The organism is Dietzia sp. Die43 (assembly GCF_024519835.1).
Taxonomy (GTDB): domain Bacteria; phylum Actinomycetota; class Actinomycetes; order Mycobacteriales; family Mycobacteriaceae; genus Dietzia; species Dietzia kunjamensis.
Genome location: NZ_JALJRF010000003.1, coordinates 1 through 57538, shown reverse-complemented (window position 1 = coordinate 57538; position 57538 = coordinate 1). Strand labels below are relative to the sequence as shown.

General features: G+C 71.7%; 49 protein-coding genes, 1 tRNA gene and 1 riboswitch (1 of these 51 cut by a window edge). Of the genes, 21 read left to right on the top strand and 29 right to left on the bottom strand.

The window, feature by feature from the left end; all coding sequences use genetic code 11:
- The 5 genes in view from NR111_RS03135 to glmS are tightly spaced (at most 29 nt apart) and all read right to left on the bottom strand, a layout consistent with a single transcriptional unit that may run on beyond the window.
- On the bottom strand, window positions 1-108 hold the 5' end (the start) of the coding sequence (locus NR111_RS03135; protein WP_256819870.1) for a tRNA (adenosine(37)-N6)-threonylcarbamoyltransferase complex ATPase subunit type 1 TsaE. It extends 414 nt beyond the left edge of the window; 108 of the gene's 522 nt are visible here — the first part of the coding sequence; it begins with the start codon at window positions 106-108; its stop codon lies off the left edge, out of view.
- Window positions 105-1409: an alpha/beta fold hydrolase gene (locus NR111_RS03130; RefSeq protein WP_256819869.1), complete on the bottom strand. Its 1305-nt coding sequence runs from the start codon at window positions 1407-1409 to the stop codon at window positions 105-107. The genes NR111_RS03135 and NR111_RS03130 overlap by 4 nt, the downstream gene beginning before the upstream one ends.
- On the bottom strand, window positions 1406-2593 hold the full coding sequence (gene alr, locus NR111_RS03125) for an alanine racemase (protein WP_374210682.1): 1188 nt from the start codon (window positions 2591-2593) through the stop codon (window positions 1406-1408). The genes NR111_RS03130 and alr overlap by 4 nt, the downstream gene beginning before the upstream one ends.
- 29 nt (window positions 2594-2622) lie before the next feature.
- A complete protein-coding gene (locus NR111_RS03120; RefSeq protein ID WP_256819868.1) occupies window positions 2623-4236 on the bottom strand; it encodes a bifunctional ADP-dependent NAD(P)H-hydrate dehydratase/NAD(P)H-hydrate epimerase in 1614 nt (537 codons plus the stop codon).
- A 19-nt stretch (window positions 4237-4255) separates the two neighbouring features.
- Complete coding sequence (gene glmS, locus NR111_RS03115) at window positions 4256-6112, bottom strand: glutamine--fructose-6-phosphate transaminase (isomerizing) (RefSeq protein ID WP_067712623.1); 1857 nt, start codon at window positions 6110-6112, stop codon at window positions 4256-4258.
- A gap of 73 nt (window positions 6113-6185) precedes the next feature.
- Here glmS and NR111_RS03110 point away from each other — a divergent pair, with 73 nt between their 5' ends.
- Entirely contained in the window at window positions 6186-7058 is an 873-nt protein-coding gene (locus NR111_RS03110) for a dienelactone hydrolase family protein (RefSeq protein ID WP_256819867.1), read from the top strand.
- Window positions 7059-7116: 58 nt separating this feature from the next.
- Here the strand turns inward: NR111_RS03110 and glmM are convergent, their stop codons facing one another.
- From glmM to rplM, 3 genes are all read right to left on the bottom strand, one after another.
- Window positions 7117-8475, bottom strand: coding sequence for a phosphoglucosamine mutase (gene glmM, locus NR111_RS03105; protein ID WP_256819866.1), 1359 nt, complete (start codon window positions 8473-8475; stop codon window positions 7117-7119).
- A gap of 158 nt (window positions 8476-8633) precedes the next feature.
- Complete coding sequence (rpsI, locus tag NR111_RS03100; RefSeq protein ID WP_069389715.1) at window positions 8634-9176, bottom strand: 30S ribosomal protein S9; 543 nt, start codon at window positions 9174-9176, stop codon at window positions 8634-8636.
- The gene (gene rplM, locus NR111_RS03095; RefSeq protein ID WP_007627425.1) at window positions 9173-9616 is read right to left on the bottom strand and encodes a 50S ribosomal protein L13; all 444 of its coding nucleotides are present in this window, start codon (window positions 9614-9616) and stop codon (window positions 9173-9175) included. Before rplM ends, rpsI begins: the two co-directional genes overlap by 4 nt.
- Window positions 9617-9824: 208 nt before the next feature.
- Between rplM and NR111_RS03090 the strand changes: the two genes are divergently transcribed.
- Window positions 9825-9900 (top strand) — tRNA-Arg (locus tag NR111_RS03090).
- Between the two features lie 37 nt (window positions 9901-9937).
- On the opposite strand, the gene NR111_RS03085 is transcribed toward NR111_RS03090, so the two are convergent.
- The 5 genes from NR111_RS03085 to NR111_RS03065 all read right to left on the bottom strand — a co-directional run bounded on the left by NR111_RS03085 (window position 9938) and on the right by NR111_RS03065 (window position 15357).
- The gene (locus NR111_RS03085) at window positions 9938-10498 is read right to left on the bottom strand and encodes a hypothetical protein (RefSeq protein ID WP_067712632.1); all 561 of its coding nucleotides are present in this window, start codon (window positions 10496-10498) and stop codon (window positions 9938-9940) included.
- 135 nt (window positions 10499-10633) lie between these two features.
- Window positions 10634-12253, bottom strand: a complete 1620-nt coding sequence (locus tag NR111_RS03080; RefSeq protein ID WP_256819865.1) for a cation acetate symporter — start codon at window positions 12251-12253, stop codon at window positions 10634-10636.
- Window positions 12253-12543: a DUF485 domain-containing protein gene (locus NR111_RS03075; protein ID WP_067712641.1), complete on the bottom strand. Its 291-nt coding sequence runs from the start codon at window positions 12541-12543 to the stop codon at window positions 12253-12255. Before NR111_RS03075 ends, NR111_RS03080 begins: the two co-directional genes overlap by 1 nt.
- Before the next feature lie 266 nt (window positions 12544-12809).
- Entirely contained in the window at window positions 12810-14393 is a 1584-nt protein-coding gene (locus NR111_RS03070) for a substrate-binding domain-containing protein (RefSeq protein ID WP_256819864.1), read from the bottom strand.
- Between the two features lie 217 nt (window positions 14394-14610).
- Complete coding sequence (locus NR111_RS03065; protein WP_256819863.1) at window positions 14611-15357, bottom strand: enoyl-CoA hydratase; 747 nt, start codon at window positions 15355-15357, stop codon at window positions 14611-14613.
- A gap of 95 nt (window positions 15358-15452) precedes the next feature.
- Here NR111_RS03065 and NR111_RS03060 point away from each other — a divergent pair, with 95 nt between their 5' ends.
- Both NR111_RS03060 and NR111_RS03055 read left to right on the top strand, forming a co-directional pair.
- Entirely contained in the window at window positions 15453-16979 is a 1527-nt protein-coding gene (locus NR111_RS03060; protein ID WP_256819862.1) for an acetyl-CoA carboxylase carboxyltransferase subunit alpha/beta, read from the top strand.
- 62 nt (window positions 16980-17041) lie between these two features.
- Window positions 17042-18958 (top strand): propionyl-CoA synthetase, encoded by a 1917-nt coding sequence (locus NR111_RS03055; protein WP_256819861.1) that lies wholly within the window; start codon window positions 17042-17044, stop codon window positions 18956-18958.
- Between the two features lie 60 nt (window positions 18959-19018).
- Here NR111_RS03055 and NR111_RS03050 read toward each other — a convergent pair whose 3' ends face one another.
- From NR111_RS03050 to pdxH, 4 genes are all read right to left on the bottom strand, one after another.
- Entirely contained in the window at window positions 19019-19405 is a 387-nt protein-coding gene (locus NR111_RS03050; protein WP_256819860.1) for a hypothetical protein, read from the bottom strand.
- Between the two features lie 169 nt (window positions 19406-19574).
- Window positions 19575-19931 carry an FKBP-type peptidyl-prolyl cis-trans isomerase gene (locus NR111_RS03045; protein ID WP_067712656.1) on the bottom strand — a complete coding sequence of 119 codons (357 nt, stop codon included), beginning with the start codon at window positions 19929-19931 and terminating at the stop codon, window positions 19575-19577.
- A gap of 31 nt (window positions 19932-19962) precedes the next feature.
- The gene (locus tag NR111_RS03040) at window positions 19963-21252 is read right to left on the bottom strand and encodes a citrate synthase (protein ID WP_096905937.1); all 1290 of its coding nucleotides are present in this window, start codon (window positions 21250-21252) and stop codon (window positions 19963-19965) included.
- A gap of 148 nt (window positions 21253-21400) precedes the next feature.
- Window positions 21401-22066 carry a pyridoxamine 5'-phosphate oxidase gene (gene pdxH / locus NR111_RS03035; RefSeq protein ID WP_256819859.1) on the bottom strand — a complete coding sequence of 222 codons (666 nt, stop codon included), beginning with the start codon at window positions 22064-22066 and terminating at the stop codon, window positions 21401-21403.
- An 84-nt stretch (window positions 22067-22150) separates the two neighbouring features.
- On the opposite strand from pdxH, the gene serC reads away from it, so the two are divergent.
- The 3 genes from serC to NR111_RS03020 all read left to right on the top strand — a co-directional run bounded on the left by serC (window position 22151) and on the right by NR111_RS03020 (window position 25364).
- Window positions 22151-23275, top strand: a complete 1125-nt coding sequence (serC, locus tag NR111_RS03030; RefSeq protein ID WP_206474517.1) for a phosphoserine transaminase — start codon at window positions 22151-22153, stop codon at window positions 23273-23275.
- 179 nt (window positions 23276-23454) lie between these two features.
- Complete coding sequence (sepH, locus tag NR111_RS03025; protein ID WP_256819858.1) at window positions 23455-24435, top strand: septation protein SepH; 981 nt, start codon at window positions 23455-23457, stop codon at window positions 24433-24435.
- A gap of 8 nt (window positions 24436-24443) precedes the next feature.
- The gene (locus NR111_RS03020; RefSeq protein WP_185951314.1) at window positions 24444-25364 is read left to right on the top strand and encodes a hypothetical protein; all 921 of its coding nucleotides are present in this window, start codon (window positions 24444-24446) and stop codon (window positions 25362-25364) included.
- 28 nt (window positions 25365-25392) lie between these two features.
- On the opposite strand, the gene NR111_RS03015 is transcribed toward NR111_RS03020, so the two are convergent.
- Together NR111_RS03015 and NR111_RS03010 are read right to left on the bottom strand one after the other, a co-directional pair.
- Window positions 25393-26229 (bottom strand): RNA methyltransferase, encoded by an 837-nt coding sequence (locus NR111_RS03015; protein ID WP_256819857.1) that lies wholly within the window; start codon window positions 26227-26229, stop codon window positions 25393-25395.
- A gap of 27 nt (window positions 26230-26256) precedes the next feature.
- The gene (locus NR111_RS03010) at window positions 26257-27726 is read right to left on the bottom strand and encodes an NCS2 family permease (protein WP_067712674.1); all 1470 of its coding nucleotides are present in this window, start codon (window positions 27724-27726) and stop codon (window positions 26257-26259) included.
- Window positions 27727-27802: 76 nt separating this feature from the next.
- Between NR111_RS03010 and NR111_RS03005 the strand changes: the two genes are divergently transcribed.
- On the top strand, window positions 27803-28072 hold the full coding sequence (locus NR111_RS03005) for a DUF2530 domain-containing protein (protein WP_119193208.1): 270 nt from the start codon (window positions 27803-27805) through the stop codon (window positions 28070-28072).
- A 5-nt stretch (window positions 28073-28077) separates the two neighbouring features.
- On the opposite strand, the gene NR111_RS03000 is transcribed toward NR111_RS03005, so the two are convergent.
- The gene (locus tag NR111_RS03000) at window positions 28078-29028 is read right to left on the bottom strand and encodes a DUF3027 domain-containing protein (protein ID WP_256819974.1); all 951 of its coding nucleotides are present in this window, start codon (window positions 29026-29028) and stop codon (window positions 28078-28080) included.
- 58 nt (window positions 29029-29086) lie between these two features.
- Here NR111_RS03000 and NR111_RS02995 point away from each other — a divergent pair, with 58 nt between their 5' ends.
- The 3 genes from NR111_RS02995 to NR111_RS02985 are packed head-to-tail and all read left to right on the top strand — an operon-like array spanning window position 29087 to window position 31873.
- Window positions 29087-29983: a glutaminyl-peptide cyclotransferase gene (locus NR111_RS02995; protein WP_096907333.1), complete on the top strand. Its 897-nt coding sequence runs from the start codon at window positions 29087-29089 to the stop codon at window positions 29981-29983.
- Window positions 29976-31367, top strand: a complete 1392-nt coding sequence (locus tag NR111_RS02990; RefSeq protein WP_119193209.1) for an MFS transporter — start codon at window positions 29976-29978, stop codon at window positions 31365-31367. The genes NR111_RS02995 and NR111_RS02990 overlap by 8 nt, the downstream gene beginning before the upstream one ends.
- Complete coding sequence (locus NR111_RS02985; RefSeq protein WP_256819856.1) at window positions 31364-31873, top strand: DUF2771 family protein; 510 nt, start codon at window positions 31364-31366, stop codon at window positions 31871-31873. Before NR111_RS02990 ends, NR111_RS02985 begins: the two co-directional genes overlap by 4 nt.
- Before the next feature lie 8 nt (window positions 31874-31881).
- Here NR111_RS02985 and NR111_RS18445 read toward each other — a convergent pair whose 3' ends face one another.
- A complete protein-coding gene (locus tag NR111_RS18445) occupies window positions 31882-32283 on the bottom strand; it encodes a cold-shock protein (protein WP_067712771.1) in 402 nt (133 codons plus the stop codon).
- Window positions 32284-32398: 115 nt separating this feature from the next.
- Between NR111_RS18445 and NR111_RS02975 the strand changes: the two genes are divergently transcribed.
- On the top strand, window positions 32399-32686 hold the full coding sequence (locus NR111_RS02975) for a hypothetical protein (protein WP_096905944.1): 288 nt from the start codon (window positions 32399-32401) through the stop codon (window positions 32684-32686).
- 181 nt (window positions 32687-32867) lie between these two features.
- A riboswitch (cyclic di-AMP (ydaO/yuaA leader) is annotated at window positions 32868-33025 on the top strand.
- 8 nt (window positions 33026-33033) lie between these two features.
- A complete protein-coding gene (locus tag NR111_RS02970; RefSeq protein WP_256819855.1) occupies window positions 33034-33669 on the top strand; it encodes a transglycosylase family protein in 636 nt (211 codons plus the stop codon).
- A gap of 97 nt (window positions 33670-33766) precedes the next feature.
- Here NR111_RS02970 and NR111_RS02965 read toward each other — a convergent pair whose 3' ends face one another.
- Window positions 33767-33967: a hypothetical protein gene (locus NR111_RS02965; RefSeq protein ID WP_096905946.1), complete on the bottom strand. Its 201-nt coding sequence runs from the start codon at window positions 33965-33967 to the stop codon at window positions 33767-33769.
- 102 nt (window positions 33968-34069) lie between these two features.
- Here NR111_RS02965 and NR111_RS02960 point away from each other — a divergent pair, with 102 nt between their 5' ends.
- From NR111_RS02960 to nirD, 5 genes are all read left to right on the top strand, one after another.
- Entirely contained in the window at window positions 34070-36484 is a 2415-nt protein-coding gene (locus tag NR111_RS02960) for a helicase-associated domain-containing protein (protein ID WP_256819854.1), read from the top strand.
- A 66-nt stretch (window positions 36485-36550) separates the two neighbouring features.
- Entirely contained in the window at window positions 36551-38218 is a 1668-nt protein-coding gene (locus NR111_RS02955) for a DNA repair helicase XPB (protein WP_256819853.1), read from the top strand.
- Between the two features lie 53 nt (window positions 38219-38271).
- Window positions 38272-38958, top strand: coding sequence for a DUF3239 domain-containing protein (locus tag NR111_RS02950; RefSeq protein WP_069390400.1), 687 nt, complete (start codon window positions 38272-38274; stop codon window positions 38956-38958).
- 217 nt (window positions 38959-39175) lie between these two features.
- Entirely contained in the window at window positions 39176-41728 is a 2553-nt protein-coding gene (gene nirB / locus NR111_RS02945; RefSeq protein WP_256819852.1) for a nitrite reductase large subunit NirB, read from the top strand.
- Window positions 41729-41856: 128 nt separating this feature from the next.
- Window positions 41857-42279 carry a nitrite reductase small subunit NirD gene (nirD, locus tag NR111_RS02940; RefSeq protein WP_096905950.1) on the top strand — a complete coding sequence of 141 codons (423 nt, stop codon included), beginning with the start codon at window positions 41857-41859 and terminating at the stop codon, window positions 42277-42279.
- 221 nt (window positions 42280-42500) lie between these two features.
- Here nirD and NR111_RS02935 read toward each other — a convergent pair whose 3' ends face one another.
- The 4 genes from NR111_RS02935 to NR111_RS02920 form a co-directional block, all read right to left on the bottom strand.
- Complete coding sequence (locus tag NR111_RS02935; protein ID WP_256819973.1) at window positions 42501-43625, bottom strand: uroporphyrinogen-III synthase; 1125 nt, start codon at window positions 43623-43625, stop codon at window positions 42501-42503.
- Between the two features lie 128 nt (window positions 43626-43753).
- Window positions 43754-45289, bottom strand: coding sequence for an FAD-dependent oxidoreductase (locus NR111_RS02930; protein ID WP_256819851.1), 1536 nt, complete (start codon window positions 45287-45289; stop codon window positions 43754-43756).
- Window positions 45286-47457, bottom strand: coding sequence for a molybdopterin oxidoreductase family protein (locus NR111_RS02925; protein ID WP_256819850.1), 2172 nt, complete (start codon window positions 47455-47457; stop codon window positions 45286-45288). Before NR111_RS02925 ends, NR111_RS02930 begins: the two co-directional genes overlap by 4 nt.
- 40 nt (window positions 47458-47497) lie before the next feature.
- Complete coding sequence (locus NR111_RS02920) at window positions 47498-48934, bottom strand: NarK/NasA family nitrate transporter (RefSeq protein WP_132063573.1); 1437 nt, start codon at window positions 48932-48934, stop codon at window positions 47498-47500.
- Between the two features lie 166 nt (window positions 48935-49100).
- Between NR111_RS02920 and NR111_RS02915 the strand changes: the two genes are divergently transcribed.
- Both NR111_RS02915 and NR111_RS02910 read left to right on the top strand, forming a co-directional pair.
- The gene (locus NR111_RS02915) at window positions 49101-49712 is read left to right on the top strand and encodes a hypothetical protein (protein ID WP_256819849.1); all 612 of its coding nucleotides are present in this window, start codon (window positions 49101-49103) and stop codon (window positions 49710-49712) included.
- A gap of 43 nt (window positions 49713-49755) precedes the next feature.
- Window positions 49756-50907: a MalY/PatB family protein gene (locus tag NR111_RS02910; RefSeq protein WP_256819848.1), complete on the top strand. Its 1152-nt coding sequence runs from the start codon at window positions 49756-49758 to the stop codon at window positions 50905-50907.
- 50 nt (window positions 50908-50957) lie between these two features.
- On the opposite strand, the gene NR111_RS02905 is transcribed toward NR111_RS02910, so the two are convergent.
- The 3 genes from NR111_RS02905 to NR111_RS02895 form a co-directional block, all read right to left on the bottom strand.
- Window positions 50958-51419, bottom strand: a complete 462-nt coding sequence (locus NR111_RS02905; protein ID WP_256819847.1) for a MaoC/PaaZ C-terminal domain-containing protein — start codon at window positions 51417-51419, stop codon at window positions 50958-50960.
- A 175-nt stretch (window positions 51420-51594) separates the two neighbouring features.
- The gene (locus NR111_RS02900; RefSeq protein ID WP_256819846.1) at window positions 51595-53784 is read right to left on the bottom strand and encodes a 3-hydroxyacyl-CoA dehydrogenase NAD-binding domain-containing protein; all 2190 of its coding nucleotides are present in this window, start codon (window positions 53782-53784) and stop codon (window positions 51595-51597) included.
- Window positions 53785-53821: 37 nt separating this feature from the next.
- On the bottom strand, window positions 53822-55033 hold the full coding sequence (locus NR111_RS02895) for an acetyl-CoA C-acetyltransferase (RefSeq protein ID WP_096905959.1): 1212 nt from the start codon (window positions 55031-55033) through the stop codon (window positions 53822-53824).
- 137 nt (window positions 55034-55170) lie between these two features.
- Between NR111_RS02895 and malQ the strand changes: the two genes are divergently transcribed.
- The gene (malQ, locus tag NR111_RS02890; RefSeq protein WP_256819845.1) at window positions 55171-57324 is read left to right on the top strand and encodes a 4-alpha-glucanotransferase; all 2154 of its coding nucleotides are present in this window, start codon (window positions 55171-55173) and stop codon (window positions 57322-57324) included.
- The last annotated feature ends 214 nt before the right edge of the window (window positions 57325-57538 follow it).

Below are 57538 nucleotides of genomic sequence, written 5' to 3'. Positions count from 1 at the left end.
GAGGACCACCACGTCGCCGGCCCGGAGCAGGCCGGCGAGCTCGACGCCCAGTGCTCGGGTGTCCTCCACTGTCGGCAGGTCACACTCCCCGGGGACGCGGATCGTCACGAGGCCCTGTCGTGGTCGGTGGACGGGGGCTTCTCCCCGCCGGCGCTCCGGTCCGGCGGGGGCGTGGCGGCGCGGCCCACGCCGTCGGCGCGACGCTCCCGCTCCCGCCATTCGATGACCGCGTCGGCCACGAGGTCCCCCAGCACCTCGGACACGTGGGCGGGCTCCTCCAGCATCACCATGTGCCCGGCTCCCGGGACCACCACGAACTCGGCGTCCGGCAGTTCCTCGACGATGTCGACCGACCGGTCGAGCGGGGTGAGCAGGTCGCGGTCACCGCACAGGACGGTCGTGCGGACGTCCCGCAGGACGGGCACGGCGGCCGACTCGTCGTGCTGGGTGAGGGTCTCGAAGAAGTTGGCGATGGTCAGCACGTCGGTCGAGCCGATGAGTTTGTCCACGAACCGGGCGACGGTCGGGCTCATCGTGGCGGGGTCACCGAACGAGCCGCCGTAGATGAACGGCGAGATGAGCGCCCCGAGGGCCCGCCGACCGTTGGTGAACACCCCGGGACTCCGGCCTGCGAGACCGGCGAGCCGCGCGACGGATTTGTTGTCGAGCACCGCGCCGAGCCCCGCCTCGGAGAGCTCGGCCATGGCGGTGGAGACCAGCCCGGCCCCCAGGACGCGCTCCCGTACGGTCTCCGGGTGGCGCGCGGCATATCCCATGACCGTCATCCCGCCCATGGAATGCCCGATCACCACCACCGGACCGGTGGGTGCCGTCGCCGAGATGACGGTGTCGAGGTCCCGGGACAGCTGGTCGATGGTGGAGTTCTTCCGCGAACTCATCCCGCTCAGCCCGTGTCCACGCTGGTCGTAGAACACCATCCGGATCTCCGAGCCGAACCGGTCCGCGAGATGCCGCCGCTGGAAGTGCCAGCTGTCCATCGACAGGGTGTAGCCGTGGGCGAACACGACGGTCATCGGCGCATCGGTGGGCCCGGCCTCCCGCACCGCGAGCGGAACGCCGTCGGAGGCCGCGACCATGGAGCCACGGTCCACTCCGAGTTCCCACATGTCCTCGCCGGCCCACGGGTCGTTGGCCCGTCGACCGGGCAGCAGCGTGACCACCGAACCGAGCGTGGCCGCACCGAGGGCTCCCAGGCCCGCACGCAGCCCTCCCGGGGTCCGGATATGCTCCCTGATTGCCTCGAGATCCCCGGGCGCACCCCCCACGACCTGGGGTGGTCGGATCTCCACCGGCCCCTCGGCCGCGGACCGGGCCGGGCGTCTGGGCAGACGGATCCGGGGCCTTCCGCTGCGACCGGTCACCTCGCCGTCGTCGTCGTCCTCGCTCATATCGCGGCCTCCCGCCCCCGGTCGGCACCGTGTGACGCACGAAGGACGTGGTGCCTCTCGGCTCGCCCCCGCACCGCGGTGACCACCTCGTAGTGGATGGTGCCGACCGTCCTGGCCCACTCGGCGGCCGTGGGGCCGCCGTCGGCCCCGTTCCCGAACAGCACCGCGGTGTCCCCCACCCGGACCGGCGTGGCGGGCTCCGGGCCGAGGTCGACGACGAACTGGTCCATGCAGACGCGGCCGACGTTCGGATACCGGCGTCCGCCGATCGTGACGTCCATCCGGCCCGACAGCAGCCGCCACACCCCGTCGGCGTAACCGGCAGCGATCAGGGCAACGGTGGTGTCGTGGGGGGCGTGCCACGTGTGCCCGTAGCTCACGCCCTGACCGGCGGCCACGCGCCTCACCAGGAGGACCTCCGCCGAGAACGTCATGGCCGGGACCAGGTCGGCCTCCAGGCCCTCGACCGGGTTGAGACCGTAGAGCGCGATCCCCGGCCGGACCATCTCGAAACCGTCCTCGGGGCGGGTCAGGGTCGCCGCCGAGTTGGCGTGGTGGTTGACCGGGCACTCCAGCCCCCGGGCACGCGCGAGGGACACGCACTCGTGCAGCCTGGCCACCTGCAGGTCGATCACCGGGTTGCCCGGATCATCGGCGTGGGCGAAGTGCGCCATCAACCCCGTCACCTCGACGAGACCGCCGGCGGTCGCCGCGACCAGCCGCTCGAGCACGACCGGCCAGTCCTCCAACGCGATGCCCGACCGGGCGAGACCCGTGTCGATCTTGGGGGTGATCCGCGCGCGGCGGCCGGTACGTCGGGCGGCCTCGAGAACGGTGTCGAGGTGACCCGGGCTCGGGACGGCGAGGTCGATGTCGGCCTCCAGGGCCGACCGGACGTCATCGGACGCCGAGTAGAGCCACGCCAGGATCTCGGCCCCGATCCCCGCCGACCGAAGCTGCGTCGCCTCCGCGATGGTCGTCACGCCGAGGGCGTGCGCGCCACCGCGCAGTGCGGCCAGTGAGACCGGGACGGCCCCGTGACCATAGGCGTCCGCCTTGACCACGGCCATGACCCGCGCCCCGCGCGCAGCTCGGACCAGGACGCGACTGTTGTGCTCGATCGCGTCCAGATCGATCTCGGCGCGGCACGGCGCCGGGGGGACAACTGGACCCATTTCGTCAATACTGCCAAAAAGCACCACCGGTGGGCGATTCACGCCCCCCGCAGGGCGGAGATCGCTCCCGGCACTGCTGCCAGCAGATCGGAGGCCCCGATCGGCGCACCCGCCACTCCCTGGCGGTGCGCGGCCCGCCGCGCGGCCTCCCCGTGCGCCGTCGCGGCCGCGACCGCCGGCCACGCCAACGACTCCCCGGGAACGGAACCGCCCACGCCCCTGCCACCGACCACCGTGCCACCTACATCCATGCCACCGACACCCATGCCGCTCGCCAGCAGCGCGCCCGCCATCCCGGCCAGGACATCGCCCGAGCCCGCTGTCGCGGCCCACGAGGAACCGACATCCACGGCGAACGTCGTCTCGCCGTCGTCTATCAGGGTGACCCGCCCCTTGAGCAGCACCGTCGCCCCGATCCCGCGCTCGCGCAGACCCGCGACGAAGCGGCGCAGCGCGCCGGGGCGGTCCCCGCGGTCCCATCCACCGGTGAGGCGGTCGAACTCGCCGGCATGCGGGGTGAGCAGTACGGGCGCGGTGGCGCTGCGCAGCAGCACGGGGTGGGTGGCGATGCAGGTGAGGGCGTCGGCGTCGAGGACGGTGGGCCGTCCCGTCGACAGGACCGCGTCGATGTCGGCCACCGCGTCGGTCCCCGTCCCGCCGCCCGGCCCCACCACCCACGCCTGGGCGGTGCCGGCCTCGGCCACCGTCGGGTGGCACACCACCTCCGGTCGGGCCGCGAGCACCGCCCCCGCGGCGGATCCGACGTACCTCACCATCCCCGACGTCGCCGCCACCGCGGCGGACGCACACAGCACCGCCGCCCCCGGGTACCGGTCGGATCCGGCGCGCACGGCCACGACGCCCTGGGTGTACTTGTCGTCGGCCGGGCCGGGCACCGGCCACGTGCGCCCCACCTCGGCGCGGGAGTGGGCGACGACAGTGTTCGGACCGGCGCTCAGATAGTCCGGCACGCGCTCCTGCATCTGCAGACGACGCGCCTGCGCGGGATCCGTGGGATCGATGAGGCCGATATCCACCACCTCGACGCGGCCGCACACCGGCGAAGCCAGCAAGTGGGCCCGCCGCAGCAGCCCGAACGTCACGGTGAGGGTGGCGGGAACGTGGGCGTCGTGGACGGTGCCGGTGTCGGCGTCGACCCCGCTGGGCAGATCCACTGCGACCCACGGAACCCCGGCCGCGGCCAGGCCGTTGACGATCCGGTCGGCCGGCTGGCGCAGCGGTCCGCGTCCGCCCAGGCCCACCACGCCGTCGACGGCGACATCCGGGACCGGAAGACGAGAGCCCACCGACTCCGTGTCGTGGATCCGCCCGCCGACACGGCGCAGGGCGACCAGGCCGCGAGCGTGTGCGCGGTCCGGGTCGAGCATCACGGCGTCGACGCGACAGCCACGGGCCCGGAGCATCGCGCCGGCGTAGAGCGCGTCGCCCCCGTTGTCGCCGGCACCGACCAGCAACTGCACCGTCCGGCCATAGAGGCCCCCGGTGCGCTCCCTCAGGAGGACGGCGGTGTGGTGGGCCACCCCGGCCGCGGCACGGCGCATCACCGCATCCGGGTCCCCGGAGGCTGCGGCGGCGGCGATGAGCGGGCGCTCGGCATCCCTGATCTGCCCGACCGGGTGAGCGCGCCTCATTGCCGTGGCCCCCGCCGTCCTACTCGACCGTGACGGACTTGGCGAGGTTCCGCGGCTTGTCCACGTCGTACCCCCGCGCGGCCGCGACCTCGGCCGCGAACGCCTGGTACGGGATGGTGGCCAGCAGCGGCTGCAGGAGAGTGGTCGACGCCGGGATCGGGATGAAGTAGTCCGACAGCGGCCGGACGACGTCGTCACCCTCCTCGGCGATCACGATGGTCCGCGCGCCGCGGGCCCGGATCTCCTGGATGTTGCTCACCAGCTTCGAGTGCAGCACCCCGCGGCCCTCGACCGGCGGCATCACGATGAAGACCGGCAGGCCCTCCTCGATGAGCGCGATGGGCCCGTGCTTGAGTTCGCCCGCCGGGAAGCCCTCGGCGTGCATGTACGCGAGCTCCTTGAGCTTGAGCGCGCCCTCGAGGGCCGTCGGGTAGCCGACGTGGCGCCCCAGGAACAGCACCGACTTGGCGCCGGCGAGCTCCCGGGCGATCCCGCGGACCGGGTCGAGGGAGTCCACGACCTTCTGGATCTCGTGCGGCATCTGCTCGAGTTGACGGAACTCGGCGGCGACCTCGTCCGGGTACTTGGTGCCGCGGGCCTGCGCGAGCGCGAGGCCCACGAGGTAGTTGGCGGTGATCTGCGCCAGGTACGCCTTCGTCGACGCCACACCGATCTCGGGACCGGCGTGCGTGTACAGGACGGCGTCAGCCTCGCGCGGGATCTGCGAGCCGTTGGTGTTGCACACGGCCAGGACGCGCGCCTTCTGGGACTTGGCGTGGCGGACCGCCTCGAGGGTGTCCGCGGTCTCGCCGGACTGGGAGATGGCCACCACCAGCGTGGAACGGTCCAGGACCGGGTCGCGGTAGCGGAACTCCGAGGCGATCTCGACCTCGCATGGCAGGCGCGTCCAGTGCTCGATCGCGTACTTGGCGACCATGCCGGAGTGATAGGCGCTGCCGCAGGCGACGATGAACACCTTGTCGATGTCCCTCAGGTCCTGGTCGGTCATCCGCTGCTCGTCCAACACGATGCGGCCGTTCTGGAAATGGCCCAGCAGCGTGTCGGCGACCGCCTGCGGCTGCTCGGCGATCTCCTTGAGCATGAAGTAGTCGTAACCGCCCTTCTCGGCGGCGGCGAGATCCCAGTCGATGTGGAAGGGGCGCCCCTCGCTGGGCTCTCCGGCGAAGTCGGTGATCTCGTAGGAGTCGGCCCGCAACACCACGACGTTGTCCTGGCCGAGCTCGACCGCCTCGCGGGTGTGCTCGATGAACGCCGCGACGTCGGAACCGAGGAACATCTCGCCTTCGCCGACGCCCAGCACCAGCGGGGTCGAGCGGCGCGCGGCCACCAGGACGTCCGGGTGGGCCGCGTGGCTGAAGACCAGGGTGAACGCGCCCTCGAGGCGGCGGAGCACGGTGCGGCACGCGGCGACGAAGTCACCGCCGCTGCGGCCCGACTCCATCTCGCACCGCACCAGGTGGGCAGCCACCTCCGAGTCGGTGTCGGACTCCAGATCGACCCCGGCGGCCTCGAGCTCCGCGCGCAGCGGGGCGAAGTTCTCGATGATGCCGTTGTGCACGATCGCGACGTCGCCCGAGACGTGCGGGTGGGCGTTCCGGTCGCTCGGGCGACCGTGGGTGGCCCAGCGGGTGTGGCCGATGCCGGTGGTACCCGGGAACCCGTCCCCGCCCGCCGCCGTGAGCTCCGCCTCGAGGTTGGCGAGCTTGCCCTCCTTCTTCTCGACCCGGGAGGTGCCCGCGCCGTCGAGGACGGCGACACCAGCCGAGTCGTAGCCGCGGTACTCCATCCGCCGCAGGGCCTCGACGACGACAGGGAGGGCGGGCCTGTGCCCGACATATCCGACGATTCCGCACATGGCCGCTAAGTGTAGCCACGCAGTCCGGGGACCCTCGCCCCTTCGTCGCCCCCGAGGCGATACTGTGGCCATCGTGGCCAAGAAGACGAAGGAACTGCTCGCCCGGGTGTCCCGACGCGGCCCCTACGGTGTCGACAGGGGCGACCTCGGTTTCACCGGGACGCCGGGGGTCGTGTTCGTCCCCCGCGGCGCTCCGTCGCCGGCCCCGCTCGTGGGTTGGGCCCACGACTGGACCAGGGGGCCCGAGGACTACGTCGACACCCTCAAGCATCTCGCGTCGTGGGGGTTCGTGGTGGTGGCGCCCGCCTCGGACCGCGGCCTGAGGCCGAACCACCAGCACTACGCGGATCACCTGTCCGCCGCGCTGGAGGACGTCCTCCAGGCCACCCTGGGCCGTGGGGCCGTCCGGGCAGATCCACACCGGATCGCCGTGGCCGGGCACGGTCTCGGCGGCGGGGTCGCCGCGCTGCTGGCCTCCCAGCGCACCGACATCGACGGGGTGGTCATGGTCTTCCCCACCGAGACCGTGCCCTCGGCCGCCGATCGGGCGATGACCGTCGACGCCCCCGCCCTGCTGCTCTCGGGTGCGGGCGGGGTCCACTCCGAGGACGCCCGCGATCTGCAGCGCCTGTGGCGCGGCGACCTGGTACACCGACGCCTGGAGAAGGCGATCGAGACGGGTCTGGTCGAGCGCAACCCGCTTCTCGAGCGGGTCGGGTTGGCGGACCCCGACCTCCGCACCCATCGGGCCGTGCGCCCGCTGCTGGCGGGGTACCTGCTGGCCACCCTGACCGACGACGACACCTATGCCGCGTTCGCCGATCCGGAGGCGGAGTTCAAGGGCACCGTCACGGTCACCCACGAGATGCTCGACGAGGAGGCCGACGACCTGCTCGCCAGCGCCCCGCCGATGCTCAAGCTGGTCAAGTCCTTCACGGGCGGCTGATCGCCCTCCGGGGCCCGGTCGCCGGGCCCGGCGCAGCAGAGCGCACGGGCCCGGCCGGTCACACGGCGGCGACCACGCCCGCCAGGCGCTCGGCGACCTCGCCGGCCAGGTTCGCGTCCTCCGCCTCGACCATCACGCGGACGAGCTGCTCGGTGCCGGAGGGACGCAGAAGCACGCGGCCTGTGGAGCCGAGCCTGCGCTCCTCCCCCACCACGGCGTCACAGACCGCCTCGGATGCCACGACTGCGGCCTTGTCCTCGACCGGCACGTTGACGAGCACCTGCGGCAGCACGGTCATGACCCCGGCGAGCTCGGCCAGCGACTTGCCGGTCTCCGCCATGCGGGCCATGAGGCGCAACCCGGTGAGCACGCCGTCACCGGTGGTGGCGTGGGCGGGCAGCACGAGGTGCCCGGATTGTTCGCCGCCGAGGCTGTACCCACCCTCGCGCAGACGCTCGAGAACGTAGCGGTCGCCCACCTTGGTCTCGGTGATCTCGATCCCGGCCTCCCGCATGGCGACCTTGAGCCCCAGGTTGCTCATGATGGTGGCCACCAGTGTGTTGCCGACGAGTTCCCCGGAGTCGCGCATCGCCAGGGCCAGGATCGCCATGATCTGGTCGCCGTCGACAACCTCGCCGGAGGCGTCGATGGCCAGACACCGGTCCGCGTCGCCGTCGTGCGCCAGGCCCAGGTCGGCGCCGTGCGCGCGCACCGCGGCGCGGACGTCGTCGAGGTGGGTGGAACCGCAGTTGTCGTTGATGTTGTAGCCGTCGGGGCTGGCGTGGATCTCGATCACCGTGGCGCCGGCCTCGCGGTAGGCGCGCGGGGCCGCCGCGCTGGCGGCGCCGTTCGCGCAGTCGACGACGACGACGAGCCCGTCCAACCGGCCCGGCGTGGCATCGAGCAGATGCCGGACATAGCCGTCCAGGGCGTCCTCCGGCGTCGCCCGCGAGATGCGACCGATCGCCGAGCCGGTCGGCCCGGTGATGGCACCTTCGGTGAGGGCGGCCTCGACACGGTCCTCCACCTCGTCGGCCAGCTTGTGGCCCCCGGCGGCGAAGAACTTGATGCCGTTGTCCGGCATCGCGTTGTGCGAGGCCGAGATCACGGCACCCAGCTCGGCCTCGTGCTGGGCCGTGAGGTGGGCGACGGCCGGGGTCGGCAGCTCGCCGACGAGCAGGACGTCGACCCCTTGACTCGCCAGGCCGGCGGCCAGGGCGGCCTCGAGCATCTCCCCGGAGACACGGGGGTCACGGCCGACGACGGCGACGGGCCGGGATCCGGACCGCCGGGGCGACGGCTCGACCTCGGTCGCCAGGACCGCCGCGGCGGCCGCCCCCAGGCGCACGGCCAGGTCGACGGTGAGGGTCCGGTTGGCGAGTCCGCGGACCCCGTCGGTGCCGAACAGTCGCGTCATATCGTGTGGTCCTCCGAGGGTGGTGGTTCGCCCCGCCGCGGACGGTGGGCGTGAATGGCCGGGTCAGGATAACCCCGACCCACAGTGCAGTGGGCAAATGGACCGGAGCAGGCCCCCGCATACGCAGGGGCCTGCTCCGGTGACGCGACCCGGGTGGATCAGCGCTTCGAGTACTGCGGGGCCTTACGGGCCTTCTTGAGGCCGGCCTTCTTGCGCTCGACGGCACGGGCGTCGCGCGTGAGGAAGCCCGCCTTCTTGAGCGCCGGGCGGTCGTCCGGCGAGTACTGGATGAGCGCGCGGGCGATGGCCAGACGCAGCGCGCCGGCCTGACCCGAGGGGCCGCCACCGTGGAGCAGTGCCACGATGTCGAACTGCTCGTCGCGCTCGACGAGGACCAGCGGCGACTTGACGAGCTGCTGGTGCACCTTATTCGGGAAGTACTCCTCGAGGGTGCGGCCGTTCAGGGTGAACTGGCCGGAACCGGGGAGCAGGCGCACGCGGGCGACGGCTTCCTTGCGACGTCCGACGGCCTGGGCCGGACCGGAGGTGACGGTCGACCCCAGCTGGGCGTCGGCGTCGGCGACGAAGTCGGTGCCACCGGCGTAGTCGGCCTCGCTGTAGTCCTCGGCGACCTCGGCGGCGAGGTCCGCCACCACGTCGTCGGCGACCTCGGCCTCGGGGGTGATGTTCTCGTCGGTCACTGGGCCACCTGCTTGATCTCGAAGGGCACGGGCTGCTGGGCGGCGTGCGGGTGATCGGGACCCGCGTACACCTTGAGCTTGGAGGCGACGGCACGGCCGAGCTTGTTGCTCGGCAGCATGCCCTTGACGGCCTTCTCGACGACGCGGTCGGGACGGGTGTCCATGGCCTTGCCCAGGGTCTGCGACTTCAGGCCGCCCGGGAAACCGGAGTGGCGGTGCTGCACCACGCGGTCACGCTTGTTGGACGAGATCGCGACCTTGTCGGCGTTGATGATGATGACGAAGTCGCCGGTGTCGGCGTTCGGGGCGAACTGCGGCTTGTGCTTGCCACGGAGGATGTTGGCGACCTGGACGGCGAGTCGACCGAGAACCACATCAGTGGCGTCGATGACGTACCAGGCGCGCGTCACGTCCCCGGGCTTGGGGGTGTACGTGGACACAGGCGATACCTCTGTCTGTCTAGTGGGCTGCCGGCCGGGCGGGCGCCCTCCCCCTCGAACGGCGGCCGGTGGTGACCCGCGCGAGGTGGTCCACCGCCCCACCAGGGGACGACATGGACGCCGACGGTCAAGACTACCGGCCGGGACCACTCACTCCAAGTCGGCGATCACGATCCCCCGCCCATCGGTTAGACTCTCCCCGGTTCCCGCCCTCGTAGCTCAGTGGATAGAGCACGGCTCTCCTAAAGCCGGTGTCGGAGGTTCGATTCCTCTCGGGGGCACCACCCACAGCGGCCGGCCGTCACGGCCGCCGCAGGCGCGTCATCGCCGGAGAGTGGCGGAGAATGCGCTGGTCAGCGCCAGGATCGGCAACCCGATGAACAGGTGGACGATCGCGGCGGCCAGGCCGTCGAGGAACGGCACCGTGACCAGCAGCGGCAGCGCCACGGCGGCGACGATGAGCAGCCCGACGGTCCAGGAGTAGAACTGCTGGGGGTTGGCCGTGCCGACGAGCAGCAGGTACCAGAGCAGCCCGGCGAGGAGCGCGGCGACGGCCCCGTAGACCGCGTACATCGTGGGCGTGTTCCCGCCGTTGGCCCACTGGTGGCCGAAACGCGCGAACACCGCTTCCACGATCCATGCGATCAGCCATCCGGCGATGGCCGCCACAAGGGCGGTCGCGACCACGCTGCCGGCGAACTTGCCCACATCGAGGGCGGGGCCACGGCGCTTCGCCGCGGGCGCGGCGGCGTATCCCCCGTCGGCTCCGTAGCCGTCGTCATAGGCGGGGTCGTAGGCCTGGTCGTCGCCCATCCGCGAGTAGGCACGCGAGTCGGGCTGCTGCCCCATGCGTCGGGTCTGGTCGTCCTGTCCGGGATACATCTCTACCGCCTCCGAATCGGTGTGGTGCCCACTGAGGGTAGTCCCTCCCGGCCCACGACGAGGTCCGCCCGGTCGTCCGAGGACGACCGGGCGGACCCGGCGGGGGCCTGTGGTGGTGGGCCCGCCGAGGAGACGTCAGTGAGCGATGGTCTTCTCCACACCGACACCGGTGAGGGAACGGACCTCCATCTCCACCCGCTTCTCCGGGAACTCGTCCTTCTTCCCGATGAACGTGCCGACGATGCCCAGCAGGAACGCCAGCGGGATCGACACGATGCCCGGGTTCGAGAGCGGGAACAGGGAGAAGTCGACGCCCGTGATCATCGACTTCTCGCCACCGGAGACCGCCGGCGAGAGCGCGATCAGCACCAGGGTGCTGATGAGCCCGCCGTACATCGAGAACAGGGCGCCGGTGGTGTTGAACCGCTTCCAGAACAGCGAGTACAGGATCGTCGGCAGGTTCGCCGACGCGGCGATCGCGAAGGCCAGGGCGACGAGGAAGGCGATGTTCTGCCCCATGGCGCCGATACCCATGACGATCGACAGGAGCCCGATCACGACGACCGTGATCCGCGAGACCCGGAGCTGCGACTTCTCGGTGGCCTTTCCGTGCTTGATGACGCCGTTGTAGATGTCGTGGGCGAACGATGCGGACGCCGTGATCGCCAGCCCCGCCACCACCGCCAGGATCGTCGCGAAGGCGACCGCGGAGATGATGCCGAGGAAGATCTCACCGCCGAGGGCGAACGCGAGCAGTGGTGCCGCCGAGTTCACGCCACCGGGCGCGGCCTCGATGACCTCCGGTCCGACCATCGCCGCGGCACCGAAGCCGAGCACGAGGGTGAACAGGTAGAACCCGCCGATGAGGGCGATGGCCCAGGTGACGGACCGGCGGGCCTCCTTGGCGGTGGGGACCGTGTAGAAGCGCATGAGCACGTGGGGCAGGCCGGCGGTACCGAAGACGAGCGCGATCGACAGCGAGACGAAGTCCAGCTTGCTGGTCTCGGTGGCGCCGTACTGCAGACCGGGCTGCAGCAGATCCTTGCCCGAGTTCGCGACGGCTTCACCCAGGAGCGCGGAGAAGTTGCCGCGGGCGGCCATGAGAACCATGAGGCACATGATGAGGACGCCACTGACCAGCAGGACGGCCTTGACCATCTGGACGTAGGTCGTGCCCTTCATGCCGCCGACCAGCACGTAGACGATCATCAGCAGCCCCACGGCCGCGACGACGATCGCCTGCCCCGTGGAGTCGTTGATGTTCAGCAGGAGGGCGACGAGGCCACCCGCGCCCGCCATCTGGGCGATGAGATAGAACAGGCACACCGCGAGGGTGGCCAGGGCCGCCGCCATCCGGACGGGCCGCTGGTTGAGGCGGAAGCTGAGCACGTCGGCCATGGTGAACCGGCCGGTGTTGCGCATCAGCTCGGCGACGAGCATCAGGGCGACGAGCCAGGCGACGAGGAATCCGATCGAGTAGAGGAAGCCGTCGTAGCCGTTGATCGCGATGGCGCCGGCGATGCCGAGGAAGGATGCCGCCGACAGATAGTCACCGGCGATCGCGAACCCGTTCTGCGGACCGGTGAAGCTCGACCCACCGGTGTAGAAGTCCTTCGTCGACTTCGTGGACTTGGATGCCCTCAGGACGAGCGTCATCGTGATGACGATGAAGATCCCGAACACGACCATGTTGAGCAGCGTGCTGCCCACCTGCTCGCCCGGCGTGAGTTCATTGATGTTGAGTAGCCAATCCATCAGACAGCCTCACCTTCCAGCTCGAGGCGGATGGATTCCGCACGGGGGTCGATCACGCGGTTGGCGAACCGGATGTAGAGGAACGTGATGAGGAAGGTGGTCACGAACTGCCCCAGCCCGATGATCAGGCCCCAGGTGATGTTTCCGAAGACCTTCGTGGCCATGAAGTCCGTGGCGTAGACGGCGAGGATGACATAGAGGAAGTACCAGATGAGGAAGGCGACGGTCATGGGGAAGACGAACGCCCGGAACTTGCTGCGCAACTCCTGGAAGGCGGGGCTGGACTGCATCGCCGTGAACTCCGCCGTTCCCGGGGTTCGCCGCGATGCGCCCCCCGTCGGCGGATCAGTTGGTTGGGACACGGAGGTCCTCCGTTTCGGGTTCTCATCAGCGCACCCCTGTAGTGATGCGCCTCACAGATAGTGACGGAGGAAGTGTGACACGTAACACAAGTTCTCGGCGGAGACTCTCATGCAACGCGGTCGATTCCCTGGAAACCGGAGGATGCCGCACCCCCATCCGAGGGGTCAGCCACCTCTATCCGGGGTTAAGGGGGTCAGGCGCCGGGCGCCGCTCCGCGACGGCCCACCGCGTCGGCGAACACCCGCACGATCTCGTCGGGCGTCCGCGCGACGTGGCTGCTGCCGCCGGTCACCCGGGAGATCTCCGCCAGGGTGCCCGACGCGGCGTCGTCGAGCAGACTGATCGTCACGACGATCACCGGGCGCGACGGGGTGACCATGTCGCGTAGTCGGGCGAGGAACGCCCCTTCGTCGAGGTCCGAGGTGGCGTCGTCGGCCCCGTCGGAGATCACGATGATCGAATTGACCATGTTGGGGTCGTAGTCGGATCGCACCTGGGCGTAGGCGTCGAGCACGGACCGGTAGAGGTCGGTTCCGCCGCCCACCAGACCGGGCAGGGCCGCCAGCGCGCCGCCGAGGGCCTCCCGGTGCGAACCGTCGGCGCCGGCCTCGTCGAGTCGTCGGAGTGGCGCGACCTCCGCGTAGGGCCTGCCATCCCGGCCGGCGGCCCCGCCGAACGCCCACAGCCCGAGAGCCGCGTCGTCGGGGAACTGCCCGAGGCCGGCGCCCGCCGTGGCGACCAGTGCCTCGATCCGGGTCCGGTCCGTGCCCGGTATCCCGAATCCCATCGATCCCGAGGTGTCCACCAGGACGAGGGACCGCCCGGGCATCGCCAACACCCGCCACCGTCGGAGGACGCCGTGGAGGCGGTCGGGGTCGCGGACGACGAGCATCTCGATCTCGCCCACCCCAGCCCCGTCCGCGAGGGGCGCGCGGTCCGCTTTCCGGAAACCGTCCGCCGAGAGGCCGTCGCGGTGGGCGGGCGAGGCCGTGGCGTCGCGGAGTGCTTCGGCGGCACCGGCGACCTCGGTTCGCCGGGTCGGGTCCTGGGTGGTCACCGCCAGCGGGTACCCGAGGAAGACCGCCCCGGTGGCGGGAGCGGCGATCTGGAGTCCCGCGTCCGGGGTCTCACGACGGGCGAGCACGGCCTCACGCTCCGTCACGATCGTCGCGCCGCCCCCGGAGACCACCCTGTCCAGCATCTCGCGCGATGTCGGGGGAACCTCCATGCGGCTCATCTGCCCCTGCGCCAGGATCGCCATGGACGCGCCCAGTGCGTCCGCGGTCGACCGCATGATCTCCACCTCGGACGCGGCGGCGAGGATCGGCGCGTCCGCGATGCCCGACCGGACGGGATCGCCCATCATCAGTCCCGGGGTCGCCAGGGCGGAGGTCCACGTGGACATGTCGACCGGGGTGTCGCGGGACGCGATGACCACCGGGGTGGACGCGAGCGAGTTCACCACCGTGTCGAAGGGGATCTGCACGTCCCGCGACAGTTGCGCGAGCCGCACCGCCGAGTCCGGGACCCAGATGTCGGGGAGCGCCTCACGGGAGGCGACACGCCCGGCGAGGTCAGCCGACGAGACAGGGGCGACCTCGAAGGAATAGCACCCGTCGGCACCCTCGGCCAGGGCATCCACGTGGTCGGCGATCTCGGGCTCGGCGGCGACACTGATCCGGAGGTCGTCTCCACAGAATCCACCGACACCGGCCCGGGAGAGCCCGGCGAGCACCAGTACCGCGACGAGCACGACCGCGAGGAGCGCGGCTCCCACGAGGACGACCCTGCGGGCCGTCGGATTCCCACTCTGCGGCGACGCACTGTGCCTGGCCATCGCTGGCGTTCCCCCTGGATGTCATTTACCCGGGGCCACGCCGGACGCCCACGTCAGGCGGATCCGGGTCGGGCGCTGGAATCGTACCCGGGCCGGGGTCCACGTGGGGCCGACACGTGGGAGCCGCCGCGGCGCGCCGCACCGCTGGTGTGGCGCGTCAGCGTCCGCGGAAGACGGGGGGCCTCTTCTCGGCGCGCGCGGCCCGGGCCTCGGCCATGTCCTCGCTGCCCCAGGCCCGGAGCTGGAGCTCGGTGTGCTCGTCCCGCGGGAGCAGCCGGGCGTCGTCGTCGTTGATGACGGTCTTGATATGCCTCAGGCTCAGCGGCGCCGAGCGGGCGAGCTCCGCCGCGAGCTCCATCGCCGAATCCATGTCACCGATCTCGTTCGCCAGGCCGATCCGGGCCGCCTCCTCCGCGCCGACCGGGCGGGCGGTCATGAGGACCGAGCGGGCGTGCCCGCCGCCGACGACGTTGGCGAGCCGCTTGATCGTCCAGTTGTCGAGCGCCAGCCCCACCTTGACGACCGGGACGGCGAAGACCGCGCCCGGTGCCACCACCCGGAGATCCGCGGCCAGGGCGAGCTGCACACCGGCGCCCACGGCCGGTCCGTTGACGGCTGCGATGACCGGCACGGGAGCCGATTCGACGGCCCGGAGCATCCCGGCGTGGCAGTCGTAGAAGTCCGAGTTGTACACCCCGCCGGACAGGTCGGCCCCGGCGCAGAACGCGGTTCCCGCGCCCGTGATGACGATCGCCCGGACCGGATCCTCGGACTCGGCCTCCGCCCCGGCGGCCTCGACGGCCTCCCGCAGCGCGGTACACACCTCGGCGTCCAGGGCGTTGCGGGTCTCGTGACGGTCGATGGTGACGACGACGACTGCGCCGTCCCTGCGGGTGACGATCATGGCGACGGGGCCTCCTCTGCGGGACGGGGGGTGCGGCGGCGCACCCCTGCGCCGAGGATACCGGCTGGTAGTCGCCCCCACCGTACGATGCGGTCATGGCGCGAACGGGAGCACTGCAGATCCTCGACCTGGTCCTCGATGACGGTTCGTTCCGACCGTGGGACGGCGCTCCGGTACGCCCGCCTCACGTGGACTCGGTGCCCGGGTACGAGGACTCCCTGCGGCGGGCGGCGGAGAAATCGGGAGTGGACGAGTCCGTCATCACCGGCGAAGGAACCCTGCTGGGTCGACGCGTGGTGCTCATCGCGTGCGAGTTCGATTTCCTCGCCGGCTCCATCGGGATCGCCGCCGCCGAGAGGATCGTCTCGGCGATCGAACGGGCGACCGCCGAGGGCCTGCCCATCCTCGCCTCCCCCACCTCCGGTGGGACCCGGATGCAGGAGGGCACGATCGCATTCCTGCAGATGGTCAAGATCTCGGCCGCGGTGGCGGGACACAAGACCGCTGGCCTGCCCTACCTCGTCTATCTGCGCCACCCCACCACCGGCGGCGTGTTCGCGTCCTGGGGCTCACTGGGGCACGTGTCCGTCGCGGAACCCGGAGCTCTCATCGGGTTCCTCGGACCCCGCGTGTACGAGGCCCTCTACGAGGCCCCCTTCCCCGACGGCGTCCAGATCTCGGAGAACCTCGCACGCCGCGGGATGATCGACGGTGTCCTCCCGCCCGAGGGCCTGCGGGACCTCACCGCGCGGACGTTGCAGGTGCTGTGCCAGGACCCGCCCTCCGACGACGAGCCGGCCCCACCGCCCGGCCCCGTGCCCGAGCCGGAGCCCGACGACGGCACCCCACCCGACGCCTGGGACGCCATCACCCGGTCCCGCCGGCACGACCGCCCGGGGGCCCGCGCCTTCCTCGACCGGGTCGCACCCATCCGCGTCCCGCTGTCGGGGACGGGGCAGGGAGAGGACAGTGGGTCCCTCCTGCTCTCCCTGGCGCGCTTCCGGGGCCAGTCCGCGGTCGTCCTGGCCCAGGACCGCGATGCGGAGAACGAGACGAGCCCGCTCGGTCCGTCCGCGTTGCGGTCGGCCCGCCGTGGGATGCGGATCGCGGCGGAGATGGGCGTTCCGTTGGTGTTGCTCATCGATACCCGGGGGGCCGCGCTGTCCCGGGAGGCGGAAGAGGGCGGCCTCGCGGGGGAGATCGCCCGGAGCCTCGCGGACCTGGTCACGCTGTCCAGCCCGACCGTCTCGGTGATACTCGGCCAGGGCACCGGCGGGGCCGCCCTCGCGCTGCTCCCGGCCGACCGGGTCCTGTGTGCACGGCACGGGTGGCTCGCACCGCTCCCGCCCGAGGGCGCCAGCGCCATCCTCCACCACGAGACCTCCCGGGCGCCGGAGGTCGCCCGATCGCAGGGGATCACCTCCGCCGACCTGCTGGGAGCCGGGATCGTGGACGTCGTGGTCCCGGAGAGGCCCGACGCCGCCGACGAACCGGATTCCTTCTGCGACCGGATGGCCGATGCCGTCGCCGCGGCCCTCCTCGAGGTCCGCAGGCGCCCCCCTGAGCGGAGGTATGCCGAGCGGATGATGAGGTATCGGGAGCTCGGCCTGCCACTAGAGTGAGTCCTGTCACAGCCCGTCGGCCCGGCCGGCGGGCACGCTCCCACCTGTGAGGGGAACTCCCGATGTCGGACTCCACCGCCTCGTCCTATGCCGCCGCCCACCGGCTCTCGATCAGCGATCCCGACGCGTTCTGGCTCGACGTCGCGGCGGACATCGACTGGACCACGCCTCCGACCACGGCGGTCGACCGCTCTCGCCCGCCGTTCTACCGCTGGTTCCCGGACGGGGAGCTGAACACCTCCTACAACTGCGTGGACCGCCACGTCGAGGCGGGCAGAGGGGACCAGGCCGCGTTCATCTACGACTCCGCCGTGACCGGGGTGAAGGAGACCATCACCTACGCCCAGCTGCTGGACCGGGTCGAGGAGTTCGCCGGAGCGCTGGCCGCCGAGGGCGTCGGGCGGGGCGACAGGGTCGTCATCTACATGCCCATGGTTCCCCGCGCGGCCGTCGCGATGCTCGCGTGTGCCCGGCTCGGTGCGGTGCACTCCGTCGTCTTCGGGGGCTTCGCCGCCCCGGAGTTGGCGATTCGTATCGACGACGCGCGCCCGAAGGTCATCGTCACCTCCCACGGCGGGATCGAGCCGACCCGCAAGGTGCCGTACTTCCCCATGGTGACCAAGGCTCTCGAACTCACCCGGCACACCCCCGGTGCCGTGATCGTGGCCCCGCGCCACGAGCAGTTCCCCGACGAGACCTTCCCGGAGACGCCGGGCACCACCTGGAGCTACTGGGATGACGCCGTCGCCGCGTCCGAGCGGGCGGCCCCGGTGCCCGTCAAGGCCACCGATCCCCTGTACATCCTCTACACCTCCGGCACCACGGGCCTGCCCAAGGGCGTCGTACGGGACAACGGTGGCCATGCGGTCGCGCTCGCGTGGTCGATGTGGAACGTCTACGGGGTCCGGCCGGGTGAGGTGTGGTGGACCGCCTCGGACGTGGGCTGGGTGGTCGGCCACTCGTACATCGTCTACGCACCGTTGTTGATCGGCGCGACGTCCATCATCTACGAGGGCAAACCGGTCGGCACGCCGGATGCCGGGGCCTTCTGGCGGGTCGTCTCCGAGCACCGTGCCACCGCACTGTTCACCGCCCCGACCGCCGTCCGCGCGGTGCGCAAGGAGGATCCGGAGGGCGCCGAGGTCGACAAGTACGACCTGTCCTCCCTGCGCACGCTGTTCTGCGCGGGTGAGCGCCTGGACCCCGACACCTACCAGTGGGCCACCGACAAGCTCGGCACGCCGGTGGTGGACAACTGGTGGCAGACCGAGACAGGGTGGCCGATCGCGTCCAACCTGCGCGGTCTGGAGCCGATGCCGATCAAGGCGGGCTCGCCCACCGTCGCCGTGCCCGGGTACGACCTGCACGTTCTCGACGGCGAGGGCAACCCGCTGCCCGCGGGCGAGGAGGGCAATCTCGCGATCAAGCTGCCCATGGCACCGGGGACGCTGGCGGGGCTGTGGGAGGACGACGAGCGGTTCGTCTCCTCGTACATGTCGGTCTTCGACGGGTACTACTCGACCGGGGACGGCGGGTACATCGATTCCGACGGCTACGTCTACGTGATGGGCCGGACCGACGACGTGATCAACGTGGCCGGCCACCGCCTGTCGACCGGGTCGATGGAGGCCGTCATCGCGACCCACCCCGCCGTGGCGGAGGCCGCCGTGATCGGGGTCAGGGACGAGCTCAAGGGCCAGCGGCCCGTCGGGTACGTGGTCCTCAAGTCCGGCCAGGTCCGGGACCCCGAGGAGCTGCGGGCCGAGCTGGTGGCGATGGTGCGTGAGGAGATCGGTGCGGTGGCCACGTTCCGGGACTGCACGGTCGTGCAGGGTCTGCCCAAGACCCGCTCGGGCAAGATCCTGCGCAAGACGATGCGCCAGATCGCCGACGGACAGCAGGACGTGGTGGTGCCCTCGACGATCGAGGACCCGGCCGTGTTGGACGCGCTGGCGCCTTTCCTGCGGCCGCAGGGATAGGGTCCGAGCCCGCCCGCCGCCGCGGGAGGCCGGCGGGCTCGGACTCCCGTTCCGCAGCCGTCAGTCCAGGAGGGATTCCTCGTTGCCCTGACAGGACCCGGCGAGATGGGACTCCCACGTGTCGACAGCGGGGTCGCACTCGACCGCCAGGGAGATCCCGCCGCGCGAGGGCCCGTAGACCCCGATCGCGGAGCGGGGGCCCTTCCTGTCGATGACGAAGACGACCTCCTGGTCACCCGGGAAGATCAGGTTCATCTGCTCGGCGAGGTCCTCGACGGTGTCGAGTTGCCCCGGCGCGAGGTCGTCGAAGCTCACATACGTGGCCCCGGACACGGTCTCGACGCGGGGCGCGGCCGTGGCGGCGGCAGGGGCCGCGAGCCCCAGGCCGGCGGCGGCGAAGGCAGTGGCGGAGACGGCGGCGAGGGCGCGACGGACGGGCTGGGTCATGGGGGCTCTTTCCTACTGGGACGGCGCTGATCACCGTCGATAAGAAAAGACTTTACTCAATCCCGCTGTCGTGCGCGCACGTCGGGGCGAACCGTCCCCTCGACGCCGATCGCCCCGCCCTCCGTGGGGAGGACGGGGCGATCGGGTCTCCCGGCTACGGGAGGAGGGCTCAGGCGTTGAGCAGGTCGATGACGAACACCAGGGTCTTGCCGCCGAGCGGGTGCAGCGCCGCGGAGGTGCCGTAGGCCTTGTCCGGCGGGATCACCAGCTGGCGGCGACCGCCGACCTTCATCCCCGGGATCCCCTCCTGCCAACCCTGGATCAGGCCGTTGAGCGGGAAGGTGATGGACTCGCCGCGGTCCCAGGAGGAGTCGAACTGTTCACCGGTCTCGTAGTCGACCCCCACGTAGTGGACGGTGACGTTGCCGCCGGCGACCGCCTCGGCACCGTCCCCCACCGTGATGTCCTCGGCGACGAGGTCGGTGGGCGCGGGGCCCGTCGGCATGTCGATCTCGGGCTTGTCCATGGTGTCTCCTCCTGGAGTCAGGTTCCCGGGTTCAGCGCTGGCTGATCGGGGTGAAACTCCGCTCGGCCGGGCCGGTATAGACCTGACGCGGGCGGTTGATCTTGGTGGACGGATCCTCGCGCATCTCGCGCCAGTGCGCGATCCACCCGGGCATACGGCCGAGCGCGAACAGCACGGTGAACATCTCCGTCGGGAAGCCCATCGCGCGGTAGATCAGGCCGGTGTAGAAGTCCACGTTCGGGTAGAGCTTGCGCTCGACGAAGTAGTCGTCGGCGAGCGCCGTCTCCTCGAGCTTGAGCGCGATCTCGAGCAGCGGGTCGTTGCTCTGCGACAGCAGCGCGTGCGCGTGCTTCTTGGCGATCTGCGCGCGCGGATCGTAGCTCTTGTAGACGCGGTGGCCGAAGCCCATCAGCTTGACGCCGTCGACCTTGTTCTTGACCCGGTCCATGTAGTCGGTGGCGTCGCCGCCCTCCGAGTCGATCCGCTCGAGCATCTCCAGCACGGCCTGGTTGGCGCCACCGTGCAGCGGACCGTACAGCGCGTTGATGCCCCCGGTGATCGAGGCGTAGAGCGGGGCCTCGGAGGAACCGACCATGCGGACGGTGGAGGTGGAGCAGTTCTGCTCGTGATCGGCGTGCAGCACGAGGAGCATGTCGAGGGCGTCGGCGACCTCGTCAGTGACCTCGTAGTCCGGGCCGAACGTCATCCGCAGGAAGTTGCGGACGTACCCGAGCGACGGGTCCGGGTCGATGGCGTCCTTGCCGCCCCGGATGCGCTCGATCGCGGCGGCCAGGGTCGGGCCGCGTCCGAGGAGTCGGGCGGTGGCCAGGTCGACGGCCTTGGGGTCGTCAATGTCCAGGTCGTCACCGTGGGTCCCGAAGAGGCTCACGCCGGCCGACAGGACGGGCATCGGGTGGGTGTCCCGGGGGAAGGCCTGCAGCAGCGGCATCATCTGGCCGGGCAGCGTCGTCTCGGCGAGCACCTTCTCGGTGAACTCGGCGAGCTGGGCCTCCGTGGGGTCCTCACCGTAGATGAGCAGGTACGAGACCTCCAGGAAGGACGCGTTGTCGGCGAGCTGGTCGATCGGGTACCCGCGGTGACGGAGGATGCCCTCGTTGCCGTCGATGTAGGTGATCGAGGAGGTGCAGGCGGAGGTGTTGACGAACCCGACGTCCAGGGTCGTCATCCCCGTCTTCGCCAGCAGGGAACCCAGCTGCACCGCGTCGCTTCCGCAGGTCGCTTCCACCACATCGAGTTCGAGCTCACCGCCGGGGTAGGACAGTGTTGCATTGCGGTCCGAACCGTTCGAGCCTGCGGTCACGCGATTCCCTCTCCGACGACTGGTCCCGGCGGCCTGAATCCCGCCACGAATGTGCTGTGCCACACCCTACCGTGAGGGCGGACCACGGTTCGAAGGGAGTTCTCAGACGCTCCCCCCACGGCCCCACAGCCTGTCTGGACGCGGGTGGTCAGGGCTGGAGCCTGCGGGCCGTCCACGTCTCCCCCGCCAGGAGGCACTCGACGCGGTCGTGGAAGCGGTCCGGACCGCCCTGCCAGAACTCGACCCGTTCGGGCACCAGCCGGAACCCGCCCCATCTGTCCGGCATGGGGATCTCGTCGACGCCCGCCAGTCGCCGCTCCGCGGTCGCGTACAGCGACTCCAGCTCCTTGACGGATTCGGCCGGTCGGGACTGCTCCGAAGCCCACGCCGAGACCTGCGACCCCCGGGGCCGCGTGCGCCAGTAGTCGAGGCTGTCCGCCCGGTCGACGAGACGGCACGGGCCCTCGATGTGCACCTGGCGCTCGGCCACCAGCCACGGGAAGGTCACCGACGCGTACCCGGTCTCCGCCAACTGCGCACCCTTGCGGGACGTCGTCGTCGTGAAGAACGTCACCCCCCGCTCGTCGGCGCCCTTGCACAGCACCGTCCGGGTCGAGGGCCGGCCGTCGGCACCGACGGTGCCGAGCACCATCGCGTTGGGCTCACGGACACCTCGGCGACCCGCCTCCTCCAACCACGCGGTGAACAGCGGCAGCCACCCGTCGTCGAGGTCGGCGACGTCCAACCGCGGATGCAGGCCGTACCCGACCCGCATGACGTCGAAATCGGTCGGTTCCAGGGCGGGTTCCTCCATGACCCAGACGGTACTCCGGGCCACGGACGGGCCGGACTACGATGGACCACGTCCCACACCCCGACCGAACGGCACCCCAAGAGCATGAGCGATCAGCTGCCCACCATCCCCGCCGACCTCAAGCCCGCCGACGGCCGCTTCGGCTGCGGCCCGTCCAAGGTCCGTCCCGAGCAGATCGCGGCCGTGTCCGACGCCGCCACCACCGTGATGGGCACCAGTCACCGGCAGGCCCCGGTCAAGGATGTCGTGGGCCGCGTGCGCGACGGCCTGTCCTCGTTGTTCTCCCTGCCCGACGGCTACGAGGTGGTGTTGGGCAACGGCGGCACCACCGCGTTCTGGGACGCCGCCGCCTTCGGCCTGGTCCGCGAGAAGTCGCTGCACCTGACCTACGGTGAGTTCTCGTCGAAGTTCGCGAAGGTCACCGGCGGTGCGCCGTTCCTGGCCGACCCGATCGTCATCTCCGCCGAGCCCGGTTCGGCCCCCGAGCCGACCTCGGACCCGTCGGTCGACCTCATCGGCTGGGCCCACAACGAGACCTCGACCGGCGTCATGCTCCCCGTGAGCCGCCCGGCCGGCTCGGACAACGCGCTGGTGGCGATCGACGCCACCTCCGGCGCCGGCGGACTGCCCGTCGACATCGCCGACACCGACGTCTACTACTTCGCCCCGCAGAAGTCGTTCGCCTCGGACGGTGGCCTGTGGGTGTCGATCATGAGCCCGGCCGCGCTCGCGCGGGTCGACGAGATCGCCGCCACCGACCGCTGGTGCCCGGACTTCCTGTCCCTGCCGACCGCGGTGGACAACTCGCGCAAGAACCAGACGTACAACACCCCGGCCGTGGCCACGCTGATCATGTTCGCCGAGCAGATCGAGTGGATGAACTCCCAGGGCGGTCTGGACTGGTGCGTCGCGCGCACCAAGGACTCGTCCTCGCGCCTCTACGACTGGGCCGTGGCCAGCGACTACGCCACCCCGTTCGTCACCGAGGCGGCCCACCGCTCGCAGGTCGTGGGCACCATCGACCTCGACGAGAAGATCGACGCCGCGAAGGTCGCCAAGACGCTGCGCGCCAACGGCATCCTCGACACCGAGCCGTACCGCAAGCTGGGCCGCAACCAGCTGCGCATCGGCATGTTCCCGGCGATCGAGCCGGAGGACGTCACGCAGCTGACCCGCTGCATCGACCACGTGGTCGGCCAGCTCGCCTGATCGGCGTCCTCCGGGGCCACCCGCGCAGCATCGTCTGCAGTTTTCCGCAGCCCACCCGGCCCGTCCGCGCGCCGGGTGGGCTGTGCTGACCTACCATGTGGATCAACGCCCAGGACCCGGGTGCGCGCCACTCGACCCCTCGAGCCGCCCACGGGACCGCGAGGAGTCGAGGAGGCGGCATGCGGAAGCTGAGGATCGTCGGTGTGGACACCGAGTCGTCGGTCGTCGAATGCGAGGTCCCGGACTCCGGCGAGAAGTTCTCCCTGCCACTCGATGATCGTCTGCGGGCGGCCGCCCGTGGTGAGTTCGTGCCCGGCGGTGGGTCCGGTCGGGCTCCCGTGACCGGTACGCTGCGCCCCCGCGAGATCCAGGACCGCATCCGGCACGGCGCCTCCCCGGAGGAGGTCGCCGCCGACGCCGGCGTGTCACTGTCGCGGATCCAGGGGTTCGCCGTGCCGGTGTTGTTGGAACGCGCCAACGCCGCCGACATGGCCAAGGGCGCCCATCCGGTGCTGCCGGACGGCCCGGCCCTCAACACGCTCGCCGACCGGGTGGGTGCCGCCCTCGACCGCCGTGGCGTGGACCCGGACCTGGTCGTCTGGGACGCCTGGCGTGACCGGTCCGGTGGGTGGGTCGTCCGTACCTCCTGGCCGGCGGGCCTGTCCGACGACGCCAGTGCGACGTGGTCGTTCGTCCCCGACTCGCACGGCGGTTCGGCCCGGGCCCTCGACGACGAGGCCGAGAACATCCTCGACCCCTCGCGCGCGACGGCGCTGCGCTCGGTCTCGTCTCCTCCCCCGCTGCCGCCGGGCCCGCCGCCGATCCGCGCGGTCCCCGCGCCGTCCGCCGCGCCGGCCACCCCAGCCGGATCGTCGACACCAGCCGGACCGTCCACCCCCGCCGCATCCGCCCCTCCCGCGGGGACGGGACCGGTGGCGTCCGGGCGGTCGGAGCCGACGTCCGGCGCCTCGCGCCCCGCGGGGGTGCGAGGCGGGAAGGACAACGACAACGACGACGACGACGACGACAACGACAACACCGACAACGAGGACTTCCTCCAGCCCACGCCCACCGAACCCGAACGACGCCACTCGCGCCGTCATCCCACGATGCCCTCGTGGGAGGACGTCCTGCTCGGGGTCCGCGGTAAGGACGACTGAGTCCGGTCATGGGACACCACGTCGCAACCTTCTGGTATCTCGCCACGGATGATCCCGCCGCACCGATCCGGGCGGGACAACCGTCCGACCCCGGTTTCGCGCGACGTCTGCTGTCGCGGCTGTTCCCCACGGTCACGGTGGCGTCCCTGGGCGCGTTCCCGCTCAACCGCTCGGCCTCGGCCGGGCCGGGGGAGATCTACGTGGGCTCGTTCCCGGGACTCACCGTCGTCCAGACCCCGATGGAGGGGCCCATCACGCCGTCCGCCACCCCGGAGTCGTGGCTGAAACTGGTGGAGGCGCCCACCATCCTGCTGTTCGCCCAGGATGCCGAGGACGGGGTGAGCGGATTCGCCCGGTGGGAGTCGGGGCGGCTCGTGCGGGCGTTCGCTGGGGCCGACGACCGGATCGTCGAGGACGAGGGCATGCCCCTGCCGTTCGAGAGGCCCTACTGGGCCGGCGAGTTCCCGCTCGACACGGCGACCGACACCCCCCTGGCGTTGCCGTTCTCGCCATCGTCACTCCTCCACGCCGCCCACCGCGACTGGCTCGGCTTCGACCTGGAGCCGGGGGGGCTCGACGTGCCGGTCCACGGGTTCGCCACCGACGGTCGCCGCGAGGTACGCCAGCACACCCCGCTCTCCGGGCCGGCACTGCACGTCGTGGGGATGCCGGGCCGCGCCGAGCTCCACGCGGCCGCGAGGCGTGCCGCCGGCGTCGGGTCCGACACGGACGCCGATGGCGACAGCGCCGCCGGCGGGCCCTCCCCCTACGCCGACGACGACTACGAGCGGCTCCCCTCCGGATCCCGCGGGCCGGGCGGGGGTGCGCGCGGCGGCCGGATACGGAGCATCGCCGGCCTCGTCGGTGACGCCGTGCGCCGGGGCGCGGACTCGGTGTCCCGCCGCCGTCGCGACGGCGGATCCCGCTAGCGGGTCGACGCGGCCCGTCGCGAGCGGGTCAGTCCCGGCGGGACCGCTCGTAGAACGCGACCGCCGCGGCGGTGGCGACGTTGAGCGAATCCGTGCCGTCGGTCATGGGGATCGCGGCCCGCACATCGCAGGCACGCATCGCGTGCTCGGTGAGCCCCGGGCCCTCCGCGCCGAGCACGAACGCCACCCTGTCGGCGTCGACGGCCCGGGACAGCGGGGTGTCGGCGGACGGCGTCAGGGCGACGGTCCGGAAGCCCCGCTCCCGCAGGCCCTCGAGCGAACGCTGCCAGGTGGTGGGCGTGCCGGGCAGGTGGGCGAACGGCAGGCGGAGCACGTGTCCCATCGACACCCGCACGACCCGCCGGTAGAGCGGGTCCCCGGCCGCCGCCCCGAACAGCACGCCGTCGACCCCGAGGGCAGCGCAGTTGCGGAAGATCGCGCCGAGGTTCTCGGGGTCGTTGACGCCCTCGAGCACGACGAGCGTCCGCGCGCCGTCCAGCACCTCCTCGACCGGCAGTGGTGCGGGCCGGTCCGCGGCGGCGAGGATGTCGCGGCTGGACCGGAAGCCGATCACCTCGCTGAGGACGTCCTTGGTGGTGCGCAGATACACCGCGTCGCCCGCGCGCTCGTCGGCGTCCCACCCCTCGGCGGCGGCCTCCCTGCGCAACTGGTGCAACCGCGCGTCGGTACCCAGGAGGACGTGTGGCCGGAAGCGCGAGAGCAGCATGCGGCCCACGACGTACGTGCCCTCGGCGATCACCAGTCCCCGCCCGCCGGGCAGGTCGGGCCGCCGGTCGGAGTTGTTGAGGTCGCGGAGGTCGTCCAGCCTGGGGTCGGCGGGGTCGGAGACGTCGACGACGTGCACGGTTCGGTCGCTCCTCCCGCCGGCCGGTCAGGCCAGCGCGTCGGTGATGGGACCGATCGCGAAGTACACGACGAACGCGACCGCGACGATCCAGAGGATCGGGTGCACGGTGCGGCCCTTGCCGGTGGCCGTTGCCATGACGACCCAGGCGATGAAACCGATCCCGATGCCGTTGGCGATGGAGTACGTGAACGGCATCGCCACGATCGTGAGGAACGCCGGTAGCGCGACCGCGAAGTTGGTCAGGTCGATCGCCTTGATCTGCGAGATCATCAGCGCACCCACGATCACCAGCGCGGGCGCGGCGGCCTCGACCGGGACGACCTCGTACAGCGGGGTGAAGAACATCGCCAGCAGGAACAACCCGCCCGTGACGACGTTCGCCAGGCCCGTCCGGGCTCCCTCGGCGATGCCGGAGGCGGACTCGAGGAACACCGTGTTCGACGACGACGAGGTCAGACCGCCGGCGACGGCACCGAATCCCTCGACGACCAGCGCGGCCTTCATGTTGGGCAGGTTGCCCTTGTCGTCCATGAGCTCGGCTTCCTTGCCGAGGCCGGTGAAGGTGCCCATGGCATCGAAGAAGTTGGCGAGCAGCAGGGTGAAGACGAACAGTCCCGCGGCCAGCGGCCCGATGCGGACGAACGCGCCGATGAGGTCCACCTGGCCGATCAGCGACAGGTTCGGGATGCCCCCGAGAGAATCGGGGATGCCGGGGACCGCGAGGCCCCAGCCGGTCGGATTGGGCTCACCGTCGACGAAGGACGGGCCCGCGTCCGCGAGGGCCTCGACGATCACCGCGAAGACCGCGGTGACGACGATGCCGATGAACAGGCCGCCGCGGATCTGGCGTGCGACGAGGATTCCGCAGAGCAGGAGACCGACGACGAAGACGAAGGTGGGCCACGAGGCGATCGACCCGTTGATGCCCAGCCCCACCGGGACGGTGGTGCCGGCCGCGTCCGGGAGGCGGCGGACGAAACCGGAGTCGACGACACCGACCATCGCGATGAACAGGCCGATCCCGACGGCGATGGCCGCCTTGAGCTCGCCGGGCACCGCGTTGAACACGGCGGTGCGGAACCCGGTGACGGCGAGGATCACGATGATGATGCCCTCGATGACCACCAGGCCCATGGCCTCGGCCCAGGTCACCTGCTGCGCGATGGTGACGGCGACGAGCGAGTTGATCCCCAGGCCCGTGGCGAATGCGAAGGGGTACCGCGCGATCGCACCGAACGCGATGGTCATCACGCCCGCCGTGAAGGCGGTGACCGCGGCGATCTCGACGATCGACAGCTGGTTGCCCTCGACGTCGGTGCCCGAGCCGAGGATCAGCGGGTTGAGGATGATGATGTAGGCCATCGCGAAGAAGCTGACGAGCCCGCCGCGGACCTCGCGGGACACCGTCGAGCCGCGCTCGCTGATCTTGAAGTAGCGATCGAGCGCCCCGACCTTGGTGGGGGGCTGCGACGGGGCCCCGGTGCTCTGCGACATCTGGTGACCTTCCTGAGCTGTGGGTGAGGAACCGTCATAGAGTAACCGCCCCGCCGCCTGCGGTAGCGTCGCGGTCATGACGGACGAGTCGACAGACCCGGGGGTCCCCCGGATTCCCGCCTACCTGCTGGACCCCCGACCCGTCGTCATCATCGGCACCCTGGCGTGGACGTTGGCCCTCCTGGCCCACATGCTCATGGAGGAGGTCGACATGCGTTCGGTCATCCTGGGCGCGGTCGGCGTCGGCGTCGGGGCGGTCGGCACGGTCGTCTACGCACTGCAGCGCCGGGCCGTACTACGCGGCAGCGCGGGTGCCCAACAGGGCCTGGACTACGACCTGGACTGAGCGGGTCAGTCCGCGGACGTGGGCTCGTCGACAGGCGTCTCGGCGTCCCCACCCTCGTGGGGGGCGGCCGCACCGGACGCGGCGTGGCCGGACGCAGGGTGGCCGGACGCAGGGTGGCCGGACGCGGCCTGATCGTCCGTGCGGTCATCGGCGGCGGAGCGGGCACGTGCGGTCGCGGCGAGCTGCTGGGGCAGGACCACCACGTCGACGGCGGCGTCGTCGTACGCGTCGGCAACAGCCGGCCCGGTGTCGGAGGGGATCTCGACCTCGCTGTGGGCGCCGCAGCCGTACTCGAGGTGGACGACCTGCCCGTCGGCGGAGAACTCGTTGGCGCAGACGCCGAACAGGGCGCCCAGGGACCCGGCCACGGGCACCAGGAACCCACAGGTCCCACAGTGGTGCTTGGCGGCCCGGGCGATCTCGGTGTCCGGTCCGCGCTCGACCGTCCACCGGTCGGCGGCGGCGGCCCGCCCCTCCCAGCTCAGGTGATGCGGTCGGCCGAGACCGATCGGCCCCGCGGCGTCGTCCAGCTCGTCGTCGCCGTTCAGCGTGTAGCCGGGGACGAGCCGGTCGTCGTCCTCGGGCGGCGGGAGCAGATCCCCGGCGCCGAGGTCCCCGGGCCGGATGCGCCGATCCCACGGCACCCACTCGGGGGCGACCAGCGCGTCCGCTCCCGGGAGGAGCGCGATCTCGTCGACGGTCAGGTCACCACCGGGCACGAGCGCGAGGACGCAGGCCCAGTACCAACCTCGGTACCCGGGCAGCTCGGAGGCGAACCGGTGCGTGGTGGTGAACTCCGCCTCGACGGTGCTGCCGAGGTGCTCCCCCACACCCTCCGCGGCGAACTTCTCGACCGCCGACCGGGCCACGTCGACGCCGGAGGCCAGCCGCTCACGCAGCGCGCCGTCGAAATCCGACCCCTGATCCGTGCCTACCTCGGTGTTCACCCCTCCCATTATGCGCATCTCCGCGTGGAGGTCACGGCCCGGCCCGTCGTGCGGCATCCTGGGGGGCATGCGCAGCGCCCTCGGCCCGGTCGGCCCCCTCGTCGTGTCCCTGAGCCTCGTCGCCGCACTCACGGCGTGTTCCTCGGACGACGGAGGAGCACCGCCCGCCACCACCTCCGCCGGCGCTTCCCTGGCCTCGTCGAGCGTCCCCGCCGGCTCGGCCGCCGGGAGTTCGGCGGCCCCCCGGGTGCCGGTCGGGCCGTCGGACCCGCAACCCGCGCGCGGCTCGGTGGAGGTCGTGCGCACGCTCGAGCACGACCCGTCCTTGTTCACCCAGGGGCTACAGGTGGTGGGCGACGAGATCTACGAGTCGACGGGGCGGGTCGGCAGTTCCGTGGTCCAGCGTCGACCGCTGGGGGGTGGCGAGCCCGCGGTGACCGTCGCCATGGCGGGGGACGAGTTCGGCGAGGGCCTGGCCGTCACCCCCGACACCCTGTGGACCCTCACCTGGCAGAAGGGCATCGCCCACAACCGCGACCCGCAGACCCTCGAGGTGCGCTCCGAGGTCCCGTACGAGGGCGAGGGCTGGGGCCTGTGCTCCGACGGCACGGCGCTGGTGATGAGCGACGGCTCCGACACCCTGACCTTCCGCGACCCGACGACCTTCGAGCCGACCGGACGCGTGTCGGTGACCTCCGGGGGCACGCCGGTCACCCGGCTCAACGAGCTGGAGTGTGCGGACGGCTCGGTCCTCGCGAACGTGTGGATGACCGACGAGATCGTGCGGATCGATCCCGCGACGGGGCAGGTCACCGCGATCTACGACGCCGGGCAGCTCCAGCAACCGCGGCCCGCGGACCCGGATGCGGTGCTCAACGGCATCGCGGCGCTGCCGGACTCCGGGAACGTCCTGCTCACCGGCAAGCTGTGGCCGACCATGTACGAGGTGCGCCTCGTTGGGTGAGCGTCACACCGGACCCGCGCGCCGCGCCGTCTCCTCCGCCGGACGGGGCGTGCGCCGGGTCTTCCACGCCGACGGCGCGGACCGCTCGGGGCTCGCTCCGCTCAGCTACGTCACGGTCGCCAACTTCGCCTGCGACGCGATTCTCGCCGTGGCCCTGGCGAACACCCTGTTCTTCTCCGCCGCGACCGCGGAGTCCCGCGCCAGCGTGGCGCTGTATCTCCTGGTCACGGTCGCGCCGTTCGCACTGATCGCGCCGGTCATCGGCCCTGCGCTGGATCGCCTGCACCGGGGCCGACGTCTCACCGTCTCACTGACGTTCACCCTGCGTGCGGTGCTGGCGGTGGTCCTCGCGCTGAACTTCGACTCCTGGCTCCTGTACCCCCTCGCGCTGGGCATGCTCGTGTTGTCCAAGACGTTCGGCGTCGTCAAGGCGTCCATCACCCCCCACGTGCTGCCCCCGACCCTGGACCTGGTCCGCACCAACTCCCGCCTGACCGTGCTGGGGCACGTCTGCGGCAGCCTCATCGCAGGGGCGACAGCCGGCGCCGTGGCATGGCTGTGGGACTCCGACGCCGCCCTGTGGTTGCTCGCAGCGGTCGCCCTCGTCGCGGCCTACGTCGCCGTGACCATCCCCGCGCACGCCGAGGCGTCCCGGGACGAGGAGTCCGCCACCCTGCGGATGGAGCGGGGCCCGAGTCTGACCGGTGACCTCCGGGCGGTCCTCACGCGGCCGCTGGGCAGGAACGTCCTGGCGAACCTGTGGGCGGTGTCGCTCCTGCGTTTCATGACCGGCTTCCTCACCCTGTTCCTGGCGTTCATGGCCAAGGCCCAGGAGGACGCCACCGCGATCGAGCAGGCCGGCCTCCTGGCGATGGCGGGCGCCGCCGGCGGGCTGGGTACCTTCACCGGCAACGCCGTCGGTGCGCGGCTCCCGCTGGGCCGGCCCGAACGGATCGCCGGCACGGCCGCGGGGGCGGCCCTGGCGACGGCCGTCGTCGCCGCGTTCCTCGGGACCATCTGGGCCGCGGCCGTCCTCGCGCTCGTCGCGGCGGTGTGCAGCGCCCTGGGCAAGGTCGCCCTCGACGCGTCGGTCCAGACGGACATCCCGGACGCCGCACGCTCCTCGGCCTTCGGTCGCTCCGAGACCGCCCTGCAGGTGGCGTGGGTCCTCGGCGGAGCACTGGGCGTCCTCCTGCCGACCGACTTCACCGTGGGGTTCTCGGTGATCGCCGTGGTCGGCGCCCTGATGTTCGCGCAATCGCACCTGACCGGCCGCGGGTCGACCCTCGTCCCCGGCCTAGGCGGCAACAGGCCGCGCTTCCCGGGCCCGCCGCGCGACCCGGGTGTGGCCGACACCCGGCCCCTCGGCAGAATGAGGGAGTGAGTTCCCGCAACGAGACCCCGTCGACCGGCTCCCGTATCCGTCCCATCACCTGGGCGATCGCGGCGTGGATGATCATCATGATCGCCGCGATCGTCGGCGCCTGGCAGGGTTCGGAGGCCCGATACGGTGCACTACCCGAGGTGACCGTCGCGAGCGATCGCAGCCAGGTGACCGTGCTGCCGTTCACCGCGACCGACCTGGACGGGAACACCTTCACCAATCCGGTCGGCGAGTTCCGGGTGCAGGATGAGGACATCCTCACCGTCCGGCTGCCCGGAGAGCTGCGTGCGTCGACGATGGACGTCTACGAGATCCGCGCCGACGGCTCCCGCGACTACACCGTCGAGGCCGGCGGGCCGGGCCAGCTGCTGGTGCCCGTGACCACCCCGGAGGCGGGCCGGATCGAGGGCCTCGCCATCCGTGCGGTCGCGATCGTCTATGCCGCTGACGGGTCGGAGTCGATCCTCAACGGCGAGTGGTCGGTGCGCTTCACCTACGACGACTGATCCGTGGGTCAGGCGTCCAGCTCGCGCGCGACCGCGCGGAGCACCGACGCCACCCGGCCCGAGACCTTGGCCTCCGGCCGGTGACCACGGCGCAACTCGGGCTGGACGGTCGACTCGAGCACCTTGATCATGTCCTCGACCATCCCGTGCAGCTCGTCCGCCGAACGTCGGGGCCCGCTCCTCGGGGCCCGCTCCTCCGCGACCGTCGGCTCGTCGTGGACCACCACGCGCAACGCCTGGGGGCCGCGGCGTCCGGAGACCATGTCGAACTCCACGCGCTGGCGCGGACGCAACGTCTCGACCCCCGCGGGCAGCGCCTCGGACCGCACGTAGACATCCTCGCCACCCTCCTGGGACAGGAAGCCGAAGCCCTTCTCCGCGTCGTACCACTTGACCTTGCCGCTGGGCACCGCGAACCACCTTCCGACCGGACGCGGGATACGCGACCGACAACCATGACTGATGCCCCGAGACTACCCTCGTGCGCGTTGGTGCCCACCGCGAGGCGAGCGGTAACCTCCCCGTGTGACCGCCGACGATCGACGCCCTGCCGACGACCCCTGGACACCTGACGCCGCGGCGTCCACCCGGGCAGCCGACCCCGTGCGGCCACGACGCCGGGGCCTGTTCGTGACGGCGCTCGTCATCTTCTCGATCGGAGTGTTGTTCACCGTCGCGGCGGCGCTGACCCCGTTCGTGCTCGGCCGCGACGCGCCGACCATCCTGTATCTCGGCGCGATGCTGTTCACGCCGGTCGGGTTCCTGCTGGGGCTGCTCTACGCCATCCTCGGCTCGCGACCACCCTCGGTGTGATCAACCACACCCTCCCGCGAACACCGCTGGTAACGAGCCGATAACGGCACCCTCGCCAGACCTGCACTGCCTCGGTTTATTTCAGAATGGTGACGATCCGGCATCGGACCGCTACAGTTTCGTAGCAGACTCGTCAGCGAGTCGGCATCGGACGCACCTACCGAACCCCGCCCAGCGGCCGATGCCACAGTGACCATTACCCGGGCGGGGACGGGGGACCCGACAGGGCCCACCACGGGCCCGGCGGCCGCAGGTCGCCTTGGGGTGAAGCCGCCACCGGCGGCCGGACGCACTCGTCCGAACCCGACAGCTCACCCCGTAGGCACAGAGTGAAAAGGACTGACGACATGACCTCTTACACCGGACGCCACCGTGCCGCCGCCCCCTCCTCAGCGCCCAGGAACGCTGTGAAGGTCGTGCTCGCGGGCACCGCATTCTCCGCCGCCGGCCTGGCCCTCGCGCCGGCCGCCAACGCCGCCCCCGACTCCGACTGGGACCGCCTGGCCCAGTGTGAGGCGGGCGGCAACTGGGGCATCAACACCGGCAACGGCTACCACGGTGGCCTGCAGTTCTCGCCGAGCACCTGGGCCGCCTACGGCGGCACGCAGTACGCCCCGACGGCCAACCAGGCCACGCGCGAGCAGCAGATCGCGATCGCCGAGAAGACCCTCGCCGGTCAGGGCTGGGGCGCCTGGCCCGCCTGCTCGGCCAAGCTGGGTCTGAACTCCGCGCCGACCCCGCGTGACCTGTCCGACCCGGCGCCCGCGCCGGCCCCGCGTGCCCACGCCCCGGCCGCGCCCGCCGCCCCGGAGGCGGTCACCGCAGCCGAGCACGTGGCGACCCTGTCCTCCTTCGCCGAGGGCCGCGGCATCGCCCTGCCGATCGCCGACACCTACGAGGCCAACCGCGACGCCGTCGACGCCGCGTACGCCGGCAACCAGGACCTGGTGGACGGCTTCTTCGCCACCTACCTGGCCAACTGACGCGTCACCCGCGCAGCCCCGGTCCACGGACCACGAGAAAGGGCCGCCACTCCCTGCGGGGAGTGGCGGCCCTTTCTCGTGTGTAAGTGCGCCGCGCTCAGCGGGTGCGGGCGGTCCTGTTGACCACCGTCTCGGGGTGGAGGTAGCCCAGCCGATGCTGCGGCAGCGGGAAGGTCTCCTGCCCGAAGGGGGACAGGCCTCCCGCGACCAGCGCGGCGAGTTCGGTCACCGGGTGCTCGCCGAACGAGGCGTCGGGCCATCCCGGGTTGTCATGGGTCAGATTCTTCTTGGCAGCCACGTGTCCAGTGTCTCACCTCGCGGGCGTCCCGTCAGCATCCGGGTCGTATCGGACCCGGACGGTCCTCACCGCCGCCGCGATCTCACTAGGCTGGGACGGATCATGCCGAGTTCCCGAGCCTCCTCCCGCCGTGTCGCCCCCCGCAGTGCTGGTTCCCCCGGTGCCGCCGGCGACGAGCCGGACTTCCCCGCGTGGCTGGCCGGACTGTCCGATGACGCGCTCGTCCGCGTGTGCGAGTTGCGTCCAGATGTGGCCACCCCTCCCCCGGCCTCGGTCGACGTGCTCGCGTCGAGGCTGCGGTTGCCGGCGTCCACCGCCCGCGCGCTGGGGACCCTGACGTGGCCGGAGCTCGTGGTCCTGTCCACCGCCGCCGCGGTGGGTGCCGATTCCGGGACGGTGCCGCTGGGTGCGGTGTCGGGGCGGTTGGGTGTCGACGACGACGAGCCCGTCTTCCACGCCGCCGTCGCCCGTCTCCGCGACCTCACCCTGCTCTGGGGCGGGGAGGGTCATGTCCGGATGGTGCCGGTCACGGCGGTGGCCGTCCGGTCGGCCCCGGTGGTGGCGCCGCACCCCGGCGAGCCCGCGGGCGCCGACCTCGACGTCGCCTGGGGCGGTCTGTCGGCTCCGGCGGTCGGGGTGCTCGAGGCGATCGCCCGCGGGCGCACCCCCGTCGGGGCTCTCGGAGCCGGGGCGTCGGAGCCGGTGCGTGCCGCCGCGACCGAGCTGGCCGGCGCGGGACTCGCGGAGGTGACCGGTGGGGACGACGGCGAGGTCGTCGTCCCCCGTGCCCACGCGCTGGACCGGGCCCGCCACGGCGCCCGGGACGAGGGATCGTCGCTGCTCCACGCCCCTGCGTGGGCCGCCCCGAGGGCCGGGGCGGCGTCGGGCGGGGCGGGCCGGGTCGACGCCTCCGGCGGTGTCGCGGCCCTCGAACTGCTGCACCGCTGCGACTCGGTCCTCTCCGCTCTGTCGACCGCCCCGGCCGCCACCCTCAAGGCGGGCGGTGTCGGCGTGCGCGAACTGCGGCGGGTGGCCCGCGCCGCCGGTCTCGTCGAGGGCGAGCTCCCCCTGCTGCTCGAGGTCCTCGCGGCCGCGGGACTCATCGCTGTCGGTGACGCCGATGTCGGCGACGTGGCCTTCGACTCGGTGTGGGCCCCCACCGAGGCCGCCGACGTGTGGTCGGCCCGCGAACCGGCACGCCGCTGGGCCGAGCTCGTCCTCGCGTGGTGGTCCATGCCGCGGACTCCCTGGAGGGTCGGGTCCGAGATCGAGGGCGGCGGCACCGTGCCGGCACTGGGTGAGCCCATCGGCCCGCCCGGTCCCACAGAACGGGTCCGGGTCCTGAAGGCGCTGGCCGCCCTGGACCCCGCAGCGGAGCCCGACGCCACACTGCTGACGGAGGTGGTGCGCTGGTCCTCGCCGGTGTGGTTCTCGCGTGCGGGTTCCCGGCCCGTGGCCGAGACCGTGGCGGAGGCGCGCCTGATGGGACTCGTCGTCGGGACCACCGCCACCAGCGCGGCCAGGGCCCTCGCCGGCGACACCCACGCACCCGTCGCCGGAGCCGCCACCCACACCGCCACCACCCATGACGGCACCCCCGCCCCCGGCGTCGAGGACCTCGAACCGGTCCTCGTCGCCGCCCTGCCAGACCCGGTCTCGGAGGTCATCGTCCAGGCCGACCTGACGATCCTCGCCCCCGGCCCGCTCGTGCCCGAGCTCGCCGCGGAGTTCGCGCTCCTGGCCGACGTCGAGTCGGCCGGCGCCGCCACCACCTACCGCGTCACCGAGACCTCCGTGCGTCGCGCACTCGACGCCGGGCGCACGGCGGCGGGGATCCGGGACCTGCTCGCCCGGACCTCCGTCACCCCCGTCCCGCAGTCGCTGGACTACCTCATCGAGGACGTGGCCCGTCGTCACGGTCGGCTGCGGGTGGGTACCGCCCTGTCCTTCGTCCGGTGCGACGACCCGTCTCTGGTCGCCCAGGTGCTCAGCTCCCCGGTGGCCGAGAACTGCGCACTGCGGACCGTCGCGCCGACCGTCCTCATCTCCCAGGCCCGGCCGTTGGACCTGGTGGAGGCCCTGCGCGAGCACGGGTTCGCCCCCGTCGTCGAGGACACGACCGGCGCCGTCGTCGCGTTGTCCCGGCCGGTGGCCCGTGTCCGGGAGAGCCGCATCACCCGCGCGCCCCGGGTCCCCACTCGCACGGCCACCCCCTCCGAACTGCGTGCGGCCGTCGCCGCGATGCGTTCGGCCGACCGGGTGCGCTCGGCGCGGGGCGCCTCCGGGGGCACGTACACCGGCGAGGCCGCCATCGCCCGCCTGCACGACGCGGCGAGCACGGGCACCGCCGTGACCGTCTCGGTCGTCGACGCCCAGGGCCGGTCCACCGCGCGACTGCTCGTGCCGGCCTCCGTCGGTGGGGGTCGGATCGAGGGGATCGAGCCGGATTCCGCCGAGCCCGTCACCCTGCCGCTGCACCGCGTGATCTCCGTCTCCGACGTCGACCCGACCCGCTGACCCGGATTCCTGGACAATGAAGGGTCGGACCCACGCGGGTCCGGTGAAACCCCGAGGAGGGCCGAAGTGAGTGGTGGACCGCTGATCGTCCAGTCGGACAAGACCGTGTTGCTGGAGATCGACCACGAGCAGGCGAACGACGCGCGCCAGGCGCTGGCCCCGTTCGCCGAACTGGAGCGCGCCCCCGAGCACGTCCACACCTACCGGATCACGCCGCTGGCGCTGTGGAACGCCCGGGCCGCCGGGCACGACGCCGAGCAGGTGGTCGACGTGCTGGTCAACTTCTCCCGCTTCCCGGTCCCGCAGCCGCTGCTGGTGGACATCGCCGAGACCATGGCCCGCTACGGCCGGCTCCAGTTGGTCAAGAGCCCGGTCCACGGACTGACCTTGGTCTCCCTGGACTCCGCGGTGCTCGCCGAGGTCAAACGCCACAAGAAGATCGCCCCCATGCTCGGCGCCGACATCGACACCGACACCGTCGTGGTGCACCCGTCCGAGCGCGGCCGCCTCAAGCAGGAGCTGCTGAAGGTGGGCTGGCCCGCCGACGACCTGGCCGGGTACGTCGACGGTGAGGCCCACGACATCGACCTGTCCACCGAGTCCGAGCCCTGGGAGCTGCGCGACTACCAGCAGATGGCCGCCGACTCGTTCTGGGCGGGCGGCTCGGGTGTCGTCGTGCTGCCCTGCGGCGCGGGCAAGACGATGGTCGGGGCGGCCGCGATGGCCAAGGCCAAGGCCACCACGCTCATCCTGGTGACCAACACGGTCGCCGGTCGGCAGTGGAAGCGGGAGCTGCTGGCCCGCACCACGCTGACCGAGGACGAGATCGGTGAATACTCCGGTGAGCGCAAGGAGATCCGCCCGGTCACCATCGCCACCTACCAGGTGGTCACCCGCAAGACCAAGGGCGTCCACCGGGCGTTGGAGCTGTTCGACTCCCGCGACTGGGGGCTGATGATCTACGACGAGGTGCACCTGCTGCCCGCGCCGGTGTTCCGGATGACCGCGGACCTGCAGTCCCGGCGCCGACTCGGGCTCACCGCCACCCTGGTGCGCGAGGACGGCCGCGAGGGTGACGTCTTCTCCCTCATCGGACCCAAGCGGTACGACGCCCCGTGGAAGGACATCGAGGCGCAGGGCTGGATCGCCCCGGCCGACTGCGTCGAGGTACGGGTGACGCTCACGGAGAACGAGCGGATGCTCTACGCCACCGCCGAGGCGGAGGACAAGTACAAGCTGTGCTCGACCGCGCGGACCAAGATCCCGGTGGTCAAGAGCATCCTCGCCAAGCACGCGGGCGCCCCGACCCTGGTGATCGGTGCCTACCTCGACCAGCTCGAGGAACTCGGCGACGAGCTCGACGCGCCCGTCATCCAGGGCTCCACCTCCAACAAGGAGCGCGAGAAGCTCTTCAACGCGTTCCGCGCCGGGGAGATCTCCACGCTCGTGGTGTCCAAGGTCGCCAACTTCTCGATCGACCTGCCCGAGGCCAGCGTGGCCGTGCAGGTGTCGGGGACGTTCGGCTCCCGGCAGGAGGAGGCGCAGCGGCTGGGCCGGCTGCTGCGGCCCAAGCACGACGGCGGCCAGGCACACTTCTACTCGGTGGTCTCGCGCGACACCCTCGACGCCGAGTACGCCGCGCACCGGCAGCGGTTCCTCGCCGAGCAGGGGTACGCCTACCGGATCATCGACGCCGACGACCTGCTGGGGCCGCCGATCCCCGAGGTCGGCTGACGCCGGCGGCCACCCGCGGGTCCGGTCCGGACGGTTCCTGGGATACTGGACCCATGGCCGCCGATCGCACCCCCCGCGCCCCGCACGAGCAGTACCGCCTCGCCGACATCCCCGTCGACGACGCCTGGGTCCGCAAGCACAACGAGAGCCTCGCCGAGGTGCGGCGGCTGCAGTGGTCCGCGGGCATCCTCGGTGTGCTCGTCCTGGCCGCGGCCGTGGGCCTGCTCATCTACTCCGGCTTCGAGGCCTGGGCCTGGATCGTCGCCGCGCTGGCCGGGGTCTTCGCTCTCGGATGCCTGGCGATGATCGGGTACATCCCGCGCAAAATGGGCTCGATGCAGCGCACCTACGCCACCTCGGAACTCGTCCCGGCCATCATCGCCGAGGTGCGCCCCCGCGGGCTGACCCTCCTGGCGCTGGTCGACCGTGCCGTCGACCGCTCCGCCGGAAAGCTCCCCGCGCTGGCCGTCCGCAGCTGCGAGAAGCTCCCGGGTCACGACGTTCGCGTGGGCGAGCGCGTGCCGTGCGTGGCCGTGGTCGGCAACCGCAGCGCCCGCGGCGGCGACAACCTGTACCAGTTCATCTCACCCATGCCCGTCGCATGGGCGACCTCCGACAAGGCCGTCCTGCGCCGACTCGAGAAGGAGATCCCCTCCGGCGAGTGGGAGCGGGTGCGCCAGAACCTCGACCGGGTGGACGAGGTCTCGGCCACGCCGACGAGCCTGCTCCCCCTCGACTGAGCGGCCCCCCCTCCCCCGGCATCTGCGCAAGCGACCGCCCTCACCCGGTTCCCGGCATCCGCGCGCCCTCGGCACGCCCGCACCCGTAGCCCGTCCGCGGCCTCACCCGCCGCCGGGCCCCCTGTGAACTAAGCGTCACGGGACCGTGATCCGACGCCACAGTTCCGCAACACCGCCTTCCTAGCCTGATCGGTACAGGCTCGAAGGAGGTCTAGGAATGACTGAGCACATCGTCGTCGTCGGGCACGGGATGGTCTCCCACCGATTCGTCTCCACCCTCGGCTCGCGGTACGCCGACACCGACCTGGCCGTCACGGTGATCGGCGAGGAACCCGACCCCGCGTACGACCGCGTGGGCCTCTCGGCCTATGTCGGCGCCTGGGAACGTGCGGCCCTGCACCTCGAGGACGCCCGCCACTCCGCCGACCCGAGGGTCACCGTCCGCTCGGGACACCTCGTCACGGCGATCGACCGATCCGCGCGGCAGGTCGAACTCGACTCCGGCGAGTTCATCTCCTACGACACGCTGGTCCTGGCCACCGGCTCACGCGCGTTCGTCCCGCCCGTGCCCGGTCACGACCTGCCCGGCTGCCATGTCTACCGCACCCTCGACGACCTCGACGCGATCCGCGCGGCCGCCGAGACCGCAGGGCCCGGCGCGCACGGCGTCGTGATCGGCGGCGGGCTGCTCGGCATCGAGGCCGCCAACGCGTTGAGCCTGATCGGGCTGACCCCGCACGTCGTGGAGCGCAACGACCGGCTCATGCCCGTCCAGGTCGACGGTCGGGGCGGCGCGCTGCTGGGCGACCTCATCCGCGACCGTGGCATCGAGGTGCACCTGAGCGTGACCGACACGGTGATCGAACCGCGCGACGGTGCGGACAGTGACGGCGGGGTCCGGGTGACCCTGACCGGCGACGACGGCGAGACGACCGCGGTCGAGGCAGCGGTCGTGGTGTTCTCCGTCGGTGTGCGCCCCCGTGACGAGCTCGCCCGCGGGGCCGGGTTGGCACTGGCCGAGCGGGGCGGCGTGCTGACCGACCGGGCGTGCCGCACCTCGGACCCGCACGTGTTCGCGATCGGCGAGTGCGCGGCCATCGAGGGCACCTGCTACGGCCTGGTCGGACCCGGGTACGCCTCCGCCGAGGTGGTCGCCGCCCGGCTGGGCGACGGTCCGGGCGCCGACGCCGAGTTCACCGGCGCCGACCTCGCCACCAAACTCAAGCTCATGGGGGTCGACGTGGCCAGCTTCGGCGACGCCCACGGGCGCACGCCCGGCTGCCTCGAGTTGGTGGTGGACGACCCCGTCACGCGCACCTACTCCAAACTCGTCCTCAGCGACGACGCCCTGACCCTGCTCGGCGGGGTGTTCGTCGGGGACGCGGGCCCGTACCAGCTGCTCAAGCCGCTGCTCGGGCGCACCTTGCCGTCGTCCAATCCCCTGTCCCTCATCACTCCCGGCGCCGCGGCGGACGGCGGGGGTGTCGGCGTGGAGTCGCTGCCCGACGACGCCCAGATCTGTTCCTGCAACGCCGTCACCAAGGGCACGCTGCGCGACGCGATCTGTGGCGGGGCGTGCGACGTCCCGGCACTCAAGGCGTGCACCCGCGCCGGCACCTCGTGTGGGTCGTGCCTGCCGCTCATGCGTCAGGTGCTCGAGGCCGAGGGGGTCGAGCAGTCCACTGCACTGTGCGAGCACTTCGACCAGTCCCGCTCGGAGCTGTTCGAGATCGTCACGGTCACCGGGATCCGGACCTTCTCCGGCCTGATCGGGCGCTTCGGCCGCGGCGCCGGCTGCGACATCTGCAAGCCGACCGTCGCCTCGATTCTCGCCTCGACCAGCTCCGACCACGTCCTCGACGGCGAGCAGGCCTCGCTCCAGGACACCAACGACCACTTCCTGGCCAACATCCAGAAGAACGGCACCTACTCGGTGGTCCCGCGGATGCCCGGCGGGGAGGTGACGGCCGACCAGCTCATCGTGATCGGCGAGATCGCGCGCGACCACGACCTGTACGTCAAGGTCACCGGCGGCCAGCGGATCGATCTCTTCGGCGCGCGTGTGGAGGAGTTGCCGCAGATCTGGCGACGCCTGGTCGACGCGGGCATGGAGTCCGGTCACGCCTACGGCAAGTCGCTGCGCACGGTGAAAAGCTGCGTGGGTACCTCGTGGTGCCGCTACGGCCAGCAGGACTCCGTGGGGATGGCGGTCCTGCTCGAGACTCGGTATCGCGGGTTGCGGGCGCCGCACAAGATCAAGATGGGCGTCTCCGGCTGTGCCCGCGAGTGCGCCGAGGCGCGCGGTAAGGACGTCGGCGTGATCGCCACCGAGACCGGGTGGAACCTCTACGTCGGTGGCAATGGTGGCGCGACCCCGCGGCATGCACAGCTGCTGGCCGGGGATCTCACCGACGACCAGCTCATCCGCTACATCGACCGCACCGTGATGTTCTACGTCCGCACCGCCGAGCGCCTGCAGCGGATCGCACCGTGGCTGGAGTCGCTCGAAGGCGGCATCGACCACCTTCGTGAGGTCGTCTGCTCCGACTCACTGGGGCTCGCGGCCGAGCTCGAGGGCCGGATGGAATCGCATGTCGAGGGGTACGTGGACGAGTGGGCGGCCGTCCTGGACGACCCCGACAAGCTCGGCCGGTTCGTCTCCTTCATCAACGCCCCCGAGGCGCCCGACCCCACCGTGCAGTTCGAGGAGCGCGACGGCCGCAAGGTGCCGGTCCTGCTCGGTTCGCCGTCCATGCCGGCCCGCGTCTGACGGTCCCGCGCCGGACACCGGCCAGCTCTGCCGGCCACCCCGCCCACGACTCCTGCTCACCAGCTCCGCCCACTACTTCCGCCCACGACTTCCGCTCACCAGTTCCGCCCACCAGGAGGAGATCCGTCATGACCACCACCCAGCTGTTCACCGCCACCCGCCCCGCTCCCGCATCGGGCGCCGCGCGCCCCGCCGAGATCGCCGTCTGCCCGGTCGGCCGCCTCATCCCGGGGCGTGGGGTCGCCGCCCTGCTGCCCGACGGCCGCCAAGTGGCGGTGTACAAGATCGACGACGACGAGGTCCGCGCCCTCTGCAACATCGACCCCGTCGCCCGGGCGGCCGTGATGAGCCGCGGCCTGGTGGGCGACCGCGCCGGCGAACCCGCGGTGATCTCACCGATCGGCAAGCAGGCCTATGCGCTCGCCGACGGTCGCGGCCTCGACGACCCCTCGCACGGGCTCTCGGTGTTCCCCGCCCGGGTCGCCGCCGACGGCACGGTGTTCGTGGCCACCCAGCCCGCCGTCCGGCATGCCCGCGTGATCGCGGCGTAGACGCCGGCCCGCTCGCCGCCGGCCCCGGCCCGGCCCGTTCCCGAACCAGGGGCAGCGCACCCACTCGCGGATGCGCTGCCCCTTCTGCGTGCGCTGCCCCTTCTGCGCGCGCCGCCCCGCTGGCGTGCGATGGCAGAATGCACATTCACTGGCGGGTTACGCTGCGGGTGTGGACCATTCAGGGCGCGTACGTCGAGGAGTCCGCAGGGCCGGCGGCGCCTTTAGATGCTGAGTCGGTACCCGCGCTTGACGACGGTCGTGACGAGGTCGGGAACGCCGAGCGCGCGCCGCAGGCGACCCATCGCGGTCTCGACGGCGTGCAGGTCGGTGCCGTCTCCGGGGAGGGCCGCGAGCAGGTCATCGCGGCTCACGCAGGCCCCGGGGCGCCGGGCGAGGGCCCGCAGCAGCGCGAGCTGGGCCGGGGTGAGCTCCACCGGTCTGCCGTCGACCAGTGCGGCCGCCGCACACACGGTGAGGTCGTGCCCGGCAACCTCGATCGGCGCGGTCCGGGCGGCGAGCTCGTCGGTGGTGTGCCGCATGAGTGACCCCAGCCGCATCCGGTCCGGGCTGGTGAACGGCACGTCGAGCTCTGCCAGGGGTGCCGCGGTCACCGGCCCCACGCACAGCGCGGCGACGGGCCCGTCCAGCGCCTCGAGCAGGTCGTCGAACACGCCCAGTGCCTCGGCACGCGTGAGCACCGCCACCACCGCCGGCGCCGCGGTGAAGGTCACGCCGTCGACGCCCTGCGCCGCGATGGTCCGCACCAGATCGTCGAGTGCCGCGAGATCGTCGGGCAGCTCCCAGCGGTAGACGGGCACCTCGATCACGTCGGCACCCGCCTCGCGCAGACCGTCGAGCAGCACGGACATCGGGTTCCACCCGGAGCCGGCGCCCTGGATCTGGACGCCGATCGTCAGGCCCTCGACGCCGCGCTCGAGCAGCATCTCCAGCAGCTCCGGGCTGGCCTCGCTCTTGGCCGAGGCGTGCTCGCGCAGGCCGGCGGCACGGATCGCGCCGGTGGTCTTGGGTCCGCGGGAGTACAGCGGGACCGCGCCCATCAGCTCGAGCAGGTCGTCGGCCAGGCCCCATTCCTCGCACACCTGCATCCACCAGCGCACGCCGGCCGCGGTCGTGAGCACCATGAGGTCGGCGGGCGCGTCGAGCAGGCGCCCGGTGGCCTCGCGCACCACCGTGTCCTCGGCGATGGGGATCATGTGCATCGCCGGGGCGTGCAGGACGGTGGCCCCGCGCCGCTCGAGGAGGGTCCGTTGTTCGGAGGCCCGCCGGGCGGCGGTGACGGCGACAGTGCGTCCGAGCAGCGGGAGATCGGGTTCGGAGGTGGTCACGTCGGAATCGGTCACTCCCCCATCATGAACGAGGCGTGTGTCCGGCAGGTTTCCCTCCACCGCCTCGTCCGCCCCCGCCGCAGCACCGCACGCCCCCGCCGCCGCGTCCCGTGACCGCTCGTCCCCCGTCATCCAGCCTCCTGTAGCCATCCGCATATCCCGTCGACCGCCGACGAGCACCCACCGCAGCCCGTCCCGGCGCGGGTCCGCTGCGCCAGGGCATCGTTGTCGCGCGCGCCGTCGGCCCAGGCCGCGACCAGGTCCCCCTTGCTCACACCGTTGCAGCGGCAGACCACCGCCGCGGCCGGCATCGTCGACGGGGTCTGTGCGGCCACCGCCTCGGCGCGTCCCAGCACCACCGACACGACGTCGTCCGGCACGGGAAGAGCGTTCTCGAACAGCTGCGTCAGTGTCCCGACGGGCTCCGGGTGCCCCACCAGCGCCGCCCCCACCACCCGTCCCCCCGCCACGTCGACGCGCGCATACCGGCCGCGGGCGGGTTCGCTCAGGGTCGTGACCTCGATGGGCGCACCGGTGTCGGGGCACCGCGATCCGTAGACGTCGGTCGCGAGCGAGCCCAGGGCGACCACGTCGAGCCCGTGGGCCTTGAGCCTGGTCACCTCCGCGCCCCCGAGGTATCTCGCCTGCGGGTCCGCGCCGCTGAGCCGGGCGGCCAGCGCCACGGCCTGGTCCCAGGCGGGTGCGACCAGTCCGCTGACGACGCCCCGGTGCTGCGCGCAGTCGCCGATCGCGGAGATGGCGGGATCGCTGGTGGCCAGCTCGTCGTCGACGACCACGCCGTGGCCCACCTCCAGCCCGGCGTCGCGTGCGAGGTCTGTCCGCGGCGCGGACCCGGCGGTGAGTACGACGGTCCGGCAGCGCACCTCGCCGTCGTCGAGCGTCAGGGTGGCCCCGTCCCACCGCGTGGCGCGCACGCCGGTCAGCACCCGCACCCCGAGCGCGGCGAGGGCGCGGACCAGTACGGCGCCGGCGCCGGCGTCGAGGCACCCGTTCATGGGCCGGCCGCGGGGGTGGACGACGACGACGTCGTGCCCCGCCCCGGCGAGTGCGCAGGCGATCTCCAGACCGATGAAGCCCGCACCGACGACCGCGACAGGGCCCGGGTGGGCCGCGAGATGAGCGGTCAGTTCTCGCTGGCCCGCGGCATCCCGGAGGGTGAACGCGCCGGGCGCCAGACCACGGCCCGGGCCGCGGATGCCGTCGACGGGCGGGATGCGGGGTGCGGCTCCCGTGGCCAGGACCAGGTGGTCGTAGCCGACGCGTTCGCCGTCGGCGAGTTCCACCTCGCGGCAGGCGCGGTCGATCGCCGCGACAGGTGTAGAAGTCCGGACCGTGATGTGGTGACGCTCCCACCACCCGACGGGTTTGAGTCGGGAAACCGGCGCGGGCGCGACGGCGGCGGGGGCTGCGGGGGCCGCCGCAGGCGCGACGACCGGCGGGGCCGCTGCAGGCGCGTCGGGGGCGGCGACCGGCCGGGCCGCGACGGCGTGGGACAGCATGATCCGGTTGTACGGTTCCTCCGGTTCCGCGCCCAGCACGGTCACCGACAACCGCTCCGGGTCCGGCTCGCCGACGCGCAGTTCCTCCGCGAGCCGGGCGGCGGCCATCCCAGCGCCCACCACGACGACGCGGCGCGCGCTCATGCCGCCTCCAGCCGGACCGCGCACACCTTGAACTCGGGCATCCGGCTGTGCGGGTCGAGCTCCGGCAGGGTGAGCAGGTTGGCCCGGCCGTCGCCCGGGAAGTGGAACGGCAGGAAGACGGTGTCGGTGCGCATGTCCTCGTCGCAGCGGATCACGGCCTCGACCGCGCCCCGCCGCGACACGATGCGCGCCGCTTCGCCGTCGACCAGGCCGGCCGCGCGTGCCACGACGGGGTGGACCTGCACCCACATGTCCGGTTCGGCGCCGGCGAGCTCGGCGACCCGCCGGGTCTGGGCGCCCGACTGGTAGTGCGCGAGCAGGCGGCCGGTGGTGCCGAGCAGCGGGAACTGGGCGTCGGGTGGTTCGGCGGGTGCGCGCGGTTCGTCCACGACGAACCGGGCGCGGCCGTCGGGCGTGGCGAAGCGGTCGAGGAACAGGCGGGGCGTGCCGTCCGGCGAGTCGGCGCCGCACGGCCAGTGGAGTGCCTCGCCGGCGTCGAGTCGGTCCCAGTCGATCGCCGAGTAGTCGGCCTTGCCGCCGGCGGAGGCGCGGGCGAGCTCGCCGAACACCGCGCGAGCGTCGGGCGGGAACCGCTCGGGTCCGCGGTCCAGGCGGCGGGCGAGTTCGTGCCAGATCCACAGTTCGTCGCGCACGCCGGCGGGCGGGGTGACGGACCGGCGTCGCCGCAGCACCCGGCCCTCGAGACTGGTGAGCGTGCCCTCCTCCTCCGCCCACTGGGGCACGGGCAGGACGACGTCGGCCAGCGCGGCGGTCTCCGAGAGGACGAAGTCGGCCACGACCAGCGTGTCCAGCGCGCGTAGCCGCTCGGCCACCCGGTCGGCGTCGGGCGCGGAGACCACCGGGTTGGAAGCGTGGAGCAGCATCGCGGTGGGCCCGCCCGGCCCGCCGAGCGAGTCGAGCAGTTCGAACGCCGACAGACCCGGCCCGGGGATCTGCTCCGGGTCCACTCCCCACACCCCGGCGACGTGCGCGCGGGCGGCGGGGTCGGTGATCATCCGGTACCCGGGAAGCTGATCGGCCTTCTGCCCGTGCTCGCGGCCGCCCTGGCCGTTTCCCTGCCCGGTGAGGGTGCCGTAGCCGCTCCCCCTCCGCCCCGGCAGACCCAACGCGAGGGCGAGTGCGATCGCGGCGCCCACCACGGCGGTGCCGTCGGCATGCTGCTCGGCGCCCCGGGCGGTGAGGATGTACGACCCCGCCCCGGCGTCGCGGGCATCGGCGAGCAGGGCGACCGCCCGCTCGAGGTGGGCGACCGAGACGCCGGTGACGCGCTCGGTGCGGTCGGGGAGCCAGGCGGCGGCGTGCGCCCACGCGTCGGAGAATCCGCTGGTCCGCTCGGCGATGTACTGCGTGTCGACCGCGCCGGTGACGACGACGAGGTGCAGCAGTCCCAACGCGAGAGCCGCGTCGGTGCCGGGGCGCAGGCGCAGGTGCACGCCGCCCCCGTCGAGGGCGCGCCGCGCGGTCGCGCTGAGCCGGGGGTCGGCCACGACGAGCCCGCCGGTGCGTGCTGCCGTGTCGAGGTGCTGGAGGAACGGCGGCATCGTGTCGGCGGGGTTGGCACCGATGAGCATCACGGCCCGGGCGTCGGTGAGGTCGGTGACGGGGAACGGCAGCCCGCGGTCGAGTCCGAAGCTGCGGTTCGCAGCCGCCGCGGCGCTGGACATGCACCAGCGGCCGTTGTAGTCGATGAGCCGGCTGCCCAGCGCGAGCCGGGTGAACTTGCCCAGCTGGTAGGCCTTCTCGTTGGTCAGGCCGCCCCCGCCGAACACGGCCACCCCGTCGGGCCCGCCCGCGGCCTGCGCACGGCGGATCCCCTCGGTCACGCGGTCCAGGGCGGTGTCCCAGTCGCACGGCTCCAATCGCCCGTCGTGACGGATGAGCGGGGTGGTGAGTCGGCCCGGGTGATCGAGCAGCTCTCCCGACGTCCACCCCTTACGGCACAGCCCGCCACGGTTGGTGGGGAACCACGCGGGCGCCACCTCGACCGCCTCGGCCGGGTCCGCCGCCGGCGTCACCGTCATCGCGCACTGCAGGGCGCAGTACGGGCAGTGCGTGTGGGTGGGCCGGTCCCCGCCGGGGCCCGCCTCAACGGGCTCGGGCACCGTCGTCAGGTTCGGCACCTCCGGGCTGCTGCGAACGGTCGTCATGGTGCTCTCCTCGTCGTCGTCGTCCCCTCGTCCCCGTCGGTCAGCGCGCGGCCGGCACCGGACGTGCGGCCCGGCCCTGTTCCGACGCGGTGCGGGATGCCGCGGCCCCGGCCCCCGTCGGCGCGGCGGTCGGACGCCGGAGGTACACCGCCCGCGTGACGAGCGCCGCCACCACGTAGAAGACCGTGAACGCCACGAACGCCCAGGTCGCGGACCCCGACGACTGGTAGGAGCTGCGCAGGGTCATGTTGATGAGGAACCCGCCGAACGCGCCGACCGCGCCGGCGACCCCGATGAGGGCGCCCGAATGCGCACGCGACCACGCCGCCCGGGCGGCCTCCGGCAGGTCCAGGCCGCGGCTACGGGCCTCGTAGACGGTGGGGATCATCTTGTAGACCGAGGCGTTGCCCATCCCGGTGAGCGCGAACAGGGTGAGGAACGCCGCGAAGAACAACACCAGCGCGCCGCCGGACAGTCGGCCGCCGTCGGCCGCCTGCATGCTCGAGGTGACGATCAGCGCCACCGTCGTCGCGGCCATGCCGAGGAAGGTCACCAGGGTGACCCGGGCACCGCCGAAGCGGTCGGACAGGCGGCCGCCCAGCATGCGGGTCAACGAGCCCAGCAGCGGGCCGAGAAAGGTGATCTGCGCGGCGTGGAGAGCGGCGTCGGCCGGGGACTGCCCGTTACCGGTGAAGGTCATGGTGAGCATCTGCCCGAAGGCGAAACTGAACCCGATGAACGAGCCGAAGGTACCGATGTAGAGCAGGGACAGCACCCAGCCGTCGCGGTCGCCTGCCACGTCGCGCATGCTCGTCACGTCCACGGTGTGGTGTTCGAGGTTGTCCATCTTGCATGCCGCGCCGATGCCCGCGACCACCAGCAGGACCAGGTACACCGCGATCACCCAGTGCGGCGAGCGGTTTCCGGCCGCGGCGATCACCACGAGCCCCACCACCTGGATGGTGGCCACGCCCAGGTTGCCGCCGCCCGCGTTGAGGCCCAGCGCCCAGCCCTTCATGCGCTGCGGGAAGAAGGCGTTGATGTTGGTCATGGACGAGGCGAAGTTGGCGCCGCCCAGGCCCGCGAGGGCGCCCACCACCAGGTACAGCCACAGCGGCTGCCCGGGATTGGCCATGATCCACAGCATCGCCCCCGCCGGGATGAGCAGCACGAACGCGGAGAACATGGTCCAGTTGCGGCCGCCGAAGGTCGCGGTGGCCAGCGTGTAGGGGATGCGCAGGAACGCGCCGGTGAGGGTGACCACCGCGGAGACCAGGAACTTGTCCGGCGCGTCCAGGCCGTAGACGTCCGTGGGCATGAACAGCACCATCACGGCGAACAGGGTCCACACCGAGAACCCCACGTGCTCGGCGAACACCGACCAGTACAGATTGCGCATCGCGGTGCGCCGGCCCCCGGATTCCCACTGGGCCGTGTCCTCCGGATCCCAGTCCTCGATCACGTGCGAGCGCGTCATCGCTTCACCTCTCCCCGGTAGCGGGCGCCCCGCCGGCGCCCTGTGCCACGCCACCGTAGGAATCCGCTGTTTCCCCTGCGCTACCCGTCGTGACGGTCCCGTCACGGTGTACTCACGTCTGGCGGTTCGGCCTGTGAGGGTGCCGCTCGCGTGGTCGACTGGGTCCATGTCACGCACCGTCACACGACTCCGCCGCGTCGCTCTCGCCGCGGTCATCCTGGCCACGCCGCTGCTCGGCCCCCTCGCGACCGCGCCCGCCGCCCTCGCCCAGTCACTCGACGATCCCGCCTGGCCCGCCGACCGCCCGTTCCCACCCGCCACCGACGGCCCGTTCGGATGGGCCGAGCTCTCGTACTGGCCCTACGCCGTCGCGCCGTCGGATCCGCAGTTCTGGGCCCCGAACGGAGCACCCATGCGCGTACTCTCCCCGTTCGGCACGGACACGGAGATCTGGTGCTCGAACTACGTGTCCCAGGGATCGGACTGTTGGCAACGCGACCCCTCGGGGACGCCGCACCGGCTCCACCGCATCACGGTGCTCTCGGACGTGATCACCGGATCGACGGGGTCCGCGGCCGACGGGAGCGTCCGGGGCGCCTACGACCTGGCCTACGAGCGGGAATGGCCCACCACGTCGGGCGGTATCGGAATCCCCGCCGGCACCGTCCCCGGCTCGACTACCACCACGTGGGTCTCGCTGATGCCGCTCTCCCCGTTCGGCGCCGACTCCCGGGACTTCGACGTGTGGGTGCACCCGGGGTTCGTGCCCGGCAGCTGAGTAACCTGGGACGGTCGAACCCGCTGCGAAAGGATCCACCGCCGTGCCGTTCCCCCTGGATGTCCCCGAGTCCGAGCTGCGTAGACGGCGGAGCCAGAAGTGGGTGGCCTACCCCGAGGACGTCCTGCCGCTGTTCGTGGCCGAGACCGACGTCCTGCTCGCCCCGGCGATCCGGGAGCGCCTCGCCGCCGCGGTGGCGGACGGCGACACCGGCTACTTCGCCGAGATCGAGCGCCTCGCCGGTGTGTGCGCGCGGTACTACTCGCGCTTCGGGTACGACGTGCCGGAGGACTCGGTTGTGCCGGTCAACGACGTCGGCGTGGGCGTGCGGGAGACCCTCGCCCGGACCATCCCGGCCGGGAGCGGCGTGGTGTACACGCCGCCTGTGTACATGCCGTTCGGACCGTGGATCCGGCGCGTGGGGATGACGCCGGTCGCGGTGCCCCTGGTCGACCACGACGGCGAGGACCCGCGCCTGGACCTGGCGGGCATCGAGCAGGCTCTGGCAGACGGGGCCCGGGCCGTGCTGCTCAGTCACCCGCACAACCCCACGGGCGTTCTTCACGGCCAGGCAGAGTTGGCCGAGCTCGCCGACCTGGCCGCGCGGCACGACGCCGTGGTGGTCTCCGACGAGATCTGGGCGCCCCTGGCCACGCCGGGAGTCGATTTCACCTCGTTCCTGGCCGCCTCCGACACCGCGCGCGAGGTGGGGCTGGCCATCTCGTCGGCGTCCAAGGCGTTCAACCTCGCCGGACTCAAGTGCGCGTTCGTGATCAACGGCAACCCGGAGCGGTTCCACGTCCGGCGCTCGGCGCTGTCGGGCGCCGTGGGGCACTTCGGGGCGTTGGCCGCGGAGGCCGCGTTGACCGGGTCCCTGGACTGGCTCGATGAGCTGCGTTCCGCGCTCGCGTCGAACCTCGATCTGATGGAGCAGCTGCTGGCCGAGCACCTTCCCCGCGCGCGGTGGCGTCGGCCCGACGCCGGGTTCGTGGCATGGATCGACCTGCGCGGCTACCCGGGCCTGGGCGACGACCCGGCCGCGGCGTTCCTCGACGAGGGGCGGGTGGCGCTCAGCCCCGGGCCGGCGTTCGGCACGGAGGGCGAGGGCTTCGCCCGGGTGAACTTCGCCTGCTCCGCCGAGCTGCTCACCGAGGCGTTCGTGCGGATGGGCCGGGTCGCCGCAGAGCGCGGCTGACGCCGGATTCCACGCGCTCGCGCGGATCGGGTTCGGGTCCGGCCCCGCCGTCACCCGCCGGCGGCGCCACCGTGGCCGCGGCGCCACAGGAACACCGTCATCGTGGCGGTGAGGACGGTCCGCGCGTCCTGATCGTGCATCTCGATGTCCATCCCAACCCGCCCCCTCGCCTCGTCGAGGCTCACCTCGGTCACGGTGGCCGTGCCACTCAGCGTGGCGCCCGGACGCACCGGGGCGGTGAAGCGCAGGCGGTCGAATCCGCGCCCGGCGATCACGGCCGACCGTGAGTAGAACGCCTCCACGCTGAGCTTCTGGAGGATCGCCAGGGTGTGGATGCCGCTGGCGATCACGCCTCCGTGGTGCCCGGTCGCAGCGGCGGCCGGGTCCGTGTGGAACCACTGGGGATCCCACTCGGACGCGAAGTCGACGATCGCCTCCTCCGAGAGGGTCATCTCCCCGAGTCGGATCCGATATCCACTGTGCAGATCGTCCGCTGTGATCAGCCCAGACATCTCACATTCCCTTTCTGCGAATCGGCCATAGGAACAGCGGCCCCGAACGCCCTCCCGTGCGAGGTGGTGCACACGTTCCGTGACACCGCGGGGCGTTCGCACGCGCCGGGATGCTCGTACGGCGGTCGCCCCGGTATCCCCGGGACGACCGCCGTACGGGCCGTGTGGGAGGAGGTCAGCCCTGCTCGGCTGCCAGCTTCTTCAGCGACTCGGTGGGCGAGAAGCGCTCACCGTACTTGGCGGCCAGCTCGTCGGCGCGGGCGACGAAGCCCTTGTACCCGGTGGCAACCTTGGCTCCCGGCTCGGAGTAGTTCTTGGCGTACTGGCGGGTGCCGCCGGTCCACGCCGGGAATCCGATGCCGATGATGGAGCCGATGTTGGCGTCCGCGTCGTCGACGATCACGCCCTCGTCGACGCACTTCTGCGTCTCGAGGACCTCGGCGAAGATCATGCGATCGATGAGATCCTGCAGCGGGGGTGCGTTGTCCGGGGAGGTGTTGAACGCCTCGCGGAGGCCCGACCACAATCCGGCGCGCTTGCCGTCGGCGTACTCGTAGAACCCGGCGCCGGCGGCGCGGCCGGAACGATCGAGCTCCTCGACCATCTTGAGGATCACCTGGTCGACGGCGTCGGGGACGAACTCCTCACCAGCGGCCTCTGCGGCGTCGCGGGTCGCCTGACGGATCTTGACCATGAGGTTGAGGTTCAGCTCGTCGGACAGCTGCAGCGGGGCCGCCGGGTAGCCGGCGATGCGGCCGGCCTGCTCGATGGTGGCGGGCTCGATGCCCTCGGCCAGCATCCCGATCGCCTCGTTGACGAACGTGCCGATGACCCGTGAGGTGTAGAAGCCACGCGAGTCGTTGACCACGATCGGGATCTTGCGGATGGCCAGCGTGAGGTCGATCGCCTTGGCCAGCGTCTCCGGGGTGGTCTTGTCACCCTTGATGATCTCGACCAGCTGCATCTTGTCGACGGGCGAGAAGAAGTGCAGGCCGATGAAGTCCTCGGGCCGCTTGACGCCCGTGGCGAGGTCGGTGATCGGCAGGGTCGAGGTGTTGGAGCCGAGCAGCGCGTCAGGGGCGACGATGTCCTCGATCTCCTGGAACACCTTCTTCTTCAGCTCGGGCGACTCGAAGACGGCCTCGATCACGAGGTCGCACCCCGCCAGGGCCTGCGGGTCTGTCGTGGGGGTGATGCGGGCGAGCAGGGCGTCGGACTTCTCCTGCGTGGTGCGACCGCGCTCGAGGGCCTTGGCCTCGATGCTCTCCGAGTACGCCTTGCCCTTGTCGGCGGAGGCCTGCTCGACGTCCTTGAGCACGACCTCGATGCCGGCCTTCGCGCACACGTACGCGATGCCGGCGCCTATCATGCCGGCGCCGAGGACACCGACCTTCGTGAACTGGGTGCGCGGGATCTCCGAGCCGTCGGCGGCCTTGGGCCGGGCCCCGCCCGAGGAGCAGTGCTGCATGTCGAAGAAGAACGCCTGGATCATGTTCTTCGCGATGGGGCCGGTGACGAGGGACACGAAGTAGCGTGCCTCGATCTTCTCGGCGGTGGCGAAGTCGACCTGCGAGCCCTCGACGGCGGCGGCCATGATGGCGCGCGGTGCCGGGGAGGGTGCGCCCTTGGTCTGCTTGCGCATGTTCGCCGGGAAGGACGGCAGGACGCCGGCCAGCGCCGGGTCACTGATGGTGCCGCCGGGCAGGGTCCAGCCCTTGCGGTCCCACGGTTGGCTCGCCTCGGGGTCGGTCTTGATCCAGGCCTTGGCTGCGTCGAGGAGCTTCTCGGGCTCGACGACCTCGTCGACCAGGCCGGCCTTGAGAGCCTTGTCCGGGGCGAAGGACCGGCCGGACATGAGAATGTTGGGCACGGCCTGCGCGAGGCCGAACATGCGGACGGTGCGGACGATGCCGCCGCCGCCCGGCAGCAGCCCGAGGGTGACCTCGGGCAGGCCGACCTTGGCGCCGCGGGCGTCGGCCATGACGCGGTGGTGGCAGGCGAGCGCGAGCTCGAGGCCACCGCCCAGGGCCGCGCCGTTGAGGGCGGCCACGACCGGAACGCCGCAGGTTTCAAGAGCGCGCATGCGGCCCTTGATGCTCATGGACCGCTCGAAGAGCTCGTCGGCCTGGTCGGGACCGGCCTTGATCATGGACTTGAGGTCGCCGCCGCCGAAGAAGCTCTTCTTGGCGGACGTCAGCACGACGCCCTTGATGGACTCCTTCTCGGCCTCGATGCGGTCGACGGTGGCGGAGAAGTCGTCGATGAACCGGGCGTTCATCGTGTTGGCGCCGTGGTCGGGGTCGTCCATGGTGAGGGTGACGATGCCGTCGCCGTCCTGCTCCCACCGGAACATGTTTTCGCTCACTGGTTTTCTACTCCTATGCCTGTGGTGTCGGTGCGGGTCAGACGCGTTCGATGATGGTGGCCACGCCCATGCCGCCACCCACGCAGAGGGTGATGAGGGCTCGCTTGCCGCCGGTGCGCTCGAGCTCGTCGAGCACCGTGCCGGTGATCATCGCGCCGGTCGCGCCGAGCGGGTGCCCCATGGCGATGGCGCCGCCGTTGACGTTGAGCTTCTCGTCGGGGATGTTCATGTCCTTCTGGAAGCGCAGCACGACGGAGGCGAAGGCCTCGTTGAGCTCCCACAGGTCGATGTCGTCGGGGGTCAGGCCGGCGGTGGCGAGCGCCTTCTTGGCCGCCGGGGTGGGCCCGGTCAGCATGATGGTGGTGTCGGCACCGGAGGTGGCCGCGGCGACGACGCGGGCGCGCGGGGTCATGCCCATCTCCTGCCCGGCCTTCTCCGATCCGACGACCACGAGTGCGGCGCCGTCGACGATGCCGGACGAGTTGCCACCGTGGTGGACGTGGTTGATCTCCTCGACCCAGTGGTACTTCTGCAGTGCCACCGCGTCGAATCCGCCCATGTCGCCGACCATGGCGAAGGACGGCTTGAGCTTGGCCAGGGCCTCGACGGTGGTGCCCGGGCGCATGTGCTCATCATGGTCGAGGATGGTGACGCCGTTGATGTCCTTGACGGGCACGACGGACTTGGCGAAGCGCCCCTCTTCCCATGCGCGGGCGGCCAGGCGCTGCGAGCGCTCGGCGTAGCGGTCCACGTCCTCGCGGGTGAACCCCTCGAGGGTGGCGATGAGGTCGGCGCCGATCCCCTGCGGGGAGAAGTAGGTGTCGTAGTTGGTGGCCGGGTCCAGAGCCCAGGCGCCGCCGTCGGAGCCCATCGGCGCCCGGGACATCGACTCGACACCACCGGCGAGGACGACCTCGTCCCACCCGGAACGGATCTTCTGCGCTGCCATGTTGATCGTGGTCAGACCGGAGGCACAGAAACGGTTGATCTGCACACCCGCGACGGTGTCGGGCATCTTGGCGGCCAGCGCGGCGATCCGCGGCAGGTCCATGCCCTGATCCCCCGTCGGGGTGACGATCCCGTAGATGATGTCGGAGATCCGGTTCTCGTCGAGATCGGGGAAGCGACGCCGCATCTCCTCGATGAGGCCGACGACCAGGTCGATCGGCTTGACCCCGTGCAGAGCGCCGCCAGGCTTGCCCTTGCCTCGCGGAGTCCGGATGGCGTCGTAGATGAATGCCTCGGTCATGGGTGGTCCACGGCCTTTCTCTGGGCGAGCTGATACGTGTTCCGCTTCACACTACGCTGTGCCCACCGGACGGTTCGGACTGCGGTCCGTTTCTGCACGGGACTCACTGGGCTCGCTCCGGTGGCACAGTGGGTCCCGTGACCGAGAACCACGCCGTATCCCCTGCCCTGGCCGAGCTCGCCGATGTCTGCGGCGTCGCATCGAGTTACGAGGACGCCGACGGCGTCCGTCGCGAGGTCCCGGCCTCGACCCTGCGCGCGGTGCTCGCCGCGATGGGCGTCGAGGTCGGCGGCGACGACGACGAGGGCGGCGTCTCCGAACGTGAGGCGCTCGCCGCTGTTCGTCTGCGCCCCTGGCGACGTGTGCTGCCACCGACGCTGGTGGCACGTGAGGGCACCGCCATCGGGTGCCCGGTCCACGTCCCGCGCGGCGCGATCGTGAATGTCGAGGTCCTTCTCGAGGACGCCGACGTGCCGTCGACGTTGCTCCCCCTCGACGAACCCCGGATCGCCCGGGATGTCGACGGGGTTGCGATGGAGCGGGTCACTCTGGCGGTCCCCGATGATCTGCCCGTCGGATGGCATCGCGTCACCGCAGTGGTCCGAGCCCCGGACGGCACCCGCCACTCCAGTGAGTGCACCCTGCTGGTCCATCCCCGCGCGATCCCCGTGCCCGCCGGACTCGAGGAGCACCGTGCAGTCGGGCTGGCGGCACAGATCTATCAGGTCCGGTCGGAACAGTCCTGGGGCGTCGGCGATCTGGCCGACCTCGGGGACCTCGCCGGGTGGGCGAGCCGCGACTTCGGCGCGGACTTCATCCTGGTCAACCCCATGCATGCGGGTGAGCCGTTCGTGCCGGTCGGTCCGTCGCCCTATCTCCCGACGACCCGCCGGTTCGCCTCCCCCCTGTACCTGCGCCCCGAGCTCGTGCCGGAGTACTCCGCCCTGTCCGCCGCCGATCGCCGTCGCGTGGATGACCTGGCCCGCACCGCGGCTGCGACCAACACTGTGGACACGATCGATCGTGACAGTTCGTGGACCGCGAAGCTCGAGGCGTTGCGGATCCTGTTCACGGTCCCGCTGGCCCGCGCCCGGGCCGAGTCGTTCGACCGGTTCGTCGATGAGCAGCCCGGGATTCTGGGCTTCGCCACGTGGTCCGCGCTGGCCGGTGACCACGGCCCCGACTGGTCCACCTGGCCGGAGGAACTCCGGGATCCGGGCTCGGAGGCCGTCGCGGGTTACGCCGACGAGAACCCGGAAGAGATCCGTTTCCACCTGTGGTTGCAGTGGTTGGTCGCGGAGCAGCGGGCGCACGCCCAGCGCGAGGCCCTTGCCGCGGGGATGCGTCTCGGGGTCCTGCACGATCTGGCGGTGGGGGTCCATCCCACGGGCGCCGATGCGTGGTCGCTCCACCATTCACTGGCCCGTGGGGTCTCGGTGGGTGCCCCCCCGGACGCCTATAACCAACGCGGTCAGGACTGGTCGCAGCCGCCGCTCCGTCCGGACGCCCTCGCCGAGGAGGGCTACCGTCCCTTCCGCGACATCGTCCGCGCGGCATTGCGGGATTCAGGCGGCGTCCGGATCGATCACATCCTCGGCCTGTTCCGGCTGTGGTGGATTCCCCGGGGCGCGGCTCCGACCGAGGGCACATATGTCCACTATGACCACGAGGCGATGCTCGGAGTTCTCGCACTCGAGGCGTCACGGGCCGGCGCGGTCGTGGTGGGCGAGGACCTGGGAACGGTGGCTCCGGGGGTCCGCGAGACGTTGTCCGAGCTCGGGATCCTGGGCACGTCCGTGATGTGGTTCGAGCAGGACGAGGACGCCCCGATCCCGCCTGAGGACTATCGACGGTTGTGTATGGCGTCGGTGACGACCCATGATCTCCCGCCGACCGCCGGCTACGCCGACCTCGTCCATGTGGATGTCCGCGAGGAGTTGGGGCAGTTGACGGGCGACATCGCCGAGGAACGTCGTGGTGCCGCGGCCGAGATCGAGGCCTTCACTGCTGTCGTGCGGGAGCGTGGCCTGCTCGACGGGGACTCCCCCGATGATCTGGTCGTGGCACTGCACCGATTCGTGGCCGAGTCGCCGTCGCTGTTGTTCGCCGTGTCGGTGGCGGATCTCGTGGGTGATCGTCGTGCGGTGAATGTTCCGGGGACGTCGGATGAGTATCCGAATTGGCGGGTGCCGTTGTCGGGTCCCGGTGGTGAGGTGGTGGGTGTGGAGCAGTTGCGGGGTTCGTTGTTGGCGCGTCGGGTGATGGGTGCTGCCGGCGGTCGGCTGGCCTGATGGCCGGGTCGGCCTGGTGGGGGCTGGCCTGATGGCCGGGTCGGCCTGGTGTGGGTCGGCTCTGTGGTCCGCGTGTGGCAACGACCCTTCGAGTCCGCCGGTGTGGGTGAAATGACGAGAGCCCCGAGTCACCGGTGAGGGTGATTCGGGGCTCTCGTGTGAAGTTGTGTTCGGCGGTGACCTACTCTCCCACACCCTCACGAGTGCAGTACCA

Excerpts from the sequence above, each read along its gene's own strand:
- NR111_RS03130 (WP_256819869.1), bottom strand. The coding sequence starts at position 1,409 with ATGAGCGAGGACGACGACGACGGCGAGGTGACCGGTCGCAGCGGAAGG.
- NR111_RS03120 (WP_256819868.1), bottom strand. The coding sequence starts at position 4,236 with ATGAGGCGCGCTCACCCGGTCGGGCAGATCAGGGATGCCGAGCGCCCG.
- glmS (WP_067712623.1), bottom strand. The coding sequence starts at position 6,112 with ATGTGCGGAATCGTCGGATATGTCGGGCACAGGCCCGCCCTCCCTGTC.
- glmM (WP_256819866.1), bottom strand. The coding sequence starts at position 8,475 with ATGACGCGACTGTTCGGCACCGACGGGGTCCGCGGACTCGCCAACCGG.
- NR111_RS03085 (WP_067712632.1), bottom strand. The coding sequence starts at position 10,498 with ATGTATCCCGGACAGGACGACCAGACCCGACGCATGGGGCAGCAGCCC.
- NR111_RS03080 (WP_256819865.1), bottom strand. The coding sequence starts at position 12,253 with ATGGATTGGCTACTCAACATCAATGAACTCACGCCGGGCGAGCAGGTG.
- NR111_RS03075 (WP_067712641.1), bottom strand. The coding sequence starts at position 12,543 with ATGCAGTCCAGCCCCGCCTTCCAGGAGTTGCGCAGCAAGTTCCGGGCG.
- NR111_RS03065 (WP_256819863.1), bottom strand. The coding sequence starts at position 15,357 with ATGATCGTCACCCGCAGGGACGGCGCAGTCGTCGTCGTCACCATCGAC.
- NR111_RS03060 (WP_256819862.1), top strand. The coding sequence starts at position 15,453 with ATGGCGCGAACGGGAGCACTGCAGATCCTCGACCTGGTCCTCGATGAC.
- NR111_RS03055 (WP_256819861.1), top strand. The coding sequence starts at position 17,042 with ATGTCGGACTCCACCGCCTCGTCCTATGCCGCCGCCCACCGGCTCTCG.
- NR111_RS03050 (WP_256819860.1), bottom strand. The coding sequence starts at position 19,405 with ATGACCCAGCCCGTCCGTCGCGCCCTCGCCGCCGTCTCCGCCACTGCC.
- NR111_RS03045 (WP_067712656.1), bottom strand. The coding sequence starts at position 19,931 with ATGGACAAGCCCGAGATCGACATGCCGACGGGCCCCGCGCCCACCGAC.
- pdxH (WP_256819859.1), bottom strand. The coding sequence starts at position 22,066 with ATGGAGGAACCCGCCCTGGAACCGACCGATTTCGACGTCATGCGGGTC.
- serC (WP_206474517.1), top strand. The coding sequence starts at position 22,151 with ATGAGCGATCAGCTGCCCACCATCCCCGCCGACCTCAAGCCCGCCGAC.
- sepH (WP_256819858.1), top strand. The coding sequence starts at position 23,455 with ATGCGGAAGCTGAGGATCGTCGGTGTGGACACCGAGTCGTCGGTCGTC.
- NR111_RS03020 (WP_185951314.1), top strand. The coding sequence starts at position 24,444 with ATGGGACACCACGTCGCAACCTTCTGGTATCTCGCCACGGATGATCCC.
- NR111_RS03010 (WP_067712674.1), bottom strand. The coding sequence starts at position 27,726 with ATGTCGCAGAGCACCGGGGCCCCGTCGCAGCCCCCCACCAAGGTCGGG.
- NR111_RS03005 (WP_119193208.1), top strand. The coding sequence starts at position 27,803 with ATGACGGACGAGTCGACAGACCCGGGGGTCCCCCGGATTCCCGCCTAC.
- NR111_RS03000 (WP_256819974.1), bottom strand. The coding sequence starts at position 29,028 with ATGGGAGGGGTGAACACCGAGGTAGGCACGGATCAGGGGTCGGATTTC.
- NR111_RS02995 (WP_096907333.1), top strand. The coding sequence starts at position 29,087 with ATGCGCAGCGCCCTCGGCCCGGTCGGCCCCCTCGTCGTGTCCCTGAGC.
- NR111_RS02970 (WP_256819855.1), top strand. The coding sequence starts at position 33,034 with ATGACCTCTTACACCGGACGCCACCGTGCCGCCGCCCCCTCCTCAGCG.
- NR111_RS02960 (WP_256819854.1), top strand. The coding sequence starts at position 34,070 with ATGCCGAGTTCCCGAGCCTCCTCCCGCCGTGTCGCCCCCCGCAGTGCT.
- NR111_RS02950 (WP_069390400.1), top strand. The coding sequence starts at position 38,272 with ATGGCCGCCGATCGCACCCCCCGCGCCCCGCACGAGCAGTACCGCCTC.
- nirB (WP_256819852.1), top strand. The coding sequence starts at position 39,176 with ATGACTGAGCACATCGTCGTCGTCGGGCACGGGATGGTCTCCCACCGA.
- nirD (WP_096905950.1), top strand. The coding sequence starts at position 41,857 with ATGACCACCACCCAGCTGTTCACCGCCACCCGCCCCGCTCCCGCATCG.
- NR111_RS02930 (WP_256819851.1), bottom strand. The coding sequence starts at position 45,289 with ATGAGCGCGCGCCGCGTCGTCGTGGTGGGCGCTGGGATGGCCGCCGCC.
- NR111_RS02925 (WP_256819850.1), bottom strand. The coding sequence starts at position 47,457 with ATGACGACCGTTCGCAGCAGCCCGGAGGTGCCGAACCTGACGACGGTG.
- NR111_RS02920 (WP_132063573.1), bottom strand. The coding sequence starts at position 48,934 with ATGACGCGCTCGCACGTGATCGAGGACTGGGATCCGGAGGACACGGCC.
- NR111_RS02915 (WP_256819849.1), top strand. The coding sequence starts at position 49,101 with ATGTCACGCACCGTCACACGACTCCGCCGCGTCGCTCTCGCCGCGGTC.
- NR111_RS02905 (WP_256819847.1), bottom strand. The coding sequence starts at position 51,419 with ATGTCTGGGCTGATCACAGCGGACGATCTGCACAGTGGATATCGGATC.
- NR111_RS02895 (WP_096905959.1), bottom strand. The coding sequence starts at position 55,033 with ATGACCGAGGCATTCATCTACGACGCCATCCGGACTCCGCGAGGCAAG.